Source organism: Roseburia sp. AM51-8 (assembly GCF_003478275.1).
Taxonomy (GTDB): domain Bacteria; phylum Bacillota; class Clostridia; order Lachnospirales; family Lachnospiraceae; genus Pararoseburia; species Pararoseburia lenta.
In genome coordinates, this window is sequence record NZ_QUEY01000001.1 from 633,785 (window position 1) to 691,455 (window position 57,671).

General features: G+C 46.2%; 58 protein-coding genes and 5 pseudogenes (2 of these 63 running past the window's edge). 2 read left to right on the plus strand and 61 right to left on the minus strand.

What is annotated here, in order from left to right:
- The 39 genes and pseudogenes from folP to DW996_RS03365 form a co-directional block, all read right to left on the minus strand.
- Positions 1 to 79: pseudogene (gene folP, locus DW996_RS03180) on the minus strand (dihydropteroate synthase); it reaches 730 nt to the left of the window's first position.
- Positions 76 to 624, minus strand: coding sequence for an HD domain-containing protein (locus DW996_RS03185; RefSeq protein ID WP_118534829.1), 549 nt, complete (start codon positions 622 to 624; stop codon positions 76 to 78). The pseudogene folP and the gene DW996_RS03185 overlap by 4 nt, the downstream one beginning before the upstream one ends.
- 16 nt (positions 625 to 640) lie before the next feature.
- Positions 641 to 1,195, minus strand: coding sequence for a GTP cyclohydrolase I FolE (gene folE, locus DW996_RS03190; RefSeq protein ID WP_118281285.1), 555 nt, complete (start codon positions 1,193 to 1,195; stop codon positions 641 to 643).
- Positions 1,196 to 1,198: 3 nt separating this feature from the next.
- Positions 1,199 to 2,479 (minus strand): bifunctional folylpolyglutamate synthase/dihydrofolate synthase, encoded by a 1,281-nt coding sequence (locus DW996_RS03195; protein WP_118534830.1) that lies wholly within the window; start codon positions 2,477 to 2,479, stop codon positions 1,199 to 1,201.
- On the minus strand, positions 2,479 to 4,716 hold the full coding sequence (locus DW996_RS03200) for a DNA gyrase/topoisomerase IV subunit A (protein WP_118534831.1): 2,238 nt from the start codon (positions 4,714 to 4,716) through the stop codon (positions 2,479 to 2,481). The genes DW996_RS03195 and DW996_RS03200 overlap by 1 nt, the downstream gene beginning before the upstream one ends.
- 34 nt (positions 4,717 to 4,750) lie before the next feature.
- Positions 4,751 to 6,672, minus strand: a pseudogene (locus DW996_RS03205) (DNA gyrase/topoisomerase IV subunit B).
- 71 nt (positions 6,673 to 6,743) lie between these two features.
- The gene (locus DW996_RS03210; protein ID WP_243069530.1) at positions 6,744 to 7,409 is read right to left on the minus strand and encodes an orotate phosphoribosyltransferase; all 666 of its coding nucleotides are present in this window, start codon (positions 7,407 to 7,409) and stop codon (positions 6,744 to 6,746) included.
- Positions 7,410 to 7,421: 12 nt separating this feature from the next.
- Positions 7,422 to 7,859, minus strand: coding sequence for a dUTP diphosphatase (dut, locus tag DW996_RS03215; protein WP_118534832.1), 438 nt, complete (start codon positions 7,857 to 7,859; stop codon positions 7,422 to 7,424).
- Positions 7,860 to 7,884: 25 nt separating this feature from the next.
- Positions 7,885 to 8,376: an anaerobic ribonucleoside-triphosphate reductase activating protein gene (gene nrdG, locus DW996_RS03220; RefSeq protein WP_118534833.1), complete on the minus strand. Its 492-nt coding sequence runs from the start codon at positions 8,374 to 8,376 to the stop codon at positions 7,885 to 7,887.
- 14 nt (positions 8,377 to 8,390) lie between these two features.
- Positions 8,391 to 10,511 (minus strand): anaerobic ribonucleoside-triphosphate reductase, encoded by a 2,121-nt coding sequence (nrdD, locus tag DW996_RS03225; protein ID WP_118281291.1) that lies wholly within the window; start codon positions 10,509 to 10,511, stop codon positions 8,391 to 8,393.
- A 113-nt stretch (positions 10,512 to 10,624) separates the two neighbouring features.
- On the minus strand, positions 10,625 to 11,638 hold the full coding sequence (locus tag DW996_RS03230; RefSeq protein ID WP_243098646.1) for an NAD(P)H-dependent glycerol-3-phosphate dehydrogenase: 1,014 nt from the start codon (positions 11,636 to 11,638) through the stop codon (positions 10,625 to 10,627).
- A gap of 42 nt (positions 11,639 to 11,680) precedes the next feature.
- The gene (gene plsY, locus DW996_RS03235; protein ID WP_118534834.1) at positions 11,681 to 12,331 is read right to left on the minus strand and encodes a glycerol-3-phosphate 1-O-acyltransferase PlsY; all 651 of its coding nucleotides are present in this window, start codon (positions 12,329 to 12,331) and stop codon (positions 11,681 to 11,683) included.
- A gap of 2 nt (positions 12,332 to 12,333) precedes the next feature.
- Positions 12,334 to 13,656: a ribosome biogenesis GTPase Der gene (gene der / locus DW996_RS03240; RefSeq protein WP_118281294.1), complete on the minus strand. Its 1,323-nt coding sequence runs from the start codon at positions 13,654 to 13,656 to the stop codon at positions 12,334 to 12,336.
- A gap of 16 nt (positions 13,657 to 13,672) precedes the next feature.
- Positions 13,673 to 14,989: a DUF512 domain-containing protein gene (locus tag DW996_RS03245; protein ID WP_118534835.1), complete on the minus strand. Its 1,317-nt coding sequence runs from the start codon at positions 14,987 to 14,989 to the stop codon at positions 13,673 to 13,675.
- A gap of 22 nt (positions 14,990 to 15,011) precedes the next feature.
- Positions 15,012 to 15,842, minus strand: coding sequence for a peptidoglycan editing factor PgeF (gene pgeF, locus DW996_RS03250; protein ID WP_118534836.1), 831 nt, complete (start codon positions 15,840 to 15,842; stop codon positions 15,012 to 15,014).
- The gene (locus DW996_RS03255; protein ID WP_118534837.1) at positions 15,839 to 16,180 is read right to left on the minus strand and encodes a YraN family protein; all 342 of its coding nucleotides are present in this window, start codon (positions 16,178 to 16,180) and stop codon (positions 15,839 to 15,841) included. The genes pgeF and DW996_RS03255 overlap by 4 nt, the downstream gene beginning before the upstream one ends.
- A gap of 23 nt (positions 16,181 to 16,203) precedes the next feature.
- Positions 16,204 to 16,512: an EscU/YscU/HrcU family type III secretion system export apparatus switch protein gene (locus tag DW996_RS03260; RefSeq protein WP_118281298.1), complete on the minus strand. Its 309-nt coding sequence runs from the start codon at positions 16,510 to 16,512 to the stop codon at positions 16,204 to 16,206.
- 2 nt (positions 16,513 to 16,514) lie between these two features.
- Complete coding sequence (locus tag DW996_RS03265; protein WP_118534838.1) at positions 16,515 to 18,191, minus strand: flagellar hook-length control protein FliK; 1,677 nt, start codon at positions 18,189 to 18,191, stop codon at positions 16,515 to 16,517.
- 21 nt (positions 18,192 to 18,212) lie between these two features.
- A complete protein-coding gene (locus DW996_RS03270; RefSeq protein ID WP_118281300.1) occupies positions 18,213 to 18,983 on the minus strand; it encodes a ribonuclease HII in 771 nt (256 codons plus the stop codon).
- A 21-nt stretch (positions 18,984 to 19,004) separates the two neighbouring features.
- Positions 19,005 to 19,589 (minus strand): signal peptidase I, encoded by a 585-nt coding sequence (gene lepB, locus DW996_RS03275; protein WP_118281301.1) that lies wholly within the window; start codon positions 19,587 to 19,589, stop codon positions 19,005 to 19,007.
- A 1-nt stretch (position 19,590) separates the two neighbouring features.
- Positions 19,591 to 20,460: a ribosome biogenesis GTPase YlqF gene (gene ylqF, locus DW996_RS03280; protein WP_118281302.1), complete on the minus strand. Its 870-nt coding sequence runs from the start codon at positions 20,458 to 20,460 to the stop codon at positions 19,591 to 19,593.
- A gap of 8 nt (positions 20,461 to 20,468) precedes the next feature.
- A complete protein-coding gene (locus DW996_RS15000) occupies positions 20,469 to 20,594 on the minus strand; it encodes a S26 family signal peptidase (RefSeq protein ID WP_442969912.1) in 126 nt (41 codons plus the stop codon).
- A gap of 19 nt (positions 20,595 to 20,613) precedes the next feature.
- Positions 20,614 to 21,096 carry a S26 family signal peptidase gene (locus DW996_RS03285; protein WP_118534839.1) on the minus strand — a complete coding sequence of 161 codons (483 nt, stop codon included), beginning with the start codon at positions 21,094 to 21,096 and terminating at the stop codon, positions 20,614 to 20,616.
- A gap of 112 nt (positions 21,097 to 21,208) precedes the next feature.
- Positions 21,209 to 21,562 carry a 50S ribosomal protein L19 gene (gene rplS, locus DW996_RS03290; protein ID WP_118281304.1) on the minus strand — a complete coding sequence of 118 codons (354 nt, stop codon included), beginning with the start codon at positions 21,560 to 21,562 and terminating at the stop codon, positions 21,209 to 21,211.
- A gap of 112 nt (positions 21,563 to 21,674) precedes the next feature.
- Positions 21,675 to 22,409 carry a tRNA (guanosine(37)-N1)-methyltransferase TrmD gene (trmD, locus tag DW996_RS03295; RefSeq protein ID WP_118534840.1) on the minus strand — a complete coding sequence of 245 codons (735 nt, stop codon included), beginning with the start codon at positions 22,407 to 22,409 and terminating at the stop codon, positions 21,675 to 21,677.
- 2 nt (positions 22,410 to 22,411) lie between these two features.
- Positions 22,412 to 22,924 carry a ribosome maturation factor RimM gene (gene rimM, locus DW996_RS03300; RefSeq protein WP_118534841.1) on the minus strand — a complete coding sequence of 171 codons (513 nt, stop codon included), beginning with the start codon at positions 22,922 to 22,924 and terminating at the stop codon, positions 22,412 to 22,414.
- 82 nt (positions 22,925 to 23,006) lie between these two features.
- A complete protein-coding gene (locus DW996_RS03305; protein WP_118281307.1) occupies positions 23,007 to 23,234 on the minus strand; it encodes a KH domain-containing protein in 228 nt (75 codons plus the stop codon).
- 39 nt (positions 23,235 to 23,273) lie between these two features.
- Complete coding sequence (rpsP, locus tag DW996_RS03310) at positions 23,274 to 23,519, minus strand: 30S ribosomal protein S16 (RefSeq protein ID WP_118281308.1); 246 nt, start codon at positions 23,517 to 23,519, stop codon at positions 23,274 to 23,276.
- A 43-nt stretch (positions 23,520 to 23,562) separates the two neighbouring features.
- Entirely contained in the window at positions 23,563 to 24,915 is a 1,353-nt protein-coding gene (ffh, locus tag DW996_RS03315) for a signal recognition particle protein (RefSeq protein ID WP_118534842.1), read from the minus strand.
- Between the two features lies 1 nt (position 24,916).
- Entirely contained in the window at positions 24,917 to 25,261 is a 345-nt protein-coding gene (ylxM, locus tag DW996_RS03320) for a YlxM family DNA-binding protein (protein ID WP_118281310.1), read from the minus strand.
- An 87-nt stretch (positions 25,262 to 25,348) separates the two neighbouring features.
- A pseudogene (gene ilvA / locus DW996_RS14740) lies at positions 25,349 to 26,559 on the minus strand (threonine ammonia-lyase).
- Between the two features lie 11 nt (positions 26,560 to 26,570).
- Positions 26,571 to 27,500: a signal recognition particle-docking protein FtsY gene (gene ftsY / locus DW996_RS03330; protein WP_118534843.1), complete on the minus strand. Its 930-nt coding sequence runs from the start codon at positions 27,498 to 27,500 to the stop codon at positions 26,571 to 26,573.
- 11 nt (positions 27,501 to 27,511) lie between these two features.
- Positions 27,512 to 31,070: pseudogene (smc, locus tag DW996_RS15005) on the minus strand (chromosome segregation protein SMC).
- A gap of 19 nt (positions 31,071 to 31,089) precedes the next feature.
- The gene (gene rnc, locus DW996_RS03340) at positions 31,090 to 31,788 is read right to left on the minus strand and encodes a ribonuclease III (RefSeq protein WP_118534844.1); all 699 of its coding nucleotides are present in this window, start codon (positions 31,786 to 31,788) and stop codon (positions 31,090 to 31,092) included.
- 66 nt (positions 31,789 to 31,854) lie between these two features.
- On the minus strand, positions 31,855 to 32,085 hold the full coding sequence (gene acpP, locus DW996_RS03345; RefSeq protein WP_118281315.1) for an acyl carrier protein: 231 nt from the start codon (positions 32,083 to 32,085) through the stop codon (positions 31,855 to 31,857).
- Between the two features lie 15 nt (positions 32,086 to 32,100).
- Positions 32,101 to 33,120 carry a phosphate acyltransferase PlsX gene (plsX, locus tag DW996_RS03350; RefSeq protein WP_118281316.1) on the minus strand — a complete coding sequence of 340 codons (1,020 nt, stop codon included), beginning with the start codon at positions 33,118 to 33,120 and terminating at the stop codon, positions 32,101 to 32,103.
- 138 nt (positions 33,121 to 33,258) lie between these two features.
- The gene (rpmF, locus tag DW996_RS03355) at positions 33,259 to 33,438 is read right to left on the minus strand and encodes a 50S ribosomal protein L32 (protein ID WP_118281317.1); all 180 of its coding nucleotides are present in this window, start codon (positions 33,436 to 33,438) and stop codon (positions 33,259 to 33,261) included.
- A 6-nt stretch (positions 33,439 to 33,444) separates the two neighbouring features.
- A complete protein-coding gene (locus DW996_RS03360; RefSeq protein ID WP_118534845.1) occupies positions 33,445 to 33,969 on the minus strand; it encodes a YceD family protein in 525 nt (174 codons plus the stop codon).
- Between the two features lie 74 nt (positions 33,970 to 34,043).
- The gene (locus tag DW996_RS03365) at positions 34,044 to 35,240 is read right to left on the minus strand and encodes an acetate kinase (protein ID WP_118281319.1); all 1,197 of its coding nucleotides are present in this window, start codon (positions 35,238 to 35,240) and stop codon (positions 34,044 to 34,046) included.
- A 210-nt stretch (positions 35,241 to 35,450) separates the two neighbouring features.
- On the opposite strand from DW996_RS03365, the gene DW996_RS03370 reads away from it, so the two are divergent.
- Both DW996_RS03370 and DW996_RS03375 read left to right on the plus strand, forming a co-directional pair.
- Positions 35,451 to 36,095, plus strand: a complete 645-nt coding sequence (locus tag DW996_RS03370) for a tRNA(Met) cytidine acetate ligase (protein WP_158575174.1) — start codon at positions 35,451 to 35,453, stop codon at positions 36,093 to 36,095.
- Positions 36,092 to 36,538 (plus strand): nucleotidyltransferase family protein, encoded by a 447-nt coding sequence (locus tag DW996_RS03375; protein WP_118534847.1) that lies wholly within the window; start codon positions 36,092 to 36,094, stop codon positions 36,536 to 36,538. Before DW996_RS03370 ends, DW996_RS03375 begins: the two co-directional genes overlap by 4 nt.
- A gap of 204 nt (positions 36,539 to 36,742) precedes the next feature.
- On the opposite strand, the gene DW996_RS03385 is transcribed toward DW996_RS03375, so the two are convergent.
- The 22 genes and pseudogenes from DW996_RS03385 to DW996_RS03490 all read right to left on the minus strand — a co-directional run.
- Positions 36,743 to 37,921: a phosphoribosylaminoimidazolecarboxamide formyltransferase gene (locus DW996_RS03385; protein ID WP_118534849.1), complete on the minus strand. Its 1,179-nt coding sequence runs from the start codon at positions 37,919 to 37,921 to the stop codon at positions 36,743 to 36,745.
- 31 nt (positions 37,922 to 37,952) lie between these two features.
- The gene (locus DW996_RS03390; RefSeq protein WP_118281322.1) at positions 37,953 to 38,666 is read right to left on the minus strand and encodes an IMP cyclohydrolase; all 714 of its coding nucleotides are present in this window, start codon (positions 38,664 to 38,666) and stop codon (positions 37,953 to 37,955) included.
- Positions 38,667 to 38,882: 216 nt separating this feature from the next.
- Positions 38,883 to 39,644, minus strand: a complete 762-nt coding sequence (locus DW996_RS03395) for a hypothetical protein (RefSeq protein ID WP_118534850.1) — start codon at positions 39,642 to 39,644, stop codon at positions 38,883 to 38,885.
- Positions 39,645 to 39,752: 108 nt separating this feature from the next.
- Complete coding sequence (gene ung / locus DW996_RS03400; RefSeq protein WP_118534851.1) at positions 39,753 to 40,433, minus strand: uracil-DNA glycosylase; 681 nt, start codon at positions 40,431 to 40,433, stop codon at positions 39,753 to 39,755.
- Positions 40,434 to 40,447: 14 nt separating this feature from the next.
- Positions 40,448 to 41,208, minus strand: a pseudogene (gene hisF / locus DW996_RS03405) (imidazole glycerol phosphate synthase subunit HisF).
- 22 nt (positions 41,209 to 41,230) lie between these two features.
- Positions 41,231 to 41,836 carry an imidazole glycerol phosphate synthase subunit HisH gene (gene hisH / locus DW996_RS03410; protein WP_118534852.1) on the minus strand — a complete coding sequence of 202 codons (606 nt, stop codon included), beginning with the start codon at positions 41,834 to 41,836 and terminating at the stop codon, positions 41,231 to 41,233.
- A gap of 17 nt (positions 41,837 to 41,853) precedes the next feature.
- Positions 41,854 to 42,723: a hypothetical protein gene (locus tag DW996_RS03415; protein WP_147403517.1), complete on the minus strand. Its 870-nt coding sequence runs from the start codon at positions 42,721 to 42,723 to the stop codon at positions 41,854 to 41,856.
- On the minus strand, positions 42,627 to 43,589 hold the full coding sequence (locus DW996_RS03420; RefSeq protein ID WP_118534854.1) for a hypothetical protein: 963 nt from the start codon (positions 43,587 to 43,589) through the stop codon (positions 42,627 to 42,629). The genes DW996_RS03415 and DW996_RS03420 overlap by 97 nt, the downstream gene beginning before the upstream one ends.
- Before the next feature lie 76 nt (positions 43,590 to 43,665).
- Positions 43,666 to 44,583, minus strand: a complete 918-nt coding sequence (locus DW996_RS03425; RefSeq protein ID WP_118534855.1) for a chemotaxis protein — start codon at positions 44,581 to 44,583, stop codon at positions 43,666 to 43,668.
- A gap of 37 nt (positions 44,584 to 44,620) precedes the next feature.
- Positions 44,621 to 45,301 (minus strand): hypothetical protein, encoded by a 681-nt coding sequence (locus tag DW996_RS03430; protein ID WP_118534856.1) that lies wholly within the window; start codon positions 45,299 to 45,301, stop codon positions 44,621 to 44,623.
- A 94-nt stretch (positions 45,302 to 45,395) separates the two neighbouring features.
- Positions 45,396 to 46,880, minus strand: a complete 1,485-nt coding sequence (locus DW996_RS03435; protein ID WP_243098647.1) for a sensor histidine kinase — start codon at positions 46,878 to 46,880, stop codon at positions 45,396 to 45,398.
- Positions 46,864 to 47,550 (minus strand): response regulator transcription factor, encoded by a 687-nt coding sequence (locus tag DW996_RS03440; protein ID WP_118281330.1) that lies wholly within the window; start codon positions 47,548 to 47,550, stop codon positions 46,864 to 46,866. The genes DW996_RS03435 and DW996_RS03440 overlap by 17 nt, the downstream gene beginning before the upstream one ends.
- A gap of 85 nt (positions 47,551 to 47,635) precedes the next feature.
- Entirely contained in the window at positions 47,636 to 48,364 is a 729-nt protein-coding gene (locus DW996_RS03445; RefSeq protein WP_118534857.1) for a hypothetical protein, read from the minus strand.
- A gap of 13 nt (positions 48,365 to 48,377) precedes the next feature.
- Positions 48,378 to 49,712, minus strand: a complete 1,335-nt coding sequence (locus DW996_RS03450) for an Hpt domain-containing protein (protein WP_118534858.1) — start codon at positions 49,710 to 49,712, stop codon at positions 48,378 to 48,380.
- Position 49,713: 1 nt separating this feature from the next.
- Positions 49,714 to 51,057: a methyl-accepting chemotaxis protein gene (locus tag DW996_RS03455; RefSeq protein ID WP_118534859.1), complete on the minus strand. Its 1,344-nt coding sequence runs from the start codon at positions 51,055 to 51,057 to the stop codon at positions 49,714 to 49,716.
- A gap of 1 nt (position 51,058) precedes the next feature.
- Positions 51,059 to 51,562, minus strand: a complete 504-nt coding sequence (locus DW996_RS03460; RefSeq protein ID WP_118534860.1) for a chemotaxis protein CheW — start codon at positions 51,560 to 51,562, stop codon at positions 51,059 to 51,061.
- 16 nt (positions 51,563 to 51,578) lie between these two features.
- Positions 51,579 to 53,729 carry a chemotaxis protein CheA gene (locus tag DW996_RS03465; RefSeq protein ID WP_118534861.1) on the minus strand — a complete coding sequence of 717 codons (2,151 nt, stop codon included), beginning with the start codon at positions 53,727 to 53,729 and terminating at the stop codon, positions 51,579 to 51,581.
- A 13-nt stretch (positions 53,730 to 53,742) separates the two neighbouring features.
- On the minus strand, positions 53,743 to 54,135 hold the full coding sequence (locus DW996_RS03470) for a response regulator (protein WP_118281336.1): 393 nt from the start codon (positions 54,133 to 54,135) through the stop codon (positions 53,743 to 53,745).
- An 18-nt stretch (positions 54,136 to 54,153) separates the two neighbouring features.
- Positions 54,154 to 55,185 (minus strand): protein-glutamate methylesterase/protein-glutamine glutaminase, encoded by a 1,032-nt coding sequence (locus DW996_RS03475; RefSeq protein WP_118281337.1) that lies wholly within the window; start codon positions 55,183 to 55,185, stop codon positions 54,154 to 54,156.
- An 11-nt stretch (positions 55,186 to 55,196) separates the two neighbouring features.
- Positions 55,197 to 56,006, minus strand: coding sequence for a CheR family methyltransferase (locus tag DW996_RS03480; RefSeq protein ID WP_118534862.1), 810 nt, complete (start codon positions 56,004 to 56,006; stop codon positions 55,197 to 55,199).
- Between the two features lie 35 nt (positions 56,007 to 56,041).
- Positions 56,042 to 57,103, minus strand: coding sequence for a response regulator (locus tag DW996_RS03485; RefSeq protein ID WP_243069532.1), 1,062 nt, complete (start codon positions 57,101 to 57,103; stop codon positions 56,042 to 56,044).
- A 14-nt stretch (positions 57,104 to 57,117) separates the two neighbouring features.
- Positions 57,118 to 57,671, minus strand: partial view of an ATP-binding protein gene (locus tag DW996_RS03490; RefSeq protein WP_118281339.1) — the end only. 880 nt of this gene lie beyond the right edge of the window; only the last 554 of its 1,434 coding nucleotides appear in the window; the start codon falls outside the window, past its right edge; it ends in the stop codon at positions 57,118 to 57,120.

The window sequence follows — 57,671 nt, forward strand, 5'->3', positions numbered from 1 at the left end:
AGGAATCCGGTGTCACATTTAAGATTCCCATGACATAAGTGTGTCCCTCTTCCAAAAATTCCTGATTTCCTATGATCATAGCAAGCCTCTCTTTCTTATATCATAATCTTCCTTTATCTCAAAATAGGGTCTGTCGATCCTTTCTTCTGCTTTCCATTTGCAGGTATCGCTTGCTAGGCAGGCAAAGCATTCCCTCGAAAAATGATCGGCAAAGGAAAGCAAGTCTTCCAAGGTCTTTTGGCTGCCACGCTTGGCATAACGAATCTTGACATCCTGCCTTTTGCTATGGCATTTCACCGCTGCACATATCCTGTCTGTCTTAGCAGGATCATAGCCAATAGACAACAAAATCTCCTCTGCAAGGATCGCTGACGATTCTGCATGGGAGATTCCATTCTGATACTGCAAGGCACGCCCCAGATCATGAAAGAGGGCTGCAAGCATGATCTCCTCTGCATCGATCGAAAGCCCATTTTCTTTTGCCAACAAAATAGCGATCTGTCCTACCCGAAGAAAATGTTCCATATCATGTCTGCAATAAGTCCTATCTGCTTCGTAGTCCGCGATCGTCTCGCAGCATGCCTTATATTGGGGATGTTCTAAAACCTGTGTCACTGTGTCCATATGCCGTATCCAAACTTTATTTTACTAATTGAAAAAAACGATCCTGTAGTGCCGTATCCTCTGCAAAGATGCCCCTTGTCACATAACTGACTGTCTTGCTGCCCGGCTTTTTGACGCCGCGCATGGTCATACAGGTATGCTCTGCCTCAAGCATGACCATAACGCCCATGGGATGCAGTTGTTCATTGATAGCATCCGCGATCTGTGCCGTCAACTGCTCCTGCAACTGGGGTCTTTTTGCAAAGACCTCAACCGTCCTGGCGATCTTGCTGAGTCCCACGACCTCGCCCTTTGGGATATAGGCTACATGTGCCTTGCCAAAGAATGGCATCAGATGATGCTCGCAGGTGCTGTAAAATACAATATCCTTTTCCAAGACCATCTCATTTCCAGCCACATGAAAACGCTTGGAAAGCGGCTCTGCGGCATCCTGATACATACCGGCAAAGATCTCCTCATACATGCGTGCTACACGATCCGGTGTCTCTAAAAGTCCCTCGCGCTCCACGTCTTCGCCCACGCCCTCCAAGATCAGGCGCACGCCCTCTTTTATTTTTTCGTGATCAAACATCTCTTACTCCTTTACAGATGCTTTTACAATCTTCTTAAAGTCTCCCAGATAAGAAAGGGAACCAAAGGCTAAGATCATATCATCCCCCGCCTGCAGTGCCTGATAAAGTGCATCCTCTAAAGAAGGACAGGCAAGCGCCGCATAGGAAAGATTCTCTATGGTCTTTTGCAATTTTTCGGCCGGCAAGGCTCTGGCATTGTCCGGTGTGACCGTATAGATATGCCCTGCTCTTGGCAGAAGCAGTGCCAGCATTTCCTCGTATTCCTTATCCGCAAGTACCCCCATTATATAGGTTATGGATTTATTTGTAAAATCACTTTCCAGCGTTTCCCATAATCTTTTGGCTGCGGGCAGGTTGTGTGCCCCATCCATATAGATCAGCGGTTCCTTACAAAGGCACTCCATCCTTCCCTGCCAGACGGTCTTTTGCATGCCCTCTTTTACCGCCGCATCCGAAATAAAAACGCCCAGTTTGCGCAAGGTCCGAATGGTCTCTAAGACCAGGACACTGTTTTGCAGTTGATAGGAGCCCTCCAGGGGTACCTCTATATCCGAAAATTCCTTATAGTCATAACAGAGCGGCTTTCTTTGCTTTATCTTTACCTTGCTCTCATCACAAAAAGTAAGTCCGGTCTTTCCAGCCTTAGCCACATCCTCTAAGACTTTGGCAGCCTTTGGCTCCTGCCAGGTGGAAACAGCCTGTCCCCCTGCTTTCATAATGCCAGCCTTGATGCGGGCAATGCTTTCCAGATCCGGTCCTAAGAACTGCATATGGTCTCTGCCGATTGCGGCAAAAACGCTGCATAGGCTATGGTTCAATACATTGCTTGCATCGGTCGCCCCGCCCATGCCAACTTCCATGATGACATAGTCACAGCCTGCTTCGTAAAAATAAAGATATGCCAGTGCCGTCTCCACTTCAAAAATGGTCGCGCATACACCATGCTGTCTTTCAACTTCCTGCCAGGCATCCTCCATGCGGTGCATATAGGTATTAAAAGTCGCTGCGTCTATGTACGCGCCATCGATGGAAAAACGTTCCTCGTAGCAAAAGACTGCCGGGGACGTATAAAGCCCGACCCGGTAGCCCTGCAGGCATAAAATACTCTGCAGCATAGCACAGGTAGAACCCTTTCCATTGGTTCCTGCCACGTGGATGACCTGTAATTGCTCCTGCGGATCGCCCAGAGCCTGCATAAGCAGGCACATGGCATCCAGCCCTAAGACACTGCCTTTTTTTGCAATTTTATCCATAAAAGCACGGGTCTTATCATCAAACGTCATTATTTCTTGACACCTTTCGTATCGCGATTGCCAATGTGCAGGCGGTTTAAGACCACATCCTTGCCCTTGACTTTGACCGTCTTGCTATCACCTGTATGCAAGAGATAGACAGCCTGCAAGAGATCCTTATCGGCTAAGCGCATGCCCCTGACACCAATCGCGCCCTTCTTTTTCTCCGGTATGGCCGCCGTATCAATGCGCAGGAACATTTCCTTCTCGCTTTGCATGACAATGCTATCCTGGTCTTCTAAGACTCCGACTAAAAGCAGACCATCATCCGGGGCTAACTTGGTGGCAGCCGTCGTTCTCTTTGCCACATCAAACTCGCCGCCATCGACTACCTTTAACATGGATGTCTTGGTCGCAAATACCAGTTTTTTATCTTTTAATGCAGCAACGGACGCGATCAAAAGGCTTTCTTCCTTGCTCGCATCAAAGTTACTTACATTATCCAGCGGCTGTCCCTTATCGCGGAACTTACCAAACGGCAGGTCTAAGACCTTGATCAGATGCATCTGTCCCTTATCGGTAAAAAGTGCCAGTTTATCCGTATTTTTACAGAAGATGATCTGGCGGCTCTCTGCCTCAGCCGCCTCTTTGTTGCGTTCAAAGGTAGGCATATCCACAACACGGCCGTAGGCAAAACGATCGATCATGACAGCAACATCCACTTCCTCGATCGGCTTTTCTTCTACCACAACTTCTGCCACATTATCAATGACCGTGCGGCGCTCCTTGGCATATTCCTTCTTAAACTCTTTTAATTCCTTCATGATGACCTTTGCCATGGAAGCACGGTTTTCCAAGATATCAGAATATTCCTGAATATTTTTCATGGTCTTTTCATAGTCGTTCATGAGTGCCTGGATCTCCAGACCGATCAGTTTATACAAACGCATTTCCAAGATGGCAGTTGCCTGTCGTTCTGTAAAATGCAGTTTTTCGGCGTCTCTTTTTGACACTTCCGACTTAAAGCGGATGCCTTCGGTAATCCCCTCAACCAGACATGCTTTTGCCATTTTCATATCCTTACTGCCGCGCAGGATCTCAATGATCAGATCAATGACATCGCATGCCTTGATCAAACCTTCCTGAATCTCCTTTTTCTGGCGTTCCTTGGCAAGCAGGGTCGTATATTTTCTGGTAGCCAATTCATACTGGAAGTTGACATGATGGCGGATGATCGGGACAATGCCCATTGTCTCCGGTCTGCCGTCTGCAACGGCAAGCATATTCACGCCAAAGGTATCTTCCAATCTTGTCTTTTTGTAGAGCAGATTGCAGAGATTTTCAGCATCGGCTCCCTTTTTCAGATCAATGACGATACGAATGCCTTCTTTGGAGGACTGGTTGGAAATATCAACGATATCTGTCGTCTTTTTCGACTCGACCAGACCATATACGTCATTTAAGAACTTTCCGATATTGGCACCGATCATGGTATATGGGATCTCCGTGATGATCAGACGTTCCTTGCCGCCCTTGACCTTTTCGATCTCCACCTTGCCACGCACCTTGATCTTACCGACACCGGTCGCATAAATGGCATGCAGATCATCCTTGTTGACCACGATACCGCCGGTCGGAAAATCCGGTCCCTTGATGTATTCCATCATCTGCTGGGTATTGATATCCGGGTCTTTCATATAGGCAATGACACCGTCGATCACTTCCCCAAAATTATGTGGCGGAATACTGGTCGCCATACCAACGGCGATACCTTCCGCACCGTTGATGAGAAGGTTTGGCACCTTGACCGGAAGGACTTCCGGCTCTTTTTCCGTCTCGTCAAAGTTTGGAATAAAATCAACGACATCCTTATCCAGATCCGCCAGATAACACTCCTGGGTCACCTTGTGCAGACGTGCCTCGGTATAACGCATTGCCGCTGCACCGTCACCCTCGATCGAGCCAAAGTTACCATGCCCTTCCACCAAAGGAAGTCCCTTTTTAAAGTCCTGTGACATAACGACCAGGGCGTCATAAATGGAAGAATCACCATGTGGATGATACTTACCCATGGTATCTCCGACGATTCTGGCTGACTTACGGAAAGGCTTATCGTAACGGATCCCCAGTTCGTGCATATCATAAAGCGTACGTCTCTGCACCGGCTTTAATCCATCGCGGACATCCGGTAAGGCTCTTGCAATAATAACGCTCATGGCATAATCGATATAGGATTTCTCCATGATCTCCGAATATTCCATGCGAATCAATTTTTCCTCTACTGCCATCTGTTCTTTCTCTCCTACTTACTATTTCAAACGTCTATACGTCAAGCTGCGCATCTCTCGCGTGTTCGTAGATAAAGGCACGGCGCGGTGGCACATCATTCCCATCAACATTTCGGTCACATCGGATGCCATACGTCCATCCTCGATCTCTACCTTCTTCAAGATCCTGCGTTCCGGATCCAAAGTCGTCTCCCACAACTGTTCCGCATCCATCTCACCCAGTCCCTTATATCTTTGCAGGGTAAAATTACCCGTATGGGTCTTTCTGTATTTTTCCAAGGCGGCATCATCATAGAGATATTCTTCCTTTCCCTTGGATGGGATTGCCTTATAAAGAGGCGGCATAGCAATATAGACATGTCCCTCATAAATGAGTTCCGGCATAAAGCGATAGAACAAGGTCAAAAGCAAGGTAGAAATGTGGGCACCGTCCACATCGGCATCCGCCATGATGATGATCTTGTCGTAACGCAGTTTGGTAATGTCAAAATCGTTGCCGTAGCCCTCGGAAAAACCACAACCGAAAGCATTGATCATGGTCTTAATCTCGGCATTGGCAAGTACCTTATCGATGCTTGCCTTTTCCACGTTCAGGATCTTTCCACGGATCGGCATGATCGCCTGATACATACGGTTTCTCGCCATCTTGGCAGAACCGCCCGCAGAATCTCCCTCCACGATAAAGATCTCGCACTTGGAAGCATCCCTGCTCTCGCAGTTGGCAAGTTTTCCGTTGCTGTCAAAAGAAAACTTCTGCTTGGTCAGAAGATTGGTCTTGGCACGTTCTTCTGTCTTACGGATCTTGGCTGCTTTTTCCGCACAGGAGATCACGGTCTTTAAAGTGTCAAGATTTCGGTCAAAATACAACTGGATCTCGTCCCCGGTCACTTTAGCGGTTGCCTTGGAAGCGTCCTGGTTATCCAGTTTGGTCTTGGTCTGTCCCTCAAAACGCGGTGCCGGGTGCTTGATGGATACAACTGCCGTCATACCGTTTCTGACATCAGCCCCGTTAAAATTGGCATCTTTATCCTTTAAAATGCCAAGTTCCCTTGCGTAATTATTGATGACTGTCGTAAAGACCGTCTTAAATCCGGTAATATGGGTACCCCCCTCTGCATTGTAGATATTGTTACAAAATCCCAGAATATTTTCATGGAATTCGTTGCAATACTGAAAAGCGATCTCCACGCTGATTCCATCAGACTCTCCGCTAAAATAAACGACATCATGGAGTTTTTCTGCATTTTTATTGATGTCCTTGACAAAGCCGATAATGCCGTCCGGTTCGTGATACTCGATATGCTCGACTTCTTCTTTTCTTCTGTCCTCATAAATGATGGTCAGTTTGGGATTCAAATAGGCAGTCTCATGCATACGGCTCTTGATCTCGTCCTCTTTGAAATTGGTCTTTTCAAAAATTTGGGGATCCGGCAGGAAATTGATCTTTGTCCCGGTCTTCTTAGTCTTGCCGATGGTCGGCAGCAGACCATTTTCCAGTGCGATCACCGGATGTCCCTGCTCATATCTGTCGTGATGGATAAAGCCATCGCGGAAGATCTCCACATCCATATAGGTAGACAGGGCATTGACCACGGAAGAACCTACACCGTGTAAGCCACCACTGGTCTTATAGACACTGTCATCAAATTTTCCACCTGCATGTAATGTGGTAAATACCACGCGCGCGGCAGAGGCACCGGTCGCATGTAAACCAACCGGAATACCTCGTCCATTATCTTCTACGGTACAAGAACCATCGGCTTCCAGTGTCACCCGGATCGTATCACAGGCTCCTGCCAAATGCTCATCTACCGAGTTGTCCACGATCTCATACACCAGATGGTTCAGCCCCTTGCGGGATACACTTCCGATATACATACCCGGTCTTTTGCGCACTGCCTCAAGTCCCTCTAATACGGCAATACTGCTCTCGTCGTAAACGTTCTTTTTCGCCATTTCCTAACCTCACTAAAAAATTGCCTAAAGAAATGCGCCGAAGCAATGCTTGGCGCATCCTTTTGCTCTTATTATAACTTTGAATAGCCGAAGCCATTGACCATGGCCTCGATCGGTATGCCTTTCTTGCAATACGGACATTCATGCGGTGCATAGGTCTGATAGCCCGGCAGATCATCCGTGGTAAAGAGTGGAAATACCTCGGTATTGCCAACCTTGGTCATGGTACCAAAGATGGAAGATACACCCACGATATTACCTCCGTAATACTCAATACATTCCAGACTCCTGCGCACGGTCTCGCCCGTCGTCATGGTTGCCAGCAAAAGCAATACATTTTTCCCCTCGATCGCCGGACGTACATTTTCACGGAAAAGCAACTGGTTGATGCTGTTGACTTCCGGAGACACGATATAAACAGTCTCATGTTTGTTGTTATTTGCGAAATGTCCTTTTTCTAATTCCTCTGCCAGATAAGCGCCCAGTACCTCCGTACCATCCATGCAGACAATGGTATCCACTGTCGTCACATGATGCAGCATCTTGTTCTTGATGCTTCTTGCTGCTTCCCTCGCCTCATTGGCACGTACCTTTAATCGCGTCACATCGATATAGAAGTTGATGTGTGATGAACTCGTTGCAAAATGCCCCGGTGTCGCGTTTAACGTAATGGTATTGTCATCCTTTGCATAAAACTTGACCATACGATCCCGAATACTCTTTACTGCCTCTCCCATAATGCATACCTCCTACATTTTACCGGTAGATCCAAATCCACCTTGTCCCCGTTCTGTCTCGTCTAAGTCTGCAACCTCTTCAAATTCTACGGAAAGAAATGGCATGATGACCAGTTGTGCGATCTTTTGTCCCGGCGCTACGACGCGCTCCTCCTCGCTGTCGTTATGTAGTGCCACCTTGACCTCACCACGATAGTCTGCATCGACCACGCCGGTACAGTTGGCAGGACGAAGTCCCTCCTTGGCAGAAAGTCCGCTTCTGGCAAAAACACCGCCAAAATATCCTTCCGGCACTGCCAGTGCGACACCTGTGCCGATCATTTTGGTTTCGTGCGGTGCAAGCCTTGTCTCCTCTGCAATATCTGCAAACAGATCATAGCCCGCTGCCCAAGCACTTCCTCTCTCCGGCATTTTTGCGGAAGATGTCAGTTTTTTCCATGCTATTTTCATTCCATCTACTCCTAAAAAAGAATTGCTATTTACAATGTAACACGATTTCGTTTGTTTTTCTAGTGGCAACTACATCGATCACACGCTGATTGCTGCTGCCGCGCCAGTAAAGACTGGTATCTTTCTTTTCTACGACAAATTCTCCGTCCACCAAAACATCCACGTATTCCATGACAGGAAGCGTCTGGATAGTCTCGTAGGTAAAGCCGGTATAAAGCCATATGGTTTTTTCCGGAAAACGATCCTTTACCTCTTTGGCAAGCAGGGTCACATCTTCCCGGTTGCCATAAAAAAGAGGATCTCCACCGCTAAAAGTGATACCGGAAATATAATCATGATCCAGTGCCTCAAATAACTCTGCCTTTGCCTCTGCATCAAACTCCAGACCGCCATTGGGATCCCATGTGACCGGGTTCTGGCAATCCTTGCAGCAATGATCGCAGCCGGCAACCCATAAGACCACACGCAGACCGTCGCCGTTTAGCATATCGTCTTTTGTTATATTATGATAACGCATTTATTCCACCTATACTACATACTCTTTCTTTCTGCTATTTCTGCCATCTTGGCATCATTCAATCTGGTATCTCCCTTGACTCTGGAGTAAGAAAGATATCCATTCATACGCTCGATCTTGGTCAGATTCTTGCTGCCGCAGACCGGACACACATCCATATCCAATTCCTCATGACCACAATCATCACAATAGGAAAGGGAAAGGTTGACGCCCTCGTAAAATCCCATTTCCATAGCACGGCGTACCAAGGTCTTGACTGCCTCTTTGTTGTAGCCGATCGGGTATTTTACATACTGGATCTTGCCACCATTGGAAAGTTCCCAGAAACGATATTCCAGATCCTGCTTCTGGATCGGTGTGATATCTTCTGTGACATGACAATGAAAACTGTTGCTGACATATTCACGGTCAGATACATTTTCAACGATACCGTATTTCTTGCGGAACTGCTTTACCTGTAAACCGCAGAGGTTTTCTGCCGGTGTACCGTAGATCGCATAAAGATTGCCGTCTTCTTTTTTAAACTCATTGATCTTGTCATTGATGTGCTCCAAGACCTCTACCGCAAACTGTCCGTCCTCTACCAGGGACTTGCCATTGTAGAGTTCCTGCAATTCGTTGAATGCAGTAATGCCGAAAGAAGCTGTAGCTGTCTTTAAGATTGGTTTGATCTTGTCATTGTATTTCAGATGTCCGCCATAAAATCCGCCTTCACAATATGCCAGTGGATTGGTGGATGCACGCATCTCACCAAGATAAGCATAGGTACGGATATGGAGTTTACGGATAAGTTCCAGATAGTAATCCAACACTTCGTAAAAGTCGCGGCTCTCCTGTCTTGCCTTTGCCAAGATCATTGGCAGATGCAGGCTGACGGCTCCGATATTAAATCTGCCGACAAAGACCGGACGATCCTGATCGTCTGCCGGATACATACCGCCTCTTTCATACCAAGGAGAAAGGAAGGCACGACAGCCCATCGGACTGATGATCTCTCCGTATTGCTTATACATGCTGGCGATATAGCCCTTACCGGTCAGGCTCAGCCAATCCGGATACATGGTCTTTCTGGAACATTCGATGCCTGCTTCAAAGACATCTTCCAATTCCTTGCCCGGTCCGTGTAAATTCTCATCATATAAAAATACGATCTTCGGGAAAAGTACCGGTTTCTTATGTCCCTTTTTGCCCTGTCCGTTCATGCGGACACGGAGCATGCAGATGGTCGCCATCTTGGCAAAACGAGTCGTTCCGGTTCCGGCGGTCACCGTGATAAACGGATAATCTCCACGGCTGCTGGCAACGGTATTGAACTTGTACTCCCAGCCCTGGAAGCCCTGTTCAAAGTCACGTTCTACATCTGCCATAGCGGTTGCTTCTGCCTTTTCTTGGGAAAGTCCAAGACCTGTATATTTTTCCACATACTTGGCAAAAGAGATCTCTGCGTATTTATCCAGGATCAGATCTGCGCTTGGCACCGTAAAGCCGCCATACTGCTGGCTGGCAGCACTCAGCACGATATCTCCGATCACGTCAAAGGCAACATCCAGGGATTTCGGCTCATTGTACCAGATATTTCCCATCTCAAATCCGCCCTCCAAGACTGCTTTGACATCAAAAAGGCAGCAGTTCATGGTATCACGTCTGGCTGACATATCATGGATATAGATATAGCCGTCACGAATGGCTTGGATCTCCTCTGTCGTCAGGAAGAATTTCTTGTATAATTCACGGTTGAACTCGTTAAAGATCAGGCTTCGCTTGGTAGATACCAAAGCAGAGTCCGTATTGGCATTTTCCTTGTCACCGATATACATAATGGACTGGCTCTTGGTATAGACATCGTCTAACATCTGCACAAAGTCCTGCTTATAATTACGGTAATCCCTATAACTCTTGGCTACCACCGGATTGACTCTTTCCAGTGCGCCCTCTACAATGTTATGCATCTGTGCGATCTCGATGCGGTCGATACCGAGAGCAAATACTTTTTCTTCTACAAACTGGCAAATAAACTTTTCTTCTTCTTCTGTAAAATTGATCAATACCCTGCATGCAGATTTGTTGACTGCATCCACGACTTTTTGTACGTTAAAATCCTCTAATGTTCCGTCTTTTTTTACTACTTTTATCAACGCTTACGCTCCCTTTCTTATCTATATGTCGATATAGCACATCCTGCAACATACTATATCTTGTGCTCCGTTTCTACATTCTAGCATCATAGGAAATGGCAGTCAATAGATTTTTAAGCAATCTCTGATTTTTTGTCACGTTCCATGAGACTGCGCACGGCAAGGCGGGGATCTACGTCATGAAACAAGACCTCATTGACCTGTTCTATGATGGGCAGACTGACCTGGTATTTTTTTCCCAGCGCCAGTGCCGCCTTGGCTGAATAAACACCTTCTACGACCATATGCACCTGATCCATGGCATCCTTTGGACGCAAGCCCTGACCGATCAGCATACCTGCCTTACGGTTTCTGCTGTGACGGCTGGAACAGGTCACGATCAGATCCCCTGTGCCTGCAAGACCACTGAGGGTCTGCGGAAGTCCTCCCATGGCAAGTGCCAAGGAAGATATTTCCTTGATGCCGCGTGTGATCAGTGCCGCCTTGGTATTGTCCCCATAGCCCAGACCATCCGACATACCGGCAGCCAGTGCGATGACATTCTTTAAAGAGGCACCGATCTCAATCCCGGTCACATCCGTGCTGGTATAGACACGGAAATTTTCATTCATAAAGGCATTCTGTAAAAATTCTGCCACGGCTATATCGCGTGAACCGGCAACCACAACGGTCGGCAGACCTTTTACGACTTCTTCTGCATGAGACGGACCGCTTAGAACGCCCACCTTAGCATCCTTCCCCAAGACATCTTCTAAAATACCGCATTGGGTCAAAAGGCTATCTTCCTCGATTCCCTTGGAAACACTGCAAAGGATCTGGTTCTTTTCCACATAAGGCTTGATCTTTTCTGCGGTCTCTCTGGTTGCCGTAGAAGGAACCGCTAAGACCAGAAGATCCTTGCCCAAAAGACAGGAAGAAAGATCCCAGGTCAGGCTCATTTCCTTTGGAAGCATGACTCCCGGCAGTTTGTCACACTCCCCGCTTGCCTGCATCTTTTCGATCTGTTCCCTTCTATGTCCCCACAGACTCACCTGACATCCGTTATTCTGTAATAAAATTGCCAGCGCACATCCCCAACTTCCTGCGCCGATGACACCAACTTTCATTTTTTGCTCCTTTACTTCCATGCAAAAGAACCCTGCCAAAAGCAGGATTCCTTGACTGATTTGCTAGTCTCGTTTTGATTTAAAAGAAAACTTGTTTTCATTACCTGCCAAAAGTCGCTTGATATTGCCCCGATGCAATACAATGGCAAGGATACAGGCAAAAGATACTAAGATCTGGGCTTCTAAAAGATCCGACGTGGCAAATGCCAGCCAGCCCTTTGCCCCAAAGATCCAGATCTGTACCATGAGTCCCAGCGCCGCCAGGATAGATCCCAGAGACACATAGCGTGTGATCGCCACTGCCAGAACAAAGATCAGAACACAAAGTGGCAGACACTGCGGAAAGAGGGCTATGATCATACCAAAACTACAGGCAATGCCCTTGCCCCCCTTAAACTTCATAAAGAAAGGGAAATCATGCCCCAGTATGGCACCCAGTGCCCCGTATAATTCCAACAAGACAATATGCTCCGGGTATGATGTGCGAAAAAGAAGCCAGACGACTACCACTGCCGCCACACATTTTAAGCAGTCACACACCAGTGTCAGCGCACCTACCTTGATGCCTAAAATACGCATGGTGTTGGTCGTACCAATATTGCCGCTTCCCTGTTTGCGGATATCCACATCTTTTTTCTTGCCAAAAAGATAGCCCGATAAGATCAATCCAAAGGCATAACCGATCGCAAGTGCGACGAGCCTCATCAATTCCATAATTAGTCGTCCTTTCTCTCCCTGATGATAAACTTAAGGGAAGTCCCCTCAAATCCAAAGGCATCACGGATACGGTTCTCCAAATATCTGGTGTAGGAGAAATGCATCAATTCCTTGTCATTGACAAAGATAACAAATGTCGGCGGCTTGACTGCCACCTGGGTCACATAGTAGATCTTGAGACGCTTGCCCTTATCGGATGGCGGTTGCTGCATAGCAACAGCCTCGGTCACGATCTCATTTAAGACACCTGTCGCAACACGCATAGAATTATTCTCGATCACGGCATCGATGGTCTCATAGATCTTTGGCAGACGCTGTCCCGTCAAAACGGAAATAAACATGATCTGCGCATATGGCATAAAGGATAAGGTCTGTCTGATCTTTTCTTTATGCTTGTAAATGGTCTTGTCATCCTTTTCGATGGCATCCCACTTGTTGACTGCAATGATAATGCCCTTGCCGCGCTCATGTGCGATCCCGGCGATCTTGGCATCCTGCTCTGTCACGCCCTCGGTCGCATCGATCATCACGATCACGACATCTGCCTTTTCTACGGCAGCAACGGCACGAATGATACTAAATCGTTCCAATTCTTCCTTGATCTTGCTCTTGCGGCGCAATCCTGCCGTGTCGATAAAGATATATTCCTTGCCATGGAACTTGACCTTGGTATCGACCGCATCTCTGGTAGTTCCAGCCACATTGGAAACGATCACACGGTTCTCTCCCACCAGACGGTTGACAAGGGATGATTTTCCTACGTTTGGTTTGCCAACGATCGCGATCTTAGGAATATCCTGATCCTCATCTGCGCCAGCATCTTCCGGGAAATGTGCGATCACCTGGTCTAGCATATCCCCCAGTCCTAACATAGAGGAAGATGAGATTGGAATCGGATCCCCGATACCCAGATTATAAAATTCATAGACATCCGCCATGTATTTTTCAAAACTGTCAACCTTGTTGACTACCAAAACGACCGGTTTTTTGGAACGGCGCAGCATATCCGCTACTTTTGCATCCGCATCCACCAGTCCCTGTCTGACATCTGTCATAAAGATGATGACATCTGCCGTATCAATGGCGATCTGCGCCTGCTCACGCATCTGGCTGATGATAATATCTTTTGATTCCGGCTCAATACCACCGGTATCGATCATGGTAAATTCATGCTTCAACCATGTAACATCTGCATAGATACGGTCTCGGGTCACTCCCGGCGTATCTTTTACAATCGAAATCCTCTCTCCTGCCAAGGCATTGAACAAAGTAGACTTTCCTACATTTGGTCGTCCTACAATGGCAACTACAGGCTTACTCATATTTTCCTCCATCTATTTATAATGTCATTAACTGTTTCACGAGATCTTGTCCGCTTGATTTTACAATATCCACCTTTACTTGTAAAGCGTCACTTAACTGGGCGACCGTCACATCATCCAAGAAATCCTGTTCCTCGGCACGCACCATATTCTGCGGTAAAAGCAGGTGGCTTCCCAGCGGCTGTTCCTTGAGTTGTGCCATCAGATCCTGTCCTGTGATCAGACCAGAAACCGTGATCTTTTCGCCAAAGAAATCGTTGCGGATCTCATAGACATACACGGTGACCTTGGGGAATTTCTCCATGAATTCCTGACACAGCATGCGGATAAAAGGGGCTGCCAGCCTTCCGGTCGCAATCGCACATTCTTTTTTCCGCATAAAAGGATGCTTTTTCTCTTTGGCTAAGGCTTCCCGGAATTCGTCCATCAAAAGCCGGATCATGCCGACACCGTTTTCCAACTGGGTATAGCCGTCATAGCGTTCTTCCGTCGGCAGGTCATAACCGGCGATCAGATACCATTCATCCGATGCCTGCACAAAATGTGTGCCGTACTTTTCAAAACTGATGTCCTGCCATTTGTGGATGGTAGCAAGCACTTCGCGCGCTTCTTCTCTTTCAAAAGGTTCCAGCGGGTACAGCCCCTCTCGAAACTTGGTCAATCCTACCGGCACTACAGACATGCTCTGCATCTGCGGGTAAAAAGATAAAAGATCTCCGATGGAACGATCCAGTTCTGCCCCATCATTTTCTCCCTTGCACAAAACGATCTGGGCATTCATCTCAATATCGGCATCCGCTAACATCTTGATCTTGTCTAAGATGTCACCGGCAAAACGATTGTGGAGCATTTTGCAGCGCAGTTCGGGATTGGTCGCCTGCACAGAGATATTGATGGGTGCCAGATGATAGTGGATGATACGTTTGAGATCTTCCTCCTTCATGTTGGTCAGGGTCACATAGTTGCCCTGTAAAAAAGAAAGCCTGGTATCGTCATCCTTAAAATATAAGGTTTCCCGCATGCCCGGCGGCATCTGGTCAATGAAACAGAACATGCATTTATTGTGGCAGGACCGATAATCGTCCATCAGTCCATTTTCAAAGGTGATACCAAGATCTTCGCCCTCTGATTTTGTGATATGCACAAGATGTCTTGTCTGATCCGGCTTTTCGATCAGCATCTCAAATGCTGGTTCATCCTCGTAGTAATAATAATCAAAGATATCGATCAGTTCGACACCATTGATCTCTTTTATGATATCCATCGGTTCCACTCCTGCAAGTGCCGCGGGACTCCCGGGTCTTACAAAAGCAATCTGATGTGATGTGCTCATAAATCTATCCTCATCTTTCTTGTCACTCGGTAAGCATCAAAAATGCTCCCAGATTTCCTCGTTTCCCCTTGCTGGCTCTGTGCGAAAATAATATACTGCTGTTGCAGCAGGTACAAAGCCCTGCAAGGTCTATATGCTCTTTCAACACACCTGCCTCTGTCAATACGATCTCATTGGCTTTCCACAGATCCAACTGGTATTTGCCGAGCGCGCCTGCCTGTAAGATCTCCTTTTCATGGGTCGGAAATGCAAATATAAATGCCTCTGCCACATCCCGGCTCACCTCATAGCAGTCCTGACAGATGGATGGACCGATGGCACAGAGCAGGTCTTTCGGCTGACTTCCAAAGGATCTTTCCATGGCTTCTACCGTCGCCTGTCCCATACGTCCTACCGTCCCTCTCCAGCCGGAATGGGACAGACCGATCGCCTTATGCACCGGATCCACAAAATAAAGCGGGACACAATCTGCATAGAAAGTGGCAAGCAAAACACCCGGCTGGTCTGTGACCATGCCGTCCACATCTTTATAATCGCGTGGGCGCGTGATCCCCTTGCCAAGATCTTCCTTTCCCACAGGTCTCACATTGGTCGTGTGGGTCTGGTCGCTCGTCACGATTTGATCTATGGACGTCCCCAGTGCCTGAGCCACCCTTCGGTAGTTTTCCAAAACTGCCGTCTCGTCATCCCCTCTGGTAAAACTTAGGTTCAGGCTTTCATAGATATCCTTGCTGACACCGCCCTCTCTGGTCGTAAACATATGCCGGATATAAGGCAGTGCCTCATAACTTGAAAAGGAAAGATAAGGCAGAACATATCCTTCCTCTGATCTGTAGTTTCTTGTTTCTATCATAAGCCGATATAAGGAAAGGCATTGGTAAGAAGTGTGATCTCGTCCTTTAAAATGGCAACGACATCAAAGCGGATCTGTAGATCTGCCCACTGTCTGTGCGTCAAAAGGAAATGATCCGCCACCCGACAGATGACCATCTGCTTTCGCCAGCCGACCGCCTCCAAAGGATCTCCGGCGGCAGCATCCTTGCGGTACTTTACCTCCACAAAACAAAGGTAGACCCCGTCCCTCGCCACGATATCGATCTCACCCTTGCGGTTGCGATAATTCATAACAAGGATCTCATAGCCCTGACGCCTTAAATAGTCTGCCGCTTCTTTTTCATACCTGCTCCCCACACTTCTTTTATTTGCTTTCGTTCCTATTTCCTCCCGTCCAGTTTTGCTTTCACCTTTTCCATGCCGTCCACAAAGACCAGTATCTCCGCAACGACCTCATATAATTCCGGTGGAATGGCTTCTCCAATGTCAAATTTGGATAAGGTATCTGCCAGTTTTCCATCCTGATAAAAAGGCACATCATTTTCCTTGGCGGAGGTAATGATCTTTTCCGCCACATGTCCCTTGCCCGTTGCCACGATCTTTGGTGCAATATCATTTGGATCATAGGATAGGGCGACTGCTGTCTTTTCTTTTGAAAAATCCTGGGGTTTCCACTCTTTATTTTCCATACTTATGCCCTCACATCAAAGGAATACCGATGCACCTCGCCGCTGCTTTTCTGGTCTGCCTTTAAAAAATCTTCCACAAAATCGATCTTTTTGGCATCCTGTTCCAATTTCATGCTACAGGTGTAACCCTTTTTTTCTAAGCGATCCGTCAAAAGATGCATATTCTCCTCCAAAAGCGTCAGACTGTCTGCATCCTCTAAGTACCAGTTGGCAGATACATTTTTTTGGAGCATCTTGACAGAAATATCCACACCGCCCAGATTGTCCATATCAAAATGTAAAAAAGCCGTCAGTTCATCGTCTGCCCCCTTGTCGCGCCCCCCGTTGCGATAAACAAAAAGTTCGCTGTTGACATTCTGTCCGCGCAGGCGTATCGGCACCTGCACATAGGAATACATCTGGCTTAACTGGTTCATGAATTCTATATTTTGTGACAGGGAATTGGCTGTCCCCTGTATGGTCTCTTTGGCACTTGGAAATTTGTCTGCCAGTTGTTCCAGATCATGGATCTGCTGCGACATTTTCTCATACAGGTGGCTGATACTGTGTTCTTTTGGCAAATCCTGCGGCGCAACCGTCCACTCTTTTGTCACCAGATCAGAAAATAACTTCTGATAGCCCCTGGAACGTAAAAGATCTTGCACACTCTCCTTGGAAAGCCCGCCGGCATTTTGTCCTAAAAAAACAGAGACTTCCTGCAAAAAAGCATCCACCTTGGTCTGTGGTAGAAGCTGCCCCTCTGCCGTAAAAAAATTGGCGTGTTCCTTGATAAAAGACGGCATCTGTCCCAAGACATTTTGCAGGTCTGCAAATGTCCCCTGATCCAGACTATTGCCAAGTGTTCCGGCTTCATAGGCATCCATATCCTCCAGTGTCTGCGAGAAGATCCCCGCCCTCTGGGATAAGTATTCCAGATCCACAGACTCCTGCCCTTCTGCTGGTAGCATTTCCTCTGCATAGACCGCTTCGCCTGTGGCAAACGCCTCCTGCATGGAAAGATCTCCGAAAAATGCCACCAGCCGGTTGTTCTGCCCGACCATCGTCTGGGTATCTACCGCATCATCTAAAAAAGACTCTCCCAATACCGCCACCAGATCCTGCACCTGACTTAGGACTTGACGCCTGTCCGCCTTATAATTTTCAAACTGCTCGACACTGTTGGCATCGATGGGAAGTTGTAATTTCTGCATCTGCACAATGGTCTCCGGCTGACTGCCCGGGACACTGCCGATCTGTCTTGCCATATTTTGCAGGCTTTTGGAATCGATCGACATGCCTTCTTTCATCATGGCATTTACCATGTTTAAGTTACGCTCGCTCACTGCCAGACTTGCGGCATCCAGTGCCTGCATCAGTGTCGGATTGCCCTGACCTGCTCCCATGGAGATCGGCTTGATCCGGATCTGTTCTCCGTCATTGGATTTCACCTGAAAAAAAACAGACTGCCCCTTAGAAAGAGACAAGCCCGCGTCCAATCTGGCTGTAATATTCTGTCCACTGCTCAGCCCTAATATTACCTGAGTACCGCGTATGCTATTTACGGTTCCCTCAAAAATATTGCCTGTCTTTAATTGTTTTACCGTCTCGACTAATTGCTCTATCCCCTTTGTCTTGGTGGAGACCTCACTGCCGGAAGATAAATTGTTTTGATACTGTGTCAGCAAATCAGAAACCTGCACTTCTCTTCCCCCTTAGAAAAGTTACTCACATTCCACAAAATGACCGATAAAGGACTTTCTGTGGATAGGACTTGGTCCGTACTTCTGTAACGCTTCGATATGTTCTTTCGTGCCATAGCCCTTGTTCTGTGCAAAGCCATATTCCGGCATGATGGCATCGTATTCTTTCATCAGTCGGTCTCTGGTCACTTTTGCAATGATACTTGCCGCCCCGATGGAAATGCTCTTGGCATCCCCCTTGATGATCGGCACCTGTTTGACGGATACCTCCGGTATGGTCACGGCATCATTTAACAAAAGATCCGGCGCAACCGCAAGTTCTGCGATTGCCTGACGCATGGCAATATAAGTCGCCTGTAAAATATTGACCTCATCGATCTTTTCCGGCGAAGCAAAACCAAGACCTACTGCAACTGCTTTTTCCATGATCTCATCATAGAGCGCCTCACGTCTTGCCTCCGATAATTTCTTGGAATCATTGATATAAAGGATCTCACAATCCCTTGGTAAAATGACTGCCGCCGCACACACCGGCCCGGCAAGCGGTCCTCTGCCCACCTCATCAATGCCACAGATCATAGGGTATGCATCTTCATAGCGGTGCTCATAAGTCCGCAAGACCTCCAAACGCTGCCTTTCCTGTTCCAACCGGTCCAGTCTTTTTTTCGCCTGCCCGATGATCTTGGCAACACCCGGTCTGCCGTCTCTTATGTATTCTTCAATAAAATCCGGCAATTCCAGATCGTCTTTTTCCTTGTATTCCTGCTGGATATCTTTGATCTTTTTTTCCATATCCACGACTTCTCCTAAATGCTACTGGTGTTTGATGACCATGATCTTGTTGAATGGATAGATACGCACCCATGCCTTACCGATGATGTCCTGACGCTTGATCGCTCCTACCGAGGCAAAACGGCTGTCGGTACTGTTGTTGCGATTGTCACCCATAACAAAGTATTCATCATCGCCCAGTGTGATGGGTTCCGATGCCAGTCCCGGATTCTGGATGGTCTCCAGTCCGTAATTTTCTTTCAAAAGAGTGCCGTTGATATAGATCTCTCCGGCATCATTGATGTAGACCGTCTCGCCCGGAAGACCGATGATACGCTTGATATAATAGGTGTTTTCTTCATATTGATAAGGGAAGATGATGATATCAAAACGCTCAGGATCATGTAAGCGGTAAGAGATCTTATCCACGATCAGATTGTCCCCATCGGAAAGTGTCGGTTCCATGGAAGAACCACTCACGCGGGATCGCTGTCCCACAAAGGTTATGATCAAAAAACAGATGCCAAAAACAATAACGATATATAAAAGCAAACTTAAGATCTCATGTGCCGGTGATGTCTGCTCTGCCTGATCCGGTTTTTTTGTACTTTTTTGTTCTTGTGTCATTTTATACTTCCGTCTCTTCCTTTTTTATTTTCTCCGGAAATTCCAGAGAAATCTTGCCGATCGTTCCGCTGCGGAAATCATCGATCACCAGAAGGGCTGCCTTGCTGTAATCCAACTGGTTTCCCTTAGAGCGGCAATTCCGATTTTCAGCGATCTGCTCTAAGAAAGTAAGAACTTCTTTTGTCTCATCGATCTGATAACGCCCTGCCAGAGCCCCCGGATACTTGTCCTTTAAGATCTTGCAGAGTTCTAAGGCGAGTTCTTCTGTCTGCAAAAGTTCATCTTTGATCGAGCCGATGCATGCTAAATGCAGTCCGACCGTCTGATCTTCAAACTTTGGCCATAAGATGCCCGGTGTATCGAGCAACTCGACATTTTTATTGAGGCGTATCCACTGCTTGCCCTTGGTAACGCCCGGCTTATTGCCGGTCTTGGCGCAGGCTTTTCCAGCATAAGAATTGATAAAGGTCGACTTTCCTACATTTGGAATACCTACGACCATAGCACGCACCGGTCGGTTCTTGATCCCTCTCGCCCGGTCTCGTTCGATCTTTTTGGCACAGGCATCCATGACGACCTGTGTCACTTCCTTCATGCCCTTGCGATTGCGGGAATCCAGGGTTACGACAAAATATCCCTTATCCTGAAAATATGTTTTCCAGCCTGCTGTCACCTTAGGGTCTGCCAGATCTGCCTTATTCAGCAAGATCAGTCTTGCCTTCTGCTTGCCCAGTTCGTCTATATCCGGATTGCGGCTGCTCAGGGGAATCCTTGCATCCACCAGTTCGATCACCAGATCGATCAGTTTTATGTCCTCCTGCATCTGTCTTTTTGCCTTGGTCATATGACCCGGGTACCATTGAAATTCCATATCTACTCCTAGTTTACCGGTCCGAATCCCTTGAGGGATAAACAGAACCATACCTTTCCTATCATTTCCTTGCGCGTCACATTGCCAATGGATTCGTAGCGGCTATCCTCACTGTTGTTGACATTGTCACCCAGTACAAAGTACTCATCATCCCTAAGGTGATCTCCGTCTCAGCCCGTCCGGCATCCTTAATAGACAATCCGGTCTGTTTGAGGTTTGTGGCTGTTCCGTTGACATAAAGTCTACCACTTTTGATCTGCACCGTATCCCCCGGCACCGCACGATACGCTTGACATTATCGTTGGCACTGGTATTGCCCTTTGGTGTAAAAGCCACGACATCCCCTTTTTTCGGTGACCGGATGTGGTATGCCACACGATCGACCAGCACACTGCCATTTTCCACAACTGCCGGTGCCATGGATTCTCCCGAGCAGGAGATTCTTTTGCCATAGCCTAAGGTAACAAGAAAGGCTAAGGCGATAACAGCTAAGATCTCTGCGATCCAAATACTGACATAGCGGACTTTTTCACCCTGTATCTTGCGACGTCGGCGGCGGAAATTCAGCCCACTTCTACCAGTGCCTATTTTTTTCCCTACCTGCCTCGCCATGCGTATAATCTGTCTTTTATTCATAATTCATCCTATTATCATATCTCATTTATCGGATATATAACAATCCTATATTACTATACACGATATGAAAAAAAAGAACAACCACATTTGTGGTTGCTCTCTTCTGGTCTTACTACTGAACTAATTCTTTAACCTTAGCCTTCTTGCCGATACGATCTCTTAAGTAGTTAAGTTTAGCACGTCTTACCTTACCACGACGTACTACTTCGATCTTCTCTACGTTAGGGCTATGCACTGGCCATGTCTTTTCTACTCCAACACCGTTAGAGAACTTTCTAACAGTAAATGTCTCACGATTGCTTCCACCCTGTCTCTTTAAAACAGTACCTTCGAATACCTGGATTCTTTCACGGTTACCCTCTTTGATCTTAGCGTGTACCCTAACAGTATCACCTACGTGGAACTCGTCTACTTCAGACTTTAACTGTTCTGCTTCAATGTTCTTGATGATTTCATTTGCGTTCATTTTGTGACCTCCTAATTAAATTATCTTGACGTTCTTAATACATGCGTACCAGAGGACCATCTCTTTTCACAACTCGTTGATAATATCATAAACCCGTGCAAAAGGCAAGTATTTATTCTATTTCCTTACATTTTTCTAAAAATTCCCGATCTTGTTTTGAAAGATCCGCTGCTGCCAGAAGATCCGGTCGCCTCTCTTTTGTACGAAGCAGGGATTGTTCATGCCGCCAGGCATCCACCTTGGCATGATCTCCGGATAAAAGAATGGCAGGCACCTTCTTGCCATTCCATTCTTCCGGTCTGGAATACTGTGGATACTCTAAGAGATTATTTTCAAAACTCTCCGTCTCTTTGGAGTCTCCATTGGAAAGCACGCCCGGAACCATACGGGAAATAGCATCGACCATGACCATGGCAGGAAGTTCACCACCGGTAAGGACAAAATCCCCAATGGACATATAATCGGTAACAACCTCCTCTAATACCCGTTCATCGACGCCTTCATAATGGCCGCAAAGCAGGATCAGATTTTCCTCCTTAGCCAGTTCCTTTGCATCGTTCTGTACAAAAGTCTTTCCCTGGGGGGTCAGATAAATGGTGCGTACACTGCCTTCCACACGATCGACAACAGACTTCCACGCATCGTAGATCGGCTGCGCCTGCATGACCATGCCCGCACCGCCGCCATAAGGATAATCATCCACCTTTTTGTGCTTATCCAGGGTATAATCACGGATATTGACCGCCTCTATAGACAAGAGTCCTTTTTGGATCGCCCTGCCGATAATACTGGTATTTAAGCCCTGCATGACCATTTCCGGGAATAGGGTTAAAACAAAAAACTTCACGTTTACTCCTCTTCTAACAGTCCGTCCAAGAGATGAACGGTCATTTTTCCTTCTTCATCGTCTACGTTTAAGATACAGTCGCGGATAGCAGGAAGCAGGACTTCCCTGCCGGACGGCATCTCTACCACATAGACATCATTGGCGCCTGTGCTGATCACATCAATCAGGGTTCCGAGTGCCTGTCCCTCTTCTGTGACGACTGTAAGTCCGATCAGATCTGCAATAAAATACTCATCCTCATCACATGCAACACGATTTTCTTTTGTCACATACAACTTGGCGCCCTTGTACTTTTCTACATCATTGATGCTGTCATAGCCCTTGAACTTTAAGATCACCAGATTTTTCTGTGGTCTCGCCGAAGTCACCTCCAGCGTGATCTGCTCTCGACCGGTATCTAAGATCAGATCTTTCATATTTTTAAAGCGCATCACATCATCCGTCAAAGGAAATACCTTGACCTCGCCCCGGACGCCATGCGTCTGAGTGATCGCGCCCACCTGATACAAATCCATACTTCTCTCCCAAAATTATTCTTTTATATAAGAAGAAATCCCCAACCGCCATACATTCGCATGGCAATTAGGGATCTTAGTCTTATACAATATCTACAACGACTTTTTTATCCGACTTTGAGGCTGCTGCCTTCACTACGGAACGGATTGCTTTTGCAATACGTCCCTGCTTGCCGATTACCTTGCCCATATCTGATGAAGCCACATGTAACTCAACAACAATGGTCTTGTCATTTTCTGTTTCTGTAACAACAACTTCCTCCGGGTAATCTACCAGTGACTTTGCAATTACTTCAACTAATTCTTTCATCACCTAATACCTCGTTCTTTCAATGCCTGTTTTTATGGATTATTTCTCAATACCAGCCTGCTTGAAAATTCTTGCTACAGTCTCTGTTGGCTGTGCTCCGTTAGCGAGCCACTTCTTTGCCAACTCTTCGTTTACATGATATACGGAAGGATCCTGATTTGGATCGTATGTTCCGATCTCCTCGATGCACTTACCATCTCTAGGTGATCTGGAATCTGCTACTACGATTCTGTAGAAAGGATTCTTCTTCTGTCCCATTCTTCTTAATCTAATCTTTACTGCCATTTTGTTTTCCTCCTAAGAAATTAAAAATTATAAATTTATGTTGTTAAAAAGGAAATTTCATTCTTCCTCTTTTACCACCCATCATGCCCGGCATTTTTTTCATCATCTTTTTCGTCTGATCGAACTGTTTGATGAAACGGTTGACTTCTGCAATGTCAACGCCGGCACCTCTTGCCAGTCGCTTTTTACGACTCGGATTCATAAGTTTTGGATTGGCTCTCTCCTCCGGGGTCATCGAAAGGATGATTGCCTCGATGTGTGCCATCTTTTTATCATCAATAGCGCCCTCTAACTGTGAGACCTGAGCACTGTTCATGCCTGGGATCATCCCCGGCATCATACCAAGCACACTGCCGATACCGCCCATTTTCTTCATCTGCGCCATAGAGTCGAGATAATCATTGTAATCAAATTCTGCCTTGCGCATCTTGCGGGATAAGTCCTTTGCCTTTTCCTCATCAATGGATGCCTCTGCCTTTTCGATCAGAGAAAGCACATCACCCATGCCAAGGATACGGGATGCCATACGATCCGGATAAAACTGCTCCAGATCATCCAGTTTCTCTCCCATACCACAGAAAAGGATCGGCTTGCCTGTCACGGCACGAATGGAAAGTGCCGCACCACCTCTGGTATCACCATCTAACTTTGTAAGAACAACGCCATCAATACCGATCTTCTCATCGAAAGTACCTGCTACATTGACAGCATCCTGTCCGGTCATGGCATCGACAACCAAAAGCGTCTGTGCCACATCTACGGATTCCTTGATCTCTACCAACTCATCCATCATGCCCTCATCGATATGCAGTCGACCTGCAGTATCGAGGATCACAACATTAAAGCCGTTTTTCTTTGCATGCTCGATGGATGCCTTTGCGATATCTGCCGGCTTGTTCTTGTCTCCCATGGAAAATACCGGTACACCCTGCTTTTCCCCGTTGATCTGTAACTGGGTAATGGCAGCCGGACGATATACATCACAAGCAACCAAGAGCGGCTTCTTGCCTTTTTTCTTTACATGACCTGCTAACTTGGCAGTCGTAGTCGTTTTACCGGCGCCCTGCAGACCTACCATCATGATGACCGTAATCTGCTGTCCCGGACGATAAGCAATCTCCGTCGTCTCAGATCCCATCAGATTCGTAAGTTCTTCATTTACGATCTTGATGACCATCTGTCCCGGATTCAGACCGTTCATGACATCCGCACCGATCGCACGCTCCTGCACTGTCTTGACAAAGTTCTTTACGACTTTGAAATTGACATCTGCTTCTAAGAGTGCCATCTTGACTTCCTTAAGAGCAGCCTTGACATCTTCCTCGCTCAGACGTCCCTTACCACGAAGGTTCTTGAATACATTTTGTAGTTTGTCTGAAAGACTCTCAAATGCCATCTTATAACTCCTCTAGAATATCGTTGGATATGATTGTGATCTGTGCTAAGATCTCTTCCACAGAATGTTGATCGGTAGTGTGAACCAAAGTATCGATCGTCCTCACTTTGTCTCTGATATGAACAAACTTTTCAATCAGATGTAACTTGTCCTCATATTCTTCTAATGTTCGAGTGGATCGCTTGATCACATCATGCACCGCCTGACGACTGATGCCTCGATCGGCTGCGATCTCTCCCAAAGACAGGTCATTTAGTACGAAATCTTCATAGATGCTTCTCTGATGATCGTTTAAAAGTTCACCATAGAAATCATAAAGATCTCCCTGCTCAATCTTATCGTTCATATCATCACCTCGTATAATATACTATAGCCAAAAGCAGGTGTCAAGTATTTTTTCTTGACACCTGCTTGTACTTTTTATATTTTGCTCTTACAAACTCGTTCTCACAATCTTTGGCTGATAATCGCCCTTTTCAAGGGCATCTAAAATCTGGTTCTTATGATCTGTGCCAAATGCCTCCAAGGTGATGCGAAGTTCTACGGCTGCGTTACGGTTGGTCGTTACAAACTGGTTATGCTCCAATTTGATGACATTGCCCTGTACCCCTGCGATCGTCTCTGCGACTCTTGCAAGTTCTCCCGGCTTGTCCGGAAGCAGTACGGATACAGTAAAGATACGGTCTCTAAAGATCAAGCCCTGCTGAACGACAGATGACATGGTGATGACATCCATATTACCGCCACTAAGGATAGAAACCACACGCTTGCCTTTGACATTTAATTTGTTTAAGGCTGCCACGGTAAGCAGTCCGGAATTTTCTACGACCATCTTGTGGTTTTCTACCATATCCAGAAAGGCTGCGATCAGTTCATCATCCTCAACTGTGATGATATCATCCAAATTTTCCGGATATATGGGAAAATATTGCTTCCCGGTGTCTTTACAGCTGTACCATCTGCGATCGTATTGACCGTCGGAAGGGTTGTAACTTTTCCGTTTTTGATGGATGCCTGCATGCAATTTGCCCCTGCCGGCTCTACACCGATCACCTTGATCTTTGGATTTAAAAGTTTTGCCAGTGTTGATACACCGGTAGCAAGTCCGCCGCCACCGATCGGAACCAGGATATATTCTACCAGCGGTAACTCCTTAAAAATCTCCATAGCGATCGTACCCTGTCCTGTTGCAACTGCCAGATCATCAAAAGGATGGATAAAGGTATATCCATGCTCATCTGCCAGTTCGTAAGCCTTTGCGCATGCCTCATCATAGACATCGCCATAAAGGACAACTTCTGCCCCTAAATTCTTGGTACGGTTTACCTTGATGAGCGGTGTTGTGGTCGGCATAACGATCGTTGCCTTTGCTCCAAATTTCTTTGCGGCATATGCAACACCCTGCGCATGGTTACCTGCGGACGCTGTGATCAGTCCCTTCTTTCTTTCCTCTGCTGTCAGTGTGCTGATCTTATAATAAGCGCCTCTTACCTTATAAGCCCCGGTCAACTGCATATTTTCCGGTTTCAGATAAATGCTGTTACCACACTTTTCACTCAGAAAATCACTGTAGATCAACTTTGTCTCCAAAGTAACTTCGCTGACGATCTTACTTGCTTCTTCAAACTTGTCTAATGTCAACATCTTTTTCTCCTTTACTGTTCTTCTGTATAAAACAATGCATTCACAAATTCTTCTGCATTAAACTTCTCTAAATCCTCAATCGACTCACCGACACCGATATACTTGACCGGTATGCCAAGTTCTGCCTGGATCGCCACCGCGATACCACCCTTGGCTGTACCGTCCAACTTGGTAAGCACGATACCGCTTAGATCAGTGACCTCCGAAAACTCCTTTGCCTGATTGAGCGCATTTTGTCCGGTCGTACCATCTAAGACAACCAAAGTCTCCCGATAAGCCTCCGGGAACTCGCGGTCAACGATATTGTTGATCTTCCGCAGTTCTTCCATGAGATTTTTCTTATTATGAAGTCTGCCTGCGGTATCGATCAGAAGCACATCACACCCTCTTGCCTTTGCCGCAGATACAGCATCATAGACAACGGAGGCCGGATCAGAGCCTTCCTGTCCGCCGATCATATCCACCTGGGAACGGTTTGCCCATTCTTTCAACTGCTGACCTGCCGCCGCACGGAAAGTGTCCGCTGCTGCCAGAAGAACCTTTTTATTCTGTGCGCGCAACTTGGCTGCCAATTTACCGATCGTGGTCGTCTTGCCCACACCATTGACACCGACCACCAAAACGACCGATGTACGGTTTTCAAATTCATATGCCGCCTCACCGATATCCATCTGCTGTCGGATGCTCTCTATAAGCAGTTCCTTACACTCTGCCGGCTCTTTGATCTTTTGTTCTTTGACCTTGCGCTTTAAATCTTCTAAGATATTTTCCGTTGTGGTAACACCAATATCACCCATGATCAGGATCTCTTCGAGTTCCTCATAAAACTCATCATCAATATTGGTAAAGCCCCGGAAAATATAGTCCATGTTTTTGACAAAATTATCTCTGGTCTTTGTAAGTCCTGCCAGTAATCGTTTGAAAAATCCGCCTTCTGCCATTTTTTCTCTCCTTATGCATCCAAATCATTTTCGATCAGGTTGACGGATACCAGTGCAGATACACCCTTTTCCTGCATGGTAATACCATAGAGTCTGTCTGCCGCATTCATCGTACCTCTTCTATGTGTAATGATAATAAACTGCGTGTTCTTCGTCAACTTATGTAAATAATTTGCAAAACGTCCTACATTCGAGTCATCCAGTGCCGCCTCGATCTCGTCCAAGAGACAGAATGGTGACGGTTTTAAGTTCTGGATGGCAAAAAGAAGCGCGATCGCCGTCAGTGACTTCTCTCCACCGGATAACTGCATCATATTCTGCAGTTTCTTGCCTGGCGGTTGTGCGATGATACGGATGCCAGTCTCAAGGATATCCTCACCCTCGACCAATTCCAGTGTACCCTTGCCTCCGCCAAAGAGTTCTTTAAATGCCTTATCAAACTCTCTTTGGATATCGGCAAAACCTTCCGTGAACTGTTTGCGCATACCCTCGTCCAGATCGTCGATAATACCCATCAAAGTCTGTTCTGCCTCAACCAGATCGTCATGCTGTCCCTTTAAAAAATTGTATCGTTCTGATACTTCCTTATATTCCTCGATCGCATTGACATTAACATTTCCCATGCGACGGATCTCATCCTTGACACCGGATGTTGCCCTTCGCATCTCATCCAAATTATCATATTCCGGATCGCGGAGTTTTTCTGCCCCACGCTGGGTCAGTTCATATTCTTCCCACATATAGGTGTTCTGATAATTGATGGCTTCTTCCAACTTTTCACGCTGTGAATTCAAGCGGTAGATTTCTTTATCCAAAGCAGAAATGCGGTCTGCGATCTCTTCTCTCTGTCCGAAAAATCCCTTGTATTCCTGGTTCATAGCATCCTTTTGTTCCAAGGCTTCTTTCAGACGTTTTTCCAGTGTTGCGAAGTTGTCATCGCTGGCGATCATGGTCTTTTTGATTTCTTCAATATCGCCGCGTTTTTTATTGGCATCTTCCTTGCCATTTTGGGCTTCTTCTACCAGACGAACGATATCGGCTTCCTTCTTCTCGATCTCGCTTGCGACACGCTGGCAGTTTTCCATGACAAAAGTAACTTTTTGTCTGGCACTGGCTTCTTCGATCTGTGCCTCGGAAACATTGCGGGCTGCCGATGTCTCCATATAGGTCTTTTCATCCAAAAGTTTCTGATATTCCTCGGTCTGCTCTTTTAAGGATTGTTCCTTTTGGGCAGTTTCGCTACGCTCGCGCTCGATCTCTTTCTTGCCGGCAGCGATGTCACGCAACTGACGCTCCATCTCCTCGCTCTCGGTATTCAGACTGGAGAAAGCATTCTGGCTTTCGGACTTCTGCTCCTGCACACGCTGCAAATGGATCTGCGCCGTGTTGCAGGCAAGTGCATTTTTCTCCGTCTCGCTGCGGTTTTCTTCGCGGTCTGCCTCCAAGAGCGCCTGTGCGGTCTCAATCTCTGCGATGCGGGCCTTTGCTGCCTTTTTTTCATCCCGCAGGATGCCAGTTTCTTTTCCAGATCATCAATCTCACGGTTTCTTCCTAAGAGATTGCTGTTGTTCTTGAAACGTCCACCGGAAAGAGATCCGCCCGGACTGAAATACTCGCCTTCGAGTGTAACGATATGTAAAGAATAATGATTCTTCTTTGCCAATGCGATACCATGATCGACCGTATCGACCACGATCACACGTCCCAACAGATAAGAAAGAACATTGGCATACTCTGCATCTGCCTCCACCAATTCGTTGGCAAGCCCCAGCACACCCGTATCGGATAAAATGCTCTTATCCTTGGCAAAGCCCTTGCCGGAAACGCTGGTCAGTGGCAGGAAAGTCGCACGTCCCAGACGATTTTCTTTCAGATAAGTGATCATCTTTTTGGCGGTTGCCTCATCCTTGGTCACGATATTTTGGATATTACCGCTAAGTGCCGTCTCAATGGCAATCTCATACTTTTTCTCTACATGGATCAGATCGGAAACAACACCAATGATGCCCGGATTGCTGTCCTTTTGCTCCATGACCTTGCGGATACTGTTGCCGTAGCCGTCATAGCGCTCGGCAATATTCTTTAAAGCCTCCAACTTGGAAGATAATTTATTATAGTCATCCTGACTGCTTGTCAGACGGTTCTGGGCTTCCCTGCGCTTGTTCTTCCACTCAACCGCCTTATGTCCGTATTCTTCTTCCTTATGCTTGCTGGCATCTAAGGCAGACTTGGCGTCTTCATATTCCTTCTGGCAACACTTTAGTCTTTCATTCAGATCTTCTTCCTCTGTCTTACGCTGTAAGAGGCGCTGGTTGAGTTGTGCCTTGCGGATATTGATCTGCTCCAACATGGTATCCAGACGCTGCTCTTTGGATTGGATGGTTCCCTTGCTATTTAAAAGTTCCATCATAGCCTGATTGTTCTGCTCGATCCCATCCGTGTATTTCTTGATGTCTGCCTGCAAGTCATCATTGAACTTACGCACAGAAGCAAGACGTCTTTCTACTTCTTCCAACTGCTCCTGCAACTGGGCTTTTTCAGTCTCGTAGGCATCTTTTTGACGGATATATTCTTTCTTTTCCGCCTCTAAGGCACCCTTTCTTTCCGAAAGATTCTCATCAGCACTCTCCGCAAAACGGATCTGTTCTTCCAAAATGCGGATCTGGTTTTCCAGTTTGCCCTTCATAAGCGTTGTATTGCTCTGTTCCTCACGGATACCCTGAATCTGCTCATCCATGGCATTTAATCCTTCTTCCAGAGATGCATACTGGTCTTTGATCTTTTCCTGCTTGTCCTTATTTTCCGTCATCTGCGTTTCGGCGATCTGATAATTTTTCTCGATCTCGGAAAGACGACGGTTCATATCTTGAATCTCAAGCAAAAACATATTGACTTCTAAGGTCTTTAACTCCTCTTTTTCTTTAAGAAAAGTTTAGCATTCTCTGCCTGACGCTCCAAGGGTCCTACCTGACGCTCCAATTCGGATAAAATATCATTGACACGCACCAGATTTTCCCGCTCATGTTCCAGTTTTTTGACTGTTGCGGCTTTGCGCTTTTTAAACTTAACAATGCCGACCGCCTCATCAAAAAGTTCACGGCGTTCCTCCGGCTTGCCACTCAGGATCCTCTCGATCTGTCCCTGACCAATGATGGAATAACCTTCCTTACCGATACCGGTATCATAGAAAAGTTCATTGACATCTTTCAGACGGCAAGGCGAACCGTTGAGCAGATATTCACTCTCACCCGAACGGTAGACACGTCTGGCGATCGTCACTTCCTCATAATCAATCGGAAGCAGATGATCCGAGTTGTCCATCGTGATCGCTACATAAGCGTAACTGAGCGGCTTACGGTTCTCTGTTCCTGCAAAGATAACGTCCTGCATGCTCGCACCACGCAACTGCTTGGCACTTTGTTCACCAAGTACCCAGCGGACCGCATCGGAAACATTACTCTTTCCACTGCCATTCGGTCCTACAATGCCGGTGATGCCGTTATGAAAATCAAATACGATCTTATTTGCGAAGGACTTGAATCCATACATTTCAATGCTTTTTAAATACATATTCTTCCCCAAAAACTTTCTATTTGTTCTGACTCTCCTGCTGCTTTAAATACAAGAGTCCATGATAAGCGGCTTCCTGCTCGGCTGCCTTTTTCGTACCGCCGCTGCCATCGCCCAATTTGTGATCTCCCACCGTCACATCCACATGGAATACTTTGGCGTGATCCGGTCCGCTCTCTCCCAGAAGATGATAGGTCACATTCTGGTGGAACTTTGCCTGACACACTTCCTGTAAAATGGTCTTGCTGTCATAAAACATGCGCTTGTGCTCAATGTCCGTCATGATATAACGGAGCACAAAGGCTTTGGCAGCGTCAAAACCGCCATCCAAAAAGATAGCACCGATCACTGCCTCCAAGGCATCTGACAAGACCGATTTGCGGGTCCTGCCCCCTGTCATGTCCTCTCCTTTGCCCAGATAGATATAAGATCCCAGATCGATCTCTTTTGTACAATAGGCAAGAGTCGGTTCACAGACCATACTTGCACGAAGTCTCGTAAGATCTCCTTCCGGCAGATCCCTGTAATTCAAAAACAAAAATTCACTGGAAACAGCCTCAAGCACAGCATCGCCCAAAAATTCCAACCGTTCGTTGTCGGATAACTTTTTCATATGCTTTTCATTCGCATAAGAACTGTGGGTCAGTGCCTGGCGCAATAAACTTTCGTTTTCAAACTCATATCCTATTACTTCCTGAAACTCTTTGATTGTCTTCACTTTTTTCTCCTTAACAGAGCAAAAGCCCTTGAACCAAGGGCTTTTGTCATCTAACATTCTGTTCGATTAACCAACCGTCTTTTTGATCAATTCTACAGCATCGCCAACGGTCACGATCTTTTCAGCCTCTTCTACATTCACTTCAATGTCAAGTTCTTCTTCAATTCCCATAATAATCTGGAAAACATCAAGTGAATCTGCTCCAAGATCATCCACAAATGTGGTATCCATTGTGATCTCTGCCTGATCTACATTCAAGACCTCGGCAATGACCTTTCTCAGCATTTCTAATTCCATCTCGAATTACCTCCTCTATTCTGTCTTATCTCCCACGCAAATGTTTGCTTGTATTTTACCACTAATATCCTGTTCTTTAAAGGACACACATTGAATAATTGAATTTTTGATCTCTTTTGCCTTGGAACTGCCGTGGGTCTTAACGACCAGCCCCTTCAAACCCAAAAGCGGTGCTCCGCCATATGCGGATGCATCAAATGCCTTCAAGGTGTTCTTCAAAGCCGGCAAAGCCAGTGCCGCTCCGATCTTGCTCCTTAAGGTACTCATCAAACCTGTCTTTATAACACCGATCAGTGTCGAACTGAGTCCCTCGTATAATTTCAAGATCACATTGCCCACAAATGCCTCACAGACAATGACATCCGCCTGTCCCGACGGAATATCTCTCGCCTCAATACTTCCTATAAAATTGATGTCCTTACATTCTTTTAATAAAGGATAGGTCTCCTTGACTAAAGCATTTCCTTTTTCTTCCTCAGCGCCAATATTGACAATGGCAACTTTCGGATTCGGGATACCTACGACATGCTCCATGTAGATCGATCCCATACGCGCAAACTGTACCAGATGGGAAGATCTCGCATCCACATTGGCTCCACAATCGATCAGAAGCGATACGCCTTTCTTGGTCGGTATCAATGGTGCCAAAGGTGCACGTTCTACGCCCTTGATCTTACCAACGATCACTTGTCCGCCCACTAAGACCGCCCCGGAACTGCCTGCGGAAACAAAGCCATCCGCCTTGCCTTCCTTGACCAGTTTTAATGCCACAACGATCGATGAATCTTTCTTTTTGCGTATTGCCATAACCGGTGGTTCTGCTGTCTCGATAACCTGACTTGCCGGAACGACCTCGATGCGGTCTGTCGGATAGGTGTATTTGGTCAGTTCTGCCTGAACCACATCTGCAAGCCCCACCAAAAGGACTTTGATGTCTTCCCGCTCCTTGACTGCCTCTACACATCCCTTGACGATCTCTACCGGCGCGTTATCACCACCCATAGCATCTACTGCTACGACTTTTATATTATCCATGATACGCCTTCCTCCTATGCATAAAAATGCATCATAAGAAAAATATACTATAAGTGTACCTATAAATCAACACCAAATCTCCCCAGAAAAAGAGCAAAAAAATAAGGCTTTCCGAAATTGGAAAGCTCCTGTTTCATCTTAGTCCTGAGCGATGATCTCTTTCTTATTGTAGGAACCGCAGTTCTTACAAACTCTATGTGGAACCATTAACTCTCCACACTTGCTACATTTTACTAATGTAGGAGCTGTCATCTTCCAGTTTGCTCTTCTCTTATCTCTTCTACCCTTAGAAGACTTATTCTTTGGACAAATTGACATATCGGGTCACACCTCCTTAAATTCATTAAAGATATCTTGGAACTTTGCCATTCTTGGATCTATTACCTGACGATCACATCCGCAGTCCTGCTGGTTCAAATTCTGACCACACACCGGGCAAATACCCTTGCAATCATCCTTACACAAGACTTTTGTCGGCCAGTTCACCAAGATTTCGTCATAAATCAGTCTGTCAACATCTAACTCATGTTCCTCCAGAAAGGTATTTTCCTCGTCCTCTGCAAATTGCACATGACCATCTGCAAGCATAACCTTGCGATCAATGGCAACCTGGAGTGTAACATCGACATCCGACAGACATCGATCACACGGAACTACCACATCCAGAGTAGTGTCACCTGAAATCAATAATTGCTTATTGTTATCATTTGTCAGACATATACTGAATGGCTTAATGTCGGTAATAGGAAATCTTCCTCCGCTCACAGAAACTTCTGACATCTCTGTTGTAACAGGTATCTCCCGTTTCTTATCGGCTGTAGAAATGACATCTAAAATATCAAACTTCATAGTCTCTCCTATTCACACTCAAACTATTATACATAGATGTCAGGCGCTTGTCAACAACTTTTTCGCCCTATTTCTTATTTTACAAGTGCTACCGTTTCTCTTGCAATAGCAAGTTCTTCGTTGGTAGGGATCACGCATACCTTAACCTTGCTGTCCGGTGTAGATAATGTAACTTCATCACCGAAAGTCTTAAGGTTGGTCTCCTCATCAATAGCGATACCAAGATAACCTAAGTATTCGCATACCTTGCGGCGGACAAGTGCAACATTTTCACCGATACCGGCGGTAAATGCGATGGCATCCACACCATTCATGGCTGCTACATAAGAACCGATGTATTTTGCTACACGATAACAGAATACTTCAACAGCGTCTGCTGCCAACTGGTTGCCAGCCTTGATCTCAGCCTGCAGATCACGGAAGTCGCTGGATCCGCCCTTTGTCATACCGGAAAGACCGGACTTCTTATTTAATACAGTAACCATCTCTTCGATGTTTAAGTTTTCTTTCTTTGCGATGAACTCCATGATTGCCGGATCAATATCACCAGAACGGGTTCCCATGACAAGACCTTCAAGCGGGGTCAGTCCCATGGAAGTGTCTACACACTCGCCGTTTAAAACAGCACTGATAGATGCGCCGTTTCCAAGGTGTGCTACGATGATCTTGGAATTTTTCAGATCCATGTCTAAGTACTCTGCACATCTCTTAGATACGAAACTATGGCTGGTTCCGTGGAAACCATAACGTCTTACTGCATACTTCTCATAATATTCATATGGAAGTCCGTACAGATAAGCCTTTCTCGGCATGGTCTGATGGAAAGCAGTATCAAAAACACCTACCATAGGTACGTTTGGCATAAGTTCCTTGCAGGCATTGATACCGATCAGGTTTGCCGGATTATGCAGCGGTGCAAGATCATTACACTCTTCGATGGTCTTTAATACTTCATCGGTAAGTACAACGGAAGATGCGAACTTTTCTCCGCCATGTACGACACGGTGTCCAACGGCATCAATCTCCTCCAGGCTCTTGATCGCGCCTGTCTTGTCGTTGATAAGTGCCTCGATCACAAGTTGGATTGCCTGCTTATGTGTTGGCATATCTGTCTCAGTGATCTCCTTATCCAGACCGGTCTTCTGATATACAAGTCTGCCGTCAATACCGATACGTTCACAAAGTCCCTTTGCAAGTACAGATTCGCTTTCAGAATCAATGAGCTGATACTTCAAAGAAGAACTTCCACAGTTGATAACTAAAATATTCATCGTTTATCTCTCCATTTCTTATTTCCTTTTCTTAGGACAAGCCCAAACTTAAATCTATTATACTATCAAATATTTTTTGGTACAAGATACCAGTATGGATTTATTTAAGTTCAATCTGCATGGCAGAATATGATTTGTCGCTTGTCGCCCGATCACCTTTATGCTATCGTTTTAATATCAATATTGCATTTATCTTCAAGGAGACCATACATGAAAGTCGTAGGCATCATTGCAGAATACAATCCATTCCATAAAGGACATGCATACCAGATCCGCTATGCCAAAGAAAGGCTCGGCGCAGACTATGTGATCGTTGCTATGAGCGGTCCTTTTACCCAGCGTGGCACGCCGGCACTTTTTGACAAGTACAGCCGGGCAGGCCATGCCCTTGCCTGCGGTGCCGACCTGGTCTTGGAACTTCCGGTCGTCTATGCGACCGCCAGTGCCCAGATCTTTGCTACCGGCGGTGTGGCTCTTTTGCAAAATGCAGGGCTGGTGGATACCCTCTTATTCGGCAGCGAATGTCCTGATCTTGCGGCTTTAAAAAATATTGCAGACAGGCTATCTGAAGAATCCCCTGCCTATCAGGCGCTCCTGCGCCAGGCTTTGCAGGAGGGATCCTCCTATGCCGCTGCCCGCGCAAAAGCCATAGAAAATCCTGCCTATGCCGAGATCTTAGCCCAGCCCAACAATATCTTAGCCATAGAATATCTAGGGGCTCTCTCCCGCTTAGATTCTTCCATGACACCCCTTTGTCTGCAAAGACAGGGTGCCGGCTATCACGAAACCTCTCTGGATGAGGACATGGCATCTGCTCCGGCCTCCGGCATTTTCTGGCAGACCATCCGCAGATGAGCGACCAGGAACTTGCCCTGCTTTTAGACCAGATTCCGGAAGCCTTGCATGCTTCTGTGAAAGAATTGATCCATGACGGACAATTTCTTTTTGCAGATGACACTTCGCTTCTGTTGCACTATGCATTGACGGAAACGCAGGACTTTACAGAGATCGCCGATTCTAATTTTGATATTTCGAATAAAATCTTGCAGAATCGACATTTATTTGCAAGTTTTCATTCTTTCTGTCAACTGTTAAAATCCAAAGATCTTGCCTATAGCAGGATCTCCCGCGTTTTATGCCATATTCTTTTGGATATAAAAAAGCAGGATATGCTCCTGCCAAACGATACTTGCCCTCTCGATGCAAAAGAACTGGCGCCATATCTACGCATCTTAGGTTTTTCAGATAATGGTCGTCCTTTATTAAAACAGATCAAAAAAACGGAACTGTTCCTCTAATCACAAGCCCCCAGAATGCCAAGGGACTCCTCTCACCGGAGGCCATGCACCTTTTGGATAAGGACATCTTTGCATCGGATGTTTATCGCATGATGCTTTCCAATAAGACCGGACAGTTTTTTCCAAACGAATATACCAGAAAGTTTTCATAAAAAGGGGACACTCCTTATGGCAAAAGGAACGTCCCCACTGAAAAATTTCTGATTAGTGATGGAAAAGACGGATGCCGGTAAACGCCATCGTCATACCATATTTGTTACAGGTTGCGATCACATGATCATCGCGGATAGATCCGCCCGGCTGTGCAACATATGCCACACCGCTCTTATGGGCTCTTTCGATATTATCCCCAAATGGGAAGAAGGCGTCGGATCCTAAAGCAACGCCTGTGTTCTTATCCAGCCATGCTCTCTTTTCTTCTCTGGTAAAGACCTCCGGTTTTACCTTAAAGATCTTTTCCCATTCGCCATCCGCAAGCACATCCATATAATCCTCGCCGATATACAGATCAATGGCATTATCTCTATCTGCACGACGGATACCGTCTACAAATTGCAGTCCCAGCACCTGTGGAGACTGGCGCAGCCACCAGTTGTCTGCCTTGCTTCCTGCCAGACGTGTGCAGTGGATACGTGACTGCTGACCGGCTCCGATACCGATTGCCTGCCCGTCCTTTGCGTAGCATACAGAGTTGGACTGCGTGTATTTCAAAGTGATCATGGCAAGTGCCAGATCGATCTTTGCCTGCTCCGGAAGTTCCTTATTTTCGGTCACGATATTGGAGAAGAAATCGTCATCAATGACCAGTTCATTTCTTCCCTGCTCAAACGTAATGCCAAAGACTTCTTTTCTCTCGATCTTCTTTGGCTCATAATCCGGGTCGATCTCGATCACATTATAATTGCCCTTTTTCTTTTGCTTTAAGATCTCCAACGCCTCATCCGTATAGCCCGGTGCGATGACACCGTCAGACACCTCTCGTTTGATCAAAAGTGCGGTTGCCTTGTCACATACATCGGACAATGAAATAAAATCACCGAAAGATGACATACGGTCAGCCCCTCTGGCTCTGGCATAGGCATTGGCAAGCGGGGTAAATTCCATATCCATATCGTCTACCCAGTAGATTTTTCGCTCTACGTCAGAAAGCGGCAGTCCTACGGCTGCGCCCGCCGGAGAAACATGTTTAAAAGATGTTGCTGCAGCAAGACCTGTTGCACGCTTTAATTCTCTGACTAACTGCCAGCCATTAAAAGCATCTAAGAAATTGATATATCCCGGCTTACCGCAAAGCACCTTGATCGGCAGTTCGCCCTCTTCCATATAGATACGTGATGGTTTCTGATTTGGATTGCATCCATATTTTAATTCTAATTCCTGCATATTTTCGTCCCCTTTATATAATCAATACTATCTACTTGTTCTTGTTGATGATCTTTGACTCATATTTTCCTGTTGCAATATCGATATAACGAACAAACAGAGAAACTTTATTGTCCTCATTTAAAGACTTCCAGATCTTGTCTGCAAAAGCATCCATATCGTCTTCGATGGCAACCAGTTTCGGCTCTCCTTCAAAACTCGGAAGTGGATTGCCGTCACACTTGTAAGTATGGATAAAATGTCCCTCGCCTGCGACCGGATTTTCATAGGCAAAGGTATAACGATTACAGGCATCCGGATTGCCATTGTTACTCTTTAAAATAGACATGGCGTAATTGTATTTTCCGTCCTTGATATGCATGATACCTGAAATTCTAGGAGTGTAGTTTGGTCCGTCCGGCTCAAATTCTCTGGTACGCAGGGACTGCTCAAATGTCATCTGCTTGTCCATGAGTTCATAGATCGTATCTGTCTGGTCGCCATTGGTAACGATGGTCTTGTTGCCAAGCACGCGGACAGGCGCATAGATGATCAGGCTTGGATCACTCAACTTGGATGGATCAAATGCCTGTGTGCGAATGCCTTCTCCGTCCTCTACAAATACACGATTACGGCTGTTCTCACTTCTGCCCATGATAAAATAGGCGGTCACTGCCTTCGTGCCATCCGGTGTCTTACCGATCACGATACCTCTGCCCGGGTAGGCATTTGACTGTAATTCCGCTTCTAATGATAACATTTCCATGAAATAACCTCCTAAAATTTTCTAGTCTATGCTATATGGCTTGTTACATAAGATGATTATAACGTATCGCGCCGTTTTTTACTATGCGCTTTTCCTAATGTGATTGATTAGTCTGTCTTATCACACGTCTTTCATTTATAAGTATCAGTGGAATTTCCTATTACATAAAAAATAGAGCCAGTCCCCTTCCGGAGTCCGGCTCTATCATCAATCATATTAAATATAAGAACTATAGGTCGACATAAGGTCATTCATGGAAATGGCACCCGTTCTGGTATAAGAACCGCCGGAAGCCTGTGAAAGTACACTGCTTCTGACCATAGAAGCCTTTGCAGAAATCTGATAGCCATAGCCGCCGGATGTCTGGAATAAAGACTTGGCAACCGTCACATCTGACTTTTTAAAAGTCGCCTCATCCACAGACAAATGCCCATTGCTGCCTACACTGATACCAATGCTCTTTAAGATAGAAGAATTGGCAGAAGTCAATCCCTCCATGCCGGATACCGCAGAGCGTACACCGGAAAGACTGGCACCGTCGCCACTATCGATCATGTCATTGTAGGCATCAGCAAACTTCTTGACCGCTGAGTAAATCTTGTCTGTATCATAACCATAGGTGGTCTTGCCATCCGCATCCTTTTGTTCAACCTTGCTGAATAAGGAATCGGTTCCCTTTTTCAAAAGTGTATTCGCCGCATCCGACAGTTCGGTAGCATCGCTTTTCCACTCTGCCATCTGCTTGTCCGTCGTCTGTAACTTGTCCTTATCGGTCGTTGTCGTTGTATCTGTTCCGTTCTTTGGTGTGTAATAAGAGCGAAGCAGTTTGAAATAAGATCCTGATTGGATACTATTGTATTCCCCTAAAAGACTGGTCATAGAGGAAAGAGATGATCCACCACTGCTGCTCGAACTGTTCAAACTGGAGAACAATGTGCTGATACTGGAAGAATCATATCCTGATACGGTAAGTCCCATTTTCATCACTCCTTTGATAAAAAACATCCATGTACGTTACTTACTTATATACTTATTTTCGGCAAAAAGGCTTGCTTTCATAACCTTTTTCACCTAATCCTATACAGATTATACAATATTTTCGATCTGCCAGTCAATAGGGGCTGCACCATGCGCCTCCAAGAAGGCATTGGTCTGGGAAAAATGCTTACATCCAAAGAAGCCCCGATAAGCCGAAAGCGGACTCGGATGTGGAGCCTCCAGGATCAAATGATTGGGATTTGGCGTCAGAAGTTTCTTTTTCATCTGCGCCGGTCTGCCCCAGAGCAGGAAAACGACCGGCTGCTCCTGCTTATCTACAATGCGGATCACCGCATCCGTAAACTCCTCCCAGCCAATATTCTGATGGGAATTTGCCTGATGCGCCCGCACGGTAAGTACAGTATTTAAAAGAAGAACGCCTTGCTCTGCCCATTTAACCAAGTATCCGTTATTTGGAATATAGCATCCCAGATCATCCTGTAATTCTTTGTAGATATTGACAAGGGATGGTGGAATCTCTACCTCCGGTCGTACGGAAAAGCATAAGCCATGCGCCTGATTATAGTTATGATAAGGATCCTGTCCTAAGATCACGACCTTGACATCTGAAAGCGGTGTCAGATGAAAGGCATTGAAAATATCGTCCGCCGGTGGGAATACCGGTCCTCTTTGGTATTCTGCCAGAACCGTCTCATATAGTTTTTTGTAGTAAGGTTTACAAAATTCCTGACTGAGCGGTGCCAGCCAATCATTTGAAATTGCAGGCATATGCCATCTCTCCTTTATCTTCTGACAGATATGCCTTTTTCTGCCAGATATGCTTTTAGATCCATGATCTCTAATTCTTTGTAATGAAATAAGGATGCCGCCAGAGCCGCATCTGCTTTTCCCTCTGTCAAAGCATCGTAAAAATGTTCCTTGGTGCCCGCTCCACCCGAAGCGATCACCGGAATAGAAACCGCCTCAGCAATGCTTCTGGTGAGTGCAATGTCATAACCGGACTTGGTGCCGTCACAGTCCATGCTGGTAAGAAGAATCTCTCCCGCCCCCAAGCTTCTGCCTTTTTTGCCCATGCTACAGCATCCAGACCGACATCAATACGACCACCATTTTTATATACATTCCAGCCACTGCCGTCTGCACGCTTTCTGGCATCGATGGCAACGACTACACATTGGCTGCCAAACTTGTCTGCCGCTTCCGAGATAAGTTCCGGACGGTTTAGGGCAGAAGAATTGATCGATATCTTATCTGCGCCCTCCCGAAGCAGAACGCGGAAATCTTCTACGCTGCGGATCCCGCCGCCTACCGTAAAAGGGATAAAGACATTGGCTGCCACCTTGCGCACCATATCTACCACCGTAGCCCGGTGATCGCTGGAAGCCGTAATATCCAAAAAGACCACTTCATCCGCCCCTGCCTTATCATAGGCAGCCGCGATCTCCACCGGATCTCCGGCATCTTTTAAATCTACAAAATTAACACCCTTGACCACTCTGCCGTCCTTGACGTCCAGACATGGTATGATTCGTTTGGTAAACATATATCCTCACGCTTCCTATCTCTTATAAATCCGCAAAATTCTGTAAGATCGCCAGTCCGACTTCCCCGCTTTTCTCCGGGTGGAACTGACAGGCAAACACATTGTCCTTTTCCACCGATGCATGGATCTGCACACCATACTGGCAGGTTGCTTTTACGATGGAAGGATCTTCTGCCTGAAGATAATAAGAGTGAACAAAATAAACATAAGCCCCCTCTGAAATACCGGAAAAGAGTCTTCCCTCTGATGGAAAATCCAGAGAATTCCACCCGATATGTGGAATCTTCAGTCCCTCTGTTTCCGGGATCCGCAGGCACTGTCCCTTTAAAATGCCAAGTCCCTCAACGCCCTCTGTCTCCTGACTTGCTTCAAACAAAAGCTGCAGTCCCAGACATATACCAAGAAATGGCTTCTTCTCGGCAACGACTTCCCGGATGGCACGATCTAATTCGTATTTCTTGAGGTGCGCCATCGCATCGCCAAAGGAACCCACACCCGGCAGGATGACCTTATCCGCCCGCAGGATCTCATGGAAATCCCTTGTCAGAATGGTTTCCTGTCCCAGATGGTTCAAGGCTTTTTCTACACTTTTGATATTGCCGGCATCATAATCGAGTATTGCTATCATATCCTGTCCTTTTCCTCTTAGTCGTCTAAATGCAAGGATGCAATGATCTCATCAATGCGGAGCGAATAATCCTCGCGGTTCAACTGATACATAGCGACCGCATCCTCGCTTGATACGCCATATTGATCCTGCAAAAGTTCTGCTAATGCATCTCCCAACTTGGTGTATTCATCCTCGATACCAAGTTCTTTTGCCTCGTCTAAATTCTCCTCATATCTGGCAACACCTATTACCAGAGAATCCAATGCCAACTCATACTTCTGTCTTTTTACAAAGACCTGATATTCCTGATCCCGTTTTTGCAGATCACCCAAAAGTCTCGCTTTCTTGAAAAGATCCTCATCTGCTTCTTTTAGATCCATACCCATCAGATCTTCATAGGAAGTAAAGTAATCTCCTGCATTATATGCGGTTCTCGCATCACTTAAGGATAATTTATATCCCATCATATGCTGCGCGAGTGTGATCAGCGCAACGATAGAGACCGCCAGTACCAGGAAGATGACAATGACCTTGGCTGGGATCTTAGGAGAATTGTCCGGTTCCTTTGGTGACTTCGGTGGTTTTTCCTTCTTTACTTTTACCTTCTTTTCTTTTGGCTCTTTCGTTTTTTTCTCTTTTTTCGGCTTCTTTTCCTTTTTTGCCTTTTTGGATTTCTGTTCAGCCTCAGAAAGTTCTTTCAAGATATCCAGATTTTCCTGATTCAGATCCTCCTGCGGTGCCTGAGAGATATCTAAGACCTGATCTTCCTCTTTATCCTTTTTGCTAAAGATGGATTTGATCTTATCGATCAAGGCTCCCAAACCCTTTTTGACCGGTGCCCCGTCTCCTTCTGCCGGACTGCCTTCGGGGTCCGCATCCGCAGAAGGGTCTGTCTGTTCTGCCAACTGTTCAAAGGTCTCCTGGCTTCTTCTAAAGGCTGATCCTCGCCGTCTGCCTGTAACAAAGCGCCTATATCATCCAGATCTTCATCCCCGGACAAAAGTCCCATGAGATCCATATCTTCATCGTTTTCGTCCAATAAAGACGGTTCTTCTGCATCTGCTGCCTCGGCATCGTTCATTTGTAGATACTTTGCCAGTAGGTCCTCGCCCGCTTCACCGATCGACTCCTCCGCATCCGGTTCTTCCTTATCCTCGGCAAATTCCGCATCCATCTCATCTTCGCCATAGCCATCCAGCGCCGGCAGGTCATCATCGCCCTGTTCGATCTGCTCTTTTGCCTTGTTGACGACTTCTTCGATATTATCCAGAAAAGATGCCGTATCATCTGCAGGTCTGTCTTCGTCGGATGTCTGCACATCAGATGCCTGATCCTCGGCTGGTCCTTCTACCGTATCTTCCTCGGTTACAGTTTCCTCCGGCACTGAGATTTCTTCTTCCGGCGTCTCTTCTAACGATGCTTCCTCTTGGAAGGACTTTTCGTATTCCAGTTCATCCTGTGCGATCTCATCTTCAAATTCGCGTATAAAGTCATCCGACTGATCAAGATCCTCGCCCAGTTCTTCCTCGAACATCTTGAGAAAATCATCTTCTGACAATGCCTTGCGCAGATTTTCATGGCTGGTCGGTTCCGGCTTATAATCACGGATCCCGCTGGCTTCCATAAAATCATCATCCGGCTTTATTCTGTTTCTCTGTTCCTGTTTTTCTCTCAGGATTGCTTCCGTCTGCTTTTGGGCATCCGTGACATCCTTGCGCACGGTCTGTACCGAATTCAACAGACTATCCAAGTAATCTTCTGAATTAGCCAAATTGTTACCTCCAAAATGGTTATTTACATACAGATAAGGGATGTGTCAAAAGCACATCCCTCTTCTAAACCTTATATTATTTGCGGTTTGCTTCGTATTTCTCGATCAATCCATCAATGGCTGAAACCAACTTACCGATCTCCGGCTTTGTCAACTGTGCATCCGCTCCAAGGGATTCTCCTTTAAGTCTGATCTCTTCATTGATCAGAGATGAGAAGATAACCACCGGAATCTTCTTCATGACATCATTTTCCTTAACCAGTTTGGTCAGGCGGTGTCCATCCATCAGTGGCATCTCGATATCTGTAATGATACAGTGAACATCATCTAAGACTGTGCCACGCTCATTCATCTCACACAACTTGTCCCATGCTTCCTGACCATTCATATTGACGATCAGATTGGTGTAGCCTGCCTTGCGCAGACATTCGCAGATCAACTTGCTCAAGAGTGGAGAATCTTCTGCAATGAGAATCGGAGAAGAACTACGGTCTCTCTCCTCATAATTATCCATATCTGAAACCTTAAGTCCGGTCTCCGGATTGATGTCAGATACGATCTTCTCAAAGTCTAAGATCACGACCAACTTGTCATCCAACTTGACAACACCGGTAGATACGGCAGAATCATCTGCACTGATAGTCGCATCCGGCTTGATAATATTTTCCCAGGATACTCTGTGGATACCAAGTACCTCATCTACATGGAATGCTGTGTTTAACTTGTTGAAGTTGGTGATGATAAATAATCCGTCTGTCTCAGCCGGCTCAGTAATATTCAAGCATCTGCGAAGGTTAATGACAGAAATCATCGTATCTCTCGGCATAAAAATACCTTCTACGCACGGATGTGAATTTGGAAGTGGAGTGACCGGTTGATACAATAAGATCTCACGGATCTTGGCTACGTTGATACCATAGTGATTATCCGCTACCTTAAACTCCAAAATCTCCAATTCGTTTGTCCCTGACTCAAGTAAAATATTAGTGTCCATACCTTTTTCCTCCCAAATGCCTACTAGGCAATGTATGCTAATTGTTTAAATCAATCGTGTTCGTCTGTCCATCCTTGGTAACCAGCAGTTGAAGCGTATCAATGGACTCTAACTCGGTCTGGCTGACCTGAAAAAGAAGTACCGTATCCTGCGTCGCCTGTGCTTCCAAAGATTTGTTGTAATAGGTAGAAAGATCTGCCATAGAAAGTGTCGTGATACCATCGATCGCCGTCCCGTCATTGATCTTGACCTGATAAGTGACCGGCTGGTTGATCAGATCGACCGTCACAGCCTGATCTGTCGTATTTGCCACCTGCACATGTAAGATCAGATAAGAATAGCCCTCTCCCGCATCCGGTATGGCAACATCTGTCGATTCATATGAGGAAGATATATCATATCCCTGGTATGAAAAACTGATCCCGGATATACCAATAACATCCGACAATGTCATCTGCGTTTTCTCCTGTTGCGTCTCATCCACCGGTGCATCGTCTGATTGTCCCACGTCGGTATCCTTTTGCTTGTCCTTATGCTCATCCGATACATAAGAGTAACCTGTGTCCTGTGCACGGTTGTACTTGGAAACCATCTTGGCGGCATAAAGCACGACCTGATTTTCCTCATCATCGGTCATGACATATAATTTTCCGCACCCGGTCATGCATAAGCAGAAACACAACATCAACCCGCAAAGAACCTGTTTCTTGTATTTCATATTGCGCTCCTTGCACATGATATTGTTCTATATATACTATCATGTTATCATTCTTATTGGCAATATTCAACAAAAATTTGTCCTTTTTCTGAAATCAGCACTCGACTTCAAACCAGAATTCTACGCCATTTTCATGATTTTGCACACCATATTCCTGCCCCATGCTCTCCATGATCGCCTTGACGATGGAAAGCCCGATTCCGGTGCCGCCATATTCTCTGGTACGCGCCTTATCCACCTTGTAAAACTTGTCCCAGATATGTTCCATGCTATCCTGCGGGATCGGGTCACCCGTATTAAATACGCTGACGCGCAGTACATGCTCTTTCTTTGTCAGTTTGATATCGATCTTCTTTTCATTTTTGGCATAATGAATGGCATTGCTGAGATAATTGCTGACGACCTGTTCCACCGAATATTCATCGGCATAGACAAAGATCTCCTGATCGTGTGCAAAAGACAGGCTGATGTCATTCTGCTGCAAGAGGATCTTCATGGACTGGATCATGCCTTCCAGCAAGGCAACGATGTCGAAATGATCGTACTCCATCTCGTTATTGCCGGTCTCGATCTGGTTGAGGGAGATCATGGACAAGACCATACGGTTCATTTTCTTGGCTTCATCAATAATAACATCACAGTAAAACTCACGGCTTTCCTCATCATCCGTAATACCCTCTGCCAACCCTTCCGCATAGCCCTGGATCAAAGCGATCGGCGTTTTCAGTTCGTGTGAAACATTGGAGATAAACTCCTGCTGCCGTTTCTGATTTTCCTCTTTTAAGGCAATATCTGCCTGCAATTCATGGTTTGCCTGCTTTAATTCCACGATCGTCTCTTCCAGCGTTTCGGACAGTTCGTTCATGTGCTCACCTAAAACATCCACCTCGTTGCGCTTTTTCTGACTGTGATATTTGGCTTGAAAATCCAGACCGATCATGCGCTTGGAAAGGTCTGTTAAGGCAAGAATCGGCTTGGTGATCCTTCTCGTCAAAAAGAAAGTCGCTAAAATACTCAGCGTCAGTGCCAGAATACCGATCCAGATCAAAAAGCGGTTGGTCAGGTTGGTACTTTCACGGATACCCTCGATCGCAGAACGGAGCATGATGATATTGCCGTTGTCAAGTGTTCCCCAAAGGACAAGGTATTCTTCGCCCAGCCGGTGATCCATCTGCTGTTTGATGACATAGTTGTCACCACTTCTTTCTGCCCCCGAACTGCCCTGCATCTGTTTTCCAAACATGGCGTAATACAACTGGGAGTTCATGTCCTCCGTGTCATGTGCCGTCGTCAAAAGGACATTTGCCGCCGAATCTACAACGACAACGGAAATACTGTAATTAGCATGTGCCTTTTCCAATTCATCCAGAAATTCCCCGTCATCAAAACTGCCTGCGACTGCCGCCCGATTGACCAAATCAAAGGTCGAGATCATGGCTTCTTCCTTTTCGTGCTGATAAAAATAGCCCAAAAAGCAGAAATTGATGATGAGCGGTGCCACGATCGTCAAGGCGATGATGGTTATGTAAATGCCCGCCATCTGGCGGTTGATGCTCTGTACTTTATTCTTCGACTTCAAACTTATACCCCATTCCCCAAATGGTCTTGATATAATTGCCCTTGTCGCCTAATTTAGCCCGCAGTTTCTTAACATGGGTATCGATGGTTCTGGCATCCCCAAAATAATCATAATTCCACACGCCATTTAAGATCCGGTCTCTCGACAAGGCGATTCCCGCATTTTGCATAAAATAGGTCAGCAGTTCAAATTCCTTTACGCTTAGGATGATCTCCTGTCCGTCAATGGTAACGATATGTGCCTTGCGGTCAATGACAATACCACCTGCTTCCAAGAGGTCTTTGTTGCCGTCATCTGCATCCGATGTCCTGCGGATAATGGCATTGACATGTGCCACCAAGATCTTTGGACTGAAGGGCTTTGGAATATATTCATCCGCGCCATATTCATAACCGTTTAGAATGTCATTTTCTTCACTTTTTGCGGTCAGCATGACGATCGGGATCTGGGAGGTCTCTCTGACTTCCTTACATACCATAAATCCATCCACGCCCGGCATCATCACATCCAATATCATGAGGGAAAGATCTTTTTCCCGGTAAAAGATATCCAGTGCCTGCTCACCATCTGCGGCTTCCAATACCTCATATCCCTCACGCACCAGATAATCTGATACCAGTTTGCGCAATCTCGCCTCGTCATCTGCGATCAATATCTTCTTTCCAGCCATCTTACACTACACCCTTTCTGCTACTGTTTTCTCTCATGCTACACATATATTATGTCAAAATTGTGACCTTATCGTCTCCAAGTCCCTATTGGTTCAACTTCTGCTCTCTTTCGTTTAACTCCTGTTCCCTGGCATCCAGTTCTTCTTCCCATGACGCATACTTGTCTACGATCTTTTCTTCATAATTCAAGATCGTCGGATTCTGGCTGGTCGCATTGATGGCAAACATGCCAATGATAATAAGGAGCATGGTAATACATGCGATCAGAAGTAGTCGGGATAATTTCTTATATCGTTTCAAAGCCACCGTCATTTTTTCTGGCGTCAGATCTTCTATTTTCTCTTTTTGCTTTTTTTCCTTACGAGAAGCCTTTTCTACTTTTTCTTCTTTTGTCTGCCTGGTCGGGCGGGATGCACTCTTTCCCCCGGCTCTTTTTTCTTCTGCTCCTGGCTTAGGCGCCGGCTTTGCCCCTTCTTTCTTTTCTGCAGGCCTTTTGGGTGCCGGTGCTTCTTCTTCCTTGATCAGTAACCGCTCGGTCTGTGGCTTTGGCGGAAGGCTTGGAACCGGCGGCAGATCTGCCGCATCAATTTCCGGAAGGGCAAGCAGTTGTTTTCTCATGTCTTCCAAAAATCCCAGCCCGAGTTTTGTATGAAAGAGATCTTTTTTTACCATCTGCTGATAGGCTGCTAATACTGCCTTGGGATCTTCGTTATCGATCTGCTTCATAATATAGGAGATCGCCTGGACTTCCTTTTGTGCCTCTCTTGCATCTTCTTCTGTTTCAAATGAAAAATCACCGATCACGTATGCCATACCATTTCTCCTTTTAGGTAAATCTCTTTTCCACCAGATCATAGGCGGACAAATAATCTTCGCTGTCTATCTTTCGCTCTACTTCCTGTAAAAGCCCCACAAAACCGCCGGACGCCTCCAGTGGCTGAAGTATCTTTAACATTTCCTGTCCATCCAGCCCGTATGCTGCATCTTCCAACTGCGTCAGAAGTTCTTTTTTCTCTGCTTCGGATAAGTTGACAGATGCACTTTCTTCGTTTTCCGCTCCCACATCTTTTCGAGGGGAAAGCGGCATATCAAAATATGCCTGTATGCTATGAATATCCCGGATAAAAAACTGCATCATTTTTTCGTGGTGTGACAGGATATAAGGGATGTCGCCTTCTTTTCCGGCGGCTTCCAAAGCCTTTGCCTCCTCTGACAGTTCCATAGCACCGATCGCCTTCATGGAACTCTTGATTCCATGTACCTCGATCCTGTAATTGTCCCAATCCTGCTTGGCAAAAAGTTCCTCTATCCGCACCCAGTTGTGTTTTCCCCGCAAAGCATAGTCTTTTAAGATCTTATGGTAGATCTCATCATTGCCGCAATAGAGCCGTCCAACGGATGCATCCAGCGTAGGCAGGACATCCTCTTTTTCAGGCAGAGGACTGACAATGGCATCTGCCAGTTCCAGACTGCTAAAAGGAACATAGAGAGCGATCTGATTCGTGCGTTCTTCTATCCTGTGTCCCTGCCGGCAAAAGACGATCAGACGCACATGCTCCGGCAGATGGGAAAAGTATGCCTGATGCACCTCATACTGCGCCATGGATAACATAAGACAGACTTCTCTTTTCTTTTGCAGTTCTGCCTGCAAATGCTGTATGGTGCCACAGAGAACAAAAGGCAGTCCCATTTGCTTGGCCAGATGCTCCTGGGTGATCAGATATGCCTGTCGCTCCCCCGCATCCGTATTTTGTTGTCTTTCATAATAACCGATCAGTTGGCAGGGTTCTTTACAGGTGACAAGCGGACCTTCTTCTACAAGTAATTGAGGGAGAACCAATGTCTCGGTTCTCCCCATCATTTCATGCGGTGCCTGCCCCTGATCCCGAACAGGATGTGTCTGTATCAGTACTAACAGATTACCTGTCGGAAGGCTTCTTTCATAAGTCAGACGTATGACCAAAAGTCTGGTCTTGCCATAACTTAAGACCTCTTGTATCTTTTGTAAAATCTCCTGCTGCGTCGTTTGCAGATCCCCTGTCAGTCTTTTGGGCACATTGACATCACAGTCGATGACCATGCTCATAGGTTCTTTTTCATAGGTCTCGTGCAAAAACGCCATCAAATGATCGATCAGATCATTTTCTGTGTAGGATTCCATCTTAGTATTTTCCAAATCCATCATCTAAATGAATGTATGGTGTCTCAGCAGCATCTTCGTTAAAAGATCTTTCCGGCAACTCGTGATGGCTGATATCTCCCAGATGATAGGTCGATAAAAGTTCCTGCATACGGTTTGCCTGGTTGGAAAGTTCAATGCTGGCTGCGGCACATTCCTCGCTGGTCGCAGAGTTGTTCTGTACGACCTGGGATACCTGATCGATCGCCTGATTGATCTGTGCGATCGCCGTTGCCTGATAATTGGATGCCTCGGAAATGCCAAGGATAATGCCTTCGCTCTCCTCTACGGCGCTTGTGATCTCTGCTAAAGCATTGGCTGTCTCGGATGCGATCTTGGAACCTGCATTGACTTTGTGGATGGAATCTTCGATCAGTTCTGCGGTCTCGGATGCTGCGGTAGCACTCTTTGCTGCAAGGTTTCTGACTTCTTCCGCAACAACGGCAAATCCCTTTCCCGCTTCTCCGGCTCTTGCTGCCTCTACTGCAGCATTTAAAGCAAGGATGTTGGTCTGGAATGCAATGTCATCAATCACCTTGATGATCTTTGAAATGCTCTCGGAAGAATCGTTGATATCACGCATAGCGTTCATCATCTCGCTCATCTGGTCATTGCCTCTATGTACGTTATCTAAAGCATGTTCTACCAACTCTGCTGCGTTGGATGCTTCTTGGGCGTTTTCCTTGGTCTTGCCGGCTACATCACTGATAGAGGCTGTGATCTCCTCGATCGCACTTGCCTGCTCGGTAGATCCCTGTGCCAATGCCTCAGATGCATTTGCCACCTCAGAAGAACTGGTCGATACCTGCATGGCTGCATCGGTAATATGAGACAGGGTTGTCTGGTTCTTCTCCACCATGTTCTTGAGTGCTGCACCCAGTGCATCATTATCCGAAGATGGCTTGACATCGATCATCAGATTACCCTCTGCCACCTGACCTGCCACCTGTGACTCATAACGGATATTGTCTACGACCATCTGGAAAGAATCTACCAGTTCGCCGAACTCATCATTACGTTTTTTCTTTAATTCTACATCCACATTTCCCTTAGCAATCTCTCTTGCAGCCGCATTCAGGCTTGCCAATGAAGTGCGGATGCTTCTGGAAATCGTAATGCAGACCGTCGTGATCAATGCAATGCAGATCACCAATTCCACAAACAAAAACAGATTGTATGACTGTAAGTATTTCGGTGACATCATACCATGCTGTGCCTTAGCCACAGACTTATACGAAAAGATCTGCGTAATGATCAAAAGGATCTCCGGCACGATAAACGCAAAGATCAATAATGTGTGTACCTTGATTGCTTTTTTCTCTTTCATGTTACTCTTCTCCTTCTTCACTCTCATCTTCATTATTTAAATGTCCTACCAGTGCGGCTTCTTCATCCCCAAGTAACTTGGCAGGATCTAACAACAACTTGACATCATTTCCAACTTTACCTATACCGGATACGAATCGGCTTTTGGCATTATCATTTTTGCCAATCGAAGGGGAAGGTAAAATGTTTTCTGCCGGTATCTCTACGACCTCGGCGATTTTTTCAACGATCAAACCTACGACCATCTGCTCATAACGGATCACGATGATACAGGTCCTGTCCGTATAAGGAATCGGTTCCTGATGAAAACGCAGGCGGACATCCACGACCGGTATGATCTTGCCGCGCAGATTGATCAATCCCTTGACATATTCCGGGCTTTCCGGAATCTCTGTTATCTCTTGAAAAACAATAATCTCATTGACATATTCGATCTTAAGTCCAAAATATTCACTCCCCGACTGGAAAGTCACATATTTGTCTTTTTGTGTGTCAAACTCACTCATCTTCTTTCGTCCTTTCCTAGTATTCCATCAGACCGGCGGCATCCAATATCAATGCGATGCTTCCATCTCCCAGTTGTGTGCATCCCGACAAACCTTTGACCTTTTTTATGTACTTCGGTATCGGTTTGACGACGATCTCCTGTTTGCCGACCAAACGGTCTACAAATAGACAGACTACATTTTTTTCTATTTCTACTAGAACCATCATACCATTTTCAATCTTGGTCTCATAGTCATGTAACTCATAAAAATCACCCAGACGGATGACCGGGTAGCAAGCCCCACGAATCATGACCGACTCTCTGCCATCCGGCTCATGGATAAGCATATCCTCCGTGACATGGACGAATTCCCTTACGGCTCCTGTCTCCATGACGAAAGAAGAATCCCCTACATCCATAACAATGCCATCAATAATGGCAAGTGTCAATGGGATCTTTAAATTCATTGTACTTCCCTGACCGGGTACGCTGTCGATCTCTAACGTACCTCCGATCTTTTGCAGGTTGGAAACAACGACATCCATACCTACGCCTCTGCCGGAGAACTCCGTCACTTTCTTGTTAGTCGAAAAGCCCGGCAGGGTAATGAACTGATATACCTCTTTATCTGTATAAGAGGACTCCGGTCTGCCCGGTTCCAAGAGTCCCTGCTGTCTGGCTTTTGCCATGATCTGCCCGCGGTCTAAGCCTTTTCCGTTATCCGCAACAGAGATCCATACCTTGCCGGATTCTGTCTTGGCGGAAAGTGTGACCTTGGCTTTTTCCTGCTTGCCGCTCGCCAATCGCTCCTCATTGGTCTCGATACCATGATCCATGGAATTGCGCACCAGATGCATGAGCGGGTCCGAAATATGTTCGATGATGTTCTTATCTACTTCTGTCGTATCGCCGATCATTTCAAAAGTTACATCCTTGCCAAGTTTCCGTGACATCTCAAAGACGATACGGTTCATCTTCTGGAAGGTATTGGTCAGCGGCACCATACGCATGCTCATGATCACATTTTGCAGATCGGTCGAGATCTTTTTCATCTGCCCGGCTGCCTTGTTGAAATTGTCTAAATTCAGTCCCGGCACTTTCAAATCCGGGTTTTGTAAGACGACCGACTGGGAAATGACCAGTTCACCGATCAGATCCATGAGTTGATCCATCTTGGCAATGTCGACACTGATAAAGGAAGCCTTATCCTTTTTCGCCGGACGCTCTTTTGCCAGGTTCTTGCCCTTGCCCGGTTCCTTGGAAGCAATGACGAAATCACCAGGTGCGATCTTCTTTTTCGGTGCAGTATCTGTCTGCCCCTCTTTGGCATCCGCCCGCTTTTCGATCTCCTCCACGGAGGAATCCAGATCGATCAGAATCTGTGCCTCCTCTGCCTCGAATCCTAGTTGAAATTCCTGTGCCGTACATTCATAGACCTCAACTTTAGTCAGATCATAGCCCGGCTGTACGATCTCGCGGATATCCTCCTCGGTCGCATCTGTTTTGATCAGGATATTAAATCCATCTTTAACAATCTCATCGGATGTCGCCTCGTTTGTCAGGATATCCTCCGGCGAGTATAAAATGTCCTTGGCGATCTTCTTTAAGGCAAATACCGTCTTGTAGGCATGCATACTTGCCATCTGGATCTCAGGATTATAAGTCAGATAGATACGGAAAAAGTGACTGTTGCCACCGGTTTCCGGCGCAATATAGAACTGCTTTGGTGTTTCTTCCTTTTGTACCGGTTTGGTATCCGCTTCTTTGGCTCCATTCTCCCCCTTGATCTTTTGCAAAAAAGCATCCAGACTTGCGACCAGTTCTGTCGCGTCGCCATCGGCATCACCGCCATCCGATAACTTGTCCATCTCCGCCATGATAAAATCAGAGACATCCAGCACATGTTCCACCAGTTCTACATGTGGTACTGTGGTCGGATGGGACTCACGGATAAAATAAAAGACATCTTCCAACTTATGAGATACTTTTGTGATCTCATCAAACATCATAATACCGGAAGATCCTTTGATCGTGTGCATGGTACGAAAGATCTCATTGATACTATCTTCGTCAAAGCCATCCGCATCTTTTTGTTCCATTACGATATTCTGCAGATTTTCCAGAAGCTGCTGGTTTTCAAATAGATAAACACTGAGCATATCGCCAGTATTAAAATCGTCTGCCATGAAAGACTCCTTTCTATATCAAGCCTAATTTCTTTAATGCCTGATCGAATTTTTCTTTGTTGATCGGCTTTCCGGAATACACACTGCATCCCAGATCAAATGCCATCTTTACATTTTCTTCATCGTTGAGCGCCGTTGTCATGATGACCTTGACCTGTTCTTCCTCCGGTATGCCGTGATCAGCCTCCAGATCACGGATGCTACGCAAGACCTGATAGCCGTCCATCACCGGCATCATGATATCCAGACATGCCAGATCGTATGGCTCTCCGTCCTCCAATGCCATGAGATAGGCATCCACTGCCTCCATCCCATCGACAGCCGCATCACATTCTCCATAAGATGACAAAAAATTCATCATAAACTTACGCGTTACAAAATCGTCTTCTGCCAGTAAAATCCTCATATTCCCTCTCCTTATCCCTTATTTGTTTAAAACATTATAAATTCTTTTTGCAATATCCGGTAATTTTTCCTGATATTCCACTGCCCCGATCTCATAAGCGACCTTGGGCATACCGTAGACGATACAGGTCGTCTCGTCCTGGCCGATCGTATGGGATCCGTTTTTGCGCATCTCCAAAAGCCCCTTGGCACCATCGCCTCCCATGCCGGTCAGGATCACCCCCATGGCATTTTCCTTGGCATGCTTAGCTACCGAAGAAAACAAAACATCTACCGACGGGCAGTGACCGTTTACCTTTGGTGCCTTTTTGAGTACTATTTTATACATATTGTCCTGTCTTATCAACTCCATATGTTGATCACCACCCGGTGCCAAAAGTACCAGCCCCGGTCTGACAATATCTCCACTCTTTGCCTCACGCACTTCCAATTCACACCGCTCGTTCAGGCGGCTGGCATACAGTTCCGTGAAGCCTGCCGGCATATGCTGTACCACAACGATTCCCGGCACATCTTTATGTAATCCCTGCAAGACATCGATGGTCGCCTCCGTGCCACCGGTCGATGCCCCGATAGCGATCAGGTCGCATTTTCCGGTCGGCTTTTGAATATGCAGGGCATTTACAACTTCCGCATGCGTCCGTCTGCGATGGATCTTTGCAATGGACGCGATCTTGATCTTGACCGGCAACTCCGTGCGGATAAATTCTTCGATTGCTCTTCGTTCTGTGGATGTCGGCTTTGCAACAAAGTCAACCGCTCCGGCGTTCATGGCATCAAAGACACGGTCACTCAGCGAACTTATCATAACAACCGGCATAGGATACTGGGGCATAAGTTTCTGTAAGAACTCTATGCCATCCATACGCGGCATTTCAATATCCAGGGTCATGACATCCGGCTGATATTTGAGGATCATGTCCCTCGCTTCAAAAGGATCCCTTGCCGCAGCCACGACTTCGATTCCTTCGTCTTTATTCAAATTTTGTACCAGGAGTTCCCGGAATACCAGGGAATCCTCCACAACTAACACTCTAATCTTTCTAAGCATCAAGCCACCTCCTATTTGCGAAAAATCGATGGCTGTATCATTTGAAATGGTGCTACCGAACGATCTATCGTTTCCGTCCTTCCTATAAATAAGTATCCACCCGGTTCCATACACTGATAGACCTTGCGGATCAGTTCCTGCTTTGTTTTGTTATCAAAATAGATCATCACATTGCGTAAAAAGACAATGTGAAATTTATGCTTGAATAAAAAGGGACTCATCAGGTTAAAACGCCTAAAAAGGATCTCCTTTTTGATCTCGTCCGTCACCTGATAATGCAAGCCATCCGGACATGCCTTAAAATAGCGCCGTTTCCATTGCGCCGGCATGGGTGCGATCGCATCTGCCGTATAGATCCCCCGCGTCGCCTGCTCCAGGATTTCAGCGGATACATCCGTTGCCAGGATCGTTGTATCCCAATTTGCATGATCCAGACCGAAATAATCCTTGATCAGCATAACTAACATATAGGGTTCTTCTCCACTGGATGCCGCCGCACACCAGATTCCCAGATCTTTTGTCTTTGCCTCTTTTTTGGAAAGTTCCGGCAAGACCACGCGGGATAGATATTCCATGTGTTCAAACTCCCGCATAAAAAATGTATGATTGGTCGTAAGCATGCCAATCAGGCGCTTTTCCATATGACCGGTCGGATCTGTCTCCAAGGCATTCATAAAGGCATCATAGGAAGCGTAGCCATGTACGACCACATAGTTTTCCAGACGCCCGGTCATGATCTCTTTCTTTTTTGACATATCAATTCCATAATGTAACTTCACGTATCGGTAGATACGTTGGAATTCTGCTTCTGTCATCTTCATTGTACTATAGTCCTCATTCTCTTTTGTATTCTCCCCTATACCAACTGTCGTTTTATCATATAAAGCACATCGTAAAGTGCCGGATTAAACTTGACACCTGCTTCTTCTCCTAAAATCTCCACGGCTTTCTCCTTGGAAAAAGCACTACGGTATGACCTATCTTCTGTCAGCGCACAGTAGGCGGTAACGATATTTACGATCTGTGCCGACAAAGGGATCTCCTCTCCCGCAATCCCGGTAGGATAGCCGCTGCCATCCCAACTCTCATGGTGATACTTTACGATATCCCGCGACATCTGTATAAAATCATTTCCCTGCTCCTCGTCATCGATCCCCTGCAGGATACGCTCCCCGACTTCGGTATGACGCTGCATGATGCGGCTCTCCTCCGGTGTCAGGCGATCGGTCTTTTGTAAGATCTCTGTCGGGACTGCCACGTTTCCGATGTCACACACCGGGGCAGCCAGTTCTATGGTATCCACATATGCATCCGGGATCAGGTCTGCATATTCCTTGGTCAGTTGCAAGGTTTCTGCCAGGACACGGCAATTCTTACTGATGCGTTCCATATGCGCCACATCATAGGCAGCATTTTCTCTGGCAACCCGCAGCAGGGCGTAGAGAACATTTCTTTTTTCATTTTCCACACGCCGCAGTTGTTCGATCACAGATAACTGCAACTTGTGGTTCATATCCTGTAACTGGCGTGTCGTCTCATATAATTTAAGATGGATGTTAATTCTTGCTTTAACAATATCCGGTACAAAAGGTTTTGTGATGTAGTCTGCTCCCCCGCAGGCAAAGCCCTGTTTGATATCCTGTGGATTGTCCAGAGCGGACGTAAAGATAATCGGGATCTCTCTCGTCCTCACATTCTCCTTGATCTGCCGGCATACTTCAAAGCCATCCATTTCCGGCATGGCAATATCTAAGATAACAAGATCGATCTGCGTTCTTTCCAAAACCTTGATTGCCTGCATACCGCTTTCCGTCAGGACCGGGGTGTAGCCCGCCTGCCGGATGATATCACGCAAGGCAAAGCGATTTGCTTCTACATCATCTACCACCAGTATCTTAGGTGTCGTAATCTGATCCATAATCTCCTGCCTCCCTAGTTCTTCAAGATCTCTTTCAACGCCTGATAATAGGTGTTGACGGTATCGTAATTTTGTTTCTGGACTGCCATCTTAAGGCGGAGCACACCGCTTTTGACTTCCTGTGGTGCATCCATGGTCAATTCCCGCACCGTGGCTGCAAATTCTTCCGCCTTGACCCAATTATCCATTTCCACGGATAATATAAGTTTATTTAAATCTCGTTTTAATTCTTCTCTATTTTCCTGGGTGCCATATTTCCTTACATGATCCATACCGTTTTCCGCTGTAAACTCCGCAAGACTATGGATAGAGGAAACATACTTAGTCGTTGGATCCTGCAGGCTCCGGCTGGTCTGCAACTCACTCTGTGGTGTCTCGACCCAGATCTGAAAGGAGAACATGGAACCTTGTCCCTGCGTACTCTCCACATGGATCGAGCCATCCATCAGTTCTACTAACTGCTTACAGATATTCAGCCCTAATCCCGTACCGCCATAGCGTCTGGATATAGAAGCATCCACCTGGGAAAAACTTTGAAAAAGTTTGTCCTGATCTTCTTTGCTGATAC

Excerpts from the sequence above, each read along its gene's own strand:
- DW996_RS03270 (WP_118281300.1), bottom strand. The coding sequence starts at position 18,983 with ATGGAAAAAAAGATCAAAGATATCCAGCAGGAATACAAGGAAAAAGAC.
- DW996_RS03440 (WP_118281330.1), bottom strand. The coding sequence starts at position 47,550 with ATGGCTGGAAAGAAGATATTGATCGCAGATGACGAGGCGAGATTGCGC.
- DW996_RS03475 (WP_118281337.1), bottom strand. The coding sequence starts at position 55,185 with ATGCTTAGAAAGATTAGAGTGTTAGTTGTGGAGGATTCCCTGGTATTC.
- nrdG (WP_118534833.1), bottom strand. The coding sequence starts at position 8,376 with ATGCGTTATCATAATATAACAAAAGACGATATGCTAAACGGCGACGGT.
- DW996_RS03210 (WP_243069530.1), bottom strand. The coding sequence starts at position 7,409 with ATGGGAGAGGCAGTAAAGAGTATTCGGGATCGTATGGTCAAGTTTTAT.
- der (WP_118281294.1), bottom strand. The coding sequence starts at position 13,656 with ATGAGTAAGCCTGTAGTTGCCATTGTAGGACGACCAAATGTAGGAAAG.
- DW996_RS03390 (WP_118281322.1), bottom strand. The coding sequence starts at position 38,666 with ATGGAAATGTTATCATTAGAAGCGGAATTACAGTCAAATGCCTACCCG.
- DW996_RS03245 (WP_118534835.1), bottom strand. The coding sequence starts at position 14,989 with ATGAGCACATCACATCAGATTGCTTTTGTAAGACCCGGGAGTCCCGCG.
- DW996_RS03425 (WP_118534855.1), bottom strand. The coding sequence starts at position 44,583 with ATGGACACTAATATTTTACTTGAGTCAGGGACAAACGAATTGGAGATT.
- DW996_RS03370 (WP_158575174.1), top strand. The coding sequence starts at position 35,451 with ATGAAAGTCGTAGGCATCATTGCAGAATACAATCCATTCCATAAAGGA.
- DW996_RS03305 (WP_118281307.1), bottom strand. The coding sequence starts at position 23,234 with ATGAAAGAATTAGTTGAAGTAATTGCAAAGTCACTGGTAGATTACCCG.
- acpP (WP_118281315.1), bottom strand. The coding sequence starts at position 32,085 with ATGGAATTAGAAATGCTGAGAAAGGTCATTGCCGAGGTCTTGAATGTA.
- plsY (WP_118534834.1), bottom strand. The coding sequence starts at position 12,331 with ATGGAATTGATGAGGCTCGTCGCACTTGCGATCGGTTATGCCTTTGGA.
- DW996_RS03285 (WP_118534839.1), bottom strand. The coding sequence starts at position 21,096 with ATGAATAAAAGACAGATTATACGCATGGCGAGGCAGGTAGGGAAAAAA.
- hisH (WP_118534852.1), bottom strand. The coding sequence starts at position 41,836 with ATGATAGCAATACTCGATTATGATGCCGGCAATATCAAAAGTGTAGAA.
- ung (WP_118534851.1), bottom strand. The coding sequence starts at position 40,433 with ATGCCTGCAATTTCAAATGATTGGCTGGCACCGCTCAGTCAGGAATTT.
- DW996_RS03185 (WP_118534829.1), bottom strand. The coding sequence starts at position 624 with ATGGACACAGTGACACAGGTTTTAGAACATCCCCAATATAAGGCATGC.
- DW996_RS03375 (WP_118534847.1), top strand. The coding sequence starts at position 36,092 with ATGAGCGACCAGGAACTTGCCCTGCTTTTAGACCAGATTCCGGAAGCC.
- rpsP (WP_118281308.1), bottom strand. The coding sequence starts at position 23,519 with ATGGCAGTAAAGATTAGATTAAGAAGAATGGGACAGAAGAAGAATCCT.
- DW996_RS03485 (WP_243069532.1), bottom strand. The coding sequence starts at position 57,103 with ATGGATCAGATTACGACACCTAAGATACTGGTGGTAGATGATGTAGAA.
- DW996_RS03200 (WP_118534831.1), bottom strand. The coding sequence starts at position 4,716 with ATGGCAGTAGAGGAAAAATTGATTCGCATGGAATATTCGGAGATCATG.
- ftsY (WP_118534843.1), bottom strand. The coding sequence starts at position 27,500 with ATGGCAGAAGGCGGATTTTTCAAACGATTACTGGCAGGACTTACAAAG.
- DW996_RS03430 (WP_118534856.1), bottom strand. The coding sequence starts at position 45,301 with ATGAAATACAAGAAACAGGTTCTTTGCGGGTTGATGTTGTGTTTCTGC.
- rimM (WP_118534841.1), bottom strand. The coding sequence starts at position 22,924 with ATGGATTTGTATCAGGTGGGCGCGATCACTCAGACGCATGGCGTCCGG.
- ylxM (WP_118281310.1), bottom strand. The coding sequence starts at position 25,261 with ATGAACGATAAGATTGAGCAGGGAGATCTTTATGATTTCTATGGTGAA.
- pgeF (WP_118534836.1), bottom strand. The coding sequence starts at position 15,842 with ATGATAGAAACAAGAAACTACAGATCAGAGGAAGGATATGTTCTGCCT.
- ffh (WP_118534842.1), bottom strand. The coding sequence starts at position 24,915 with ATGGCATTTGAGAGTCTTTCAGACAAACTACAAAATGTATTCAAGAAC.
- DW996_RS03260 (WP_118281298.1), bottom strand. The coding sequence starts at position 16,512 with ATGGAAAATAAAGAGTGGAAACCCCAGGATTTTTCAAAAGAAAAGACA.
- dut (WP_118534832.1), bottom strand. The coding sequence starts at position 7,859 with ATGAAAATAGCATGGAAAAAACTGACATCTTCCGCAAAAATGCCGGAG.
- DW996_RS03455 (WP_118534859.1), bottom strand. The coding sequence starts at position 51,057 with ATGAAAGAGAAAAAAGCAATCAAGGTACACACATTATTGATCTTTGCG.
- folE (WP_118281285.1), bottom strand. The coding sequence starts at position 1,195 with ATGTTTGATCACGAAAAAATAAAAGAGGGCGTGCGCCTGATCTTGGAG.
- lepB (WP_118281301.1), bottom strand. The coding sequence starts at position 19,589 with ATGACACAAGAACAAAAAAGTACAAAAAAACCGGATCAGGCAGAGCAG.
- DW996_RS03445 (WP_118534857.1), bottom strand. The coding sequence starts at position 48,364 with ATGGCATACGTGATCGGTGATTTTTCATTTGAAACAGAAGAAGATGCA.
- ylqF (WP_118281302.1), bottom strand. The coding sequence starts at position 20,460 with ATGGAATTTCAATGGTACCCGGGTCATATGACCAAGGCAAAAAGACAG.
- DW996_RS03360 (WP_118534845.1), bottom strand. The coding sequence starts at position 33,969 with ATGAAGTTTGATATTTTAGATGTCATTTCTACAGCCGATAAGAAACGG.
- DW996_RS03465 (WP_118534861.1), bottom strand. The coding sequence starts at position 53,729 with ATGGCAGACGATTTTAATACTGGCGATATGCTCAGTGTTTATCTATTT.
- rplS (WP_118281304.1), bottom strand. The coding sequence starts at position 21,562 with ATGAACGCAAATGAAATCATCAAGAACATTGAAGCAGAACAGTTAAAG.
- DW996_RS03450 (WP_118534858.1), bottom strand. The coding sequence starts at position 49,712 with ATGGAATCCTACACAGAAAATGATCTGATCGATCATTTGATGGCGTTT.
- DW996_RS03395 (WP_118534850.1), bottom strand. The coding sequence starts at position 39,644 with ATGGGACTTACCGTATCAGGATATGATTCTTCCAGTATCAGCACATTG.
- DW996_RS03480 (WP_118534862.1), bottom strand. The coding sequence starts at position 56,006 with ATGAAGATGACAGAAGCAGAATTCCAACGTATCTACCGATACGTGAAG.
- DW996_RS03470 (WP_118281336.1), bottom strand. The coding sequence starts at position 54,135 with ATGAGGATTTTACTGGCAGAAGACGATTTTGTAACGCGTAAGTTTATG.
- DW996_RS03230 (WP_243098646.1), bottom strand. The coding sequence starts at position 11,638 with ATGGAAGTAAAGGAGCAAAAAATGAAAGTTGGTGTCATCGGCGCAGGA.
- plsX (WP_118281316.1), bottom strand. The coding sequence starts at position 33,120 with ATGGATAATATAAAAGTCGTAGCAGTAGATGCTATGGGTGGTGATAAC.
- DW996_RS03365 (WP_118281319.1), bottom strand. The coding sequence starts at position 35,240 with ATGAATATTTTAGTTATCAACTGTGGAAGTTCTTCTTTGAAGTATCAG.
- DW996_RS03195 (WP_118534830.1), bottom strand. The coding sequence starts at position 2,479 with ATGACGTTTGATGATAAGACCCGTGCTTTTATGGATAAAATTGCAAAA.
- DW996_RS03385 (WP_118534849.1), bottom strand. The coding sequence starts at position 37,921 with ATGCAGGAATTAGAATTAAAATATGGATGCAATCCAAATCAGAAACCA.
- rpmF (WP_118281317.1), bottom strand. The coding sequence starts at position 33,438 with ATGTCAATTTGTCCAAAGAATAAGTCTTCTAAGGGTAGAAGAGATAAG.
- DW996_RS03460 (WP_118534860.1), bottom strand. The coding sequence starts at position 51,562 with ATGAGTGAGTTTGACACACAAAAAGACAAATATGTGACTTTCCAGTCG.